The sequence below is a fragment of the Cellulomonas sp. P4_H12 genome (genome assembly GCF_056400905.1).
In genome coordinates this window covers 1-57,671 of record NZ_JBFUKJ010000003.1, presented here as the reverse complement: position 1 = coordinate 57,671, position 57,671 = coordinate 1, and the positions used below count along the sequence as shown (strand labels likewise).

51 protein-coding genes and 2 riboswitches (1 of these 53 running past the window's edge) are annotated in these 57,671 nt (G+C 72.5%); of the genes, 34 read left to right on the top strand and 17 right to left on the bottom strand.

Annotation, left to right across the window (positions count from 1 at the left end):
• The 3 genes from sucC to AC1DQC_RS02885 form a co-directional block, all read left to right on the top strand.
• Positions 1-454: the end of an ADP-forming succinate--CoA ligase subunit beta gene (gene sucC / locus AC1DQC_RS02895; protein ID WP_477049731.1), read on the top strand. 728 nt of this gene lie to the left of the window's left edge; 454 of the gene's 1,182 nt are visible here — the last part of the coding sequence; its start codon lies off the left edge, out of view; its stop codon occupies positions 452-454.
• Between the two features lie 32 nt (positions 455-486).
• The gene (gene sucD / locus AC1DQC_RS02890) at positions 487-1,362 is read left to right on the top strand and encodes a succinate--CoA ligase subunit alpha (protein ID WP_477049730.1); all 876 of its coding nucleotides are present in this window, start codon (positions 487-489) and stop codon (positions 1,360-1,362) included.
• Positions 1,363-1,480: 118 nt separating this feature from the next.
• Positions 1,481-2,770 carry a cell division protein PerM gene (locus AC1DQC_RS02885; protein ID WP_477049729.1) on the top strand — a complete coding sequence of 430 codons (1,290 nt, stop codon included), beginning with the start codon at positions 1,481-1,483 and terminating at the stop codon, positions 2,768-2,770.
• On the opposite strand, the gene AC1DQC_RS02880 is transcribed toward AC1DQC_RS02885, so the two are convergent.
• Positions 2,767-3,306, bottom strand: coding sequence for a hypothetical protein (locus tag AC1DQC_RS02880; RefSeq protein ID WP_477049728.1), 540 nt, complete (start codon positions 3,304-3,306; stop codon positions 2,767-2,769). The genes AC1DQC_RS02885 and AC1DQC_RS02880 overlap by 4 nt on opposite strands.
• A gap of 69 nt (positions 3,307-3,375) precedes the next feature.
• Between AC1DQC_RS02880 and purN the strand changes: the two genes are divergently transcribed.
• Entirely contained in the window at positions 3,376-4,023 is a 648-nt protein-coding gene (purN, locus tag AC1DQC_RS02875; protein WP_477049727.1) for a phosphoribosylglycinamide formyltransferase, read from the top strand.
• Positions 4,024-4,048: 25 nt separating this feature from the next.
• Positions 4,049-4,136, top strand: a riboswitch (ZMP/ZTP riboswitch).
• Between the two features lie 36 nt (positions 4,137-4,172).
• Positions 4,173-5,765 carry a bifunctional phosphoribosylaminoimidazolecarboxamide formyltransferase/IMP cyclohydrolase gene (purH, locus tag AC1DQC_RS02870; RefSeq protein ID WP_477049726.1) on the top strand — a complete coding sequence of 531 codons (1,593 nt, stop codon included), beginning with the start codon at positions 4,173-4,175 and terminating at the stop codon, positions 5,763-5,765.
• A 3-nt stretch (positions 5,766-5,768) separates the two neighbouring features.
• On the opposite strand, the gene AC1DQC_RS02865 is transcribed toward purH, so the two are convergent.
• Entirely contained in the window at positions 5,769-7,025 is a 1,257-nt protein-coding gene (locus tag AC1DQC_RS02865) for an NAD(P)/FAD-dependent oxidoreductase (RefSeq protein WP_477049725.1), read from the bottom strand.
• A gap of 39 nt (positions 7,026-7,064) precedes the next feature.
• On the opposite strand from AC1DQC_RS02865, the gene AC1DQC_RS02860 reads away from it, so the two are divergent.
• Positions 7,065-7,508: a DUF3017 domain-containing protein gene (locus tag AC1DQC_RS02860; RefSeq protein ID WP_477049724.1), complete on the top strand. Its 444-nt coding sequence runs from the start codon at positions 7,065-7,067 to the stop codon at positions 7,506-7,508.
• 60 nt (positions 7,509-7,568) lie between these two features.
• Here AC1DQC_RS02860 and AC1DQC_RS02855 read toward each other — a convergent pair whose 3' ends face one another.
• Positions 7,569-8,636, bottom strand: a complete 1,068-nt coding sequence (locus AC1DQC_RS02855; RefSeq protein WP_477049723.1) for an MIP family channel protein — start codon at positions 8,634-8,636, stop codon at positions 7,569-7,571.
• 268 nt (positions 8,637-8,904) lie between these two features.
• On the opposite strand from AC1DQC_RS02855, the gene AC1DQC_RS02850 reads away from it, so the two are divergent.
• From AC1DQC_RS02850 to AC1DQC_RS02840, 3 genes are all read left to right on the top strand, one after another.
• Positions 8,905-10,122 carry an NADP-dependent isocitrate dehydrogenase gene (locus tag AC1DQC_RS02850; RefSeq protein WP_477049722.1) on the top strand — a complete coding sequence of 406 codons (1,218 nt, stop codon included), beginning with the start codon at positions 8,905-8,907 and terminating at the stop codon, positions 10,120-10,122.
• A 104-nt stretch (positions 10,123-10,226) separates the two neighbouring features.
• Positions 10,227-11,216, top strand: coding sequence for a malate dehydrogenase (locus AC1DQC_RS02845; RefSeq protein WP_477049721.1), 990 nt, complete (start codon positions 10,227-10,229; stop codon positions 11,214-11,216).
• Between the two features lie 28 nt (positions 11,217-11,244).
• Positions 11,245-11,634, top strand: a complete 390-nt coding sequence (locus AC1DQC_RS02840; RefSeq protein ID WP_477049720.1) for a hypothetical protein — start codon at positions 11,245-11,247, stop codon at positions 11,632-11,634.
• A gap of 15 nt (positions 11,635-11,649) precedes the next feature.
• Here the strand turns inward: AC1DQC_RS02840 and AC1DQC_RS02835 are convergent, their stop codons facing one another.
• Complete coding sequence (locus AC1DQC_RS02835; RefSeq protein WP_477049719.1) at positions 11,650-12,300, bottom strand: alpha/beta fold hydrolase; 651 nt, start codon at positions 12,298-12,300, stop codon at positions 11,650-11,652.
• 163 nt (positions 12,301-12,463) lie between these two features.
• Between AC1DQC_RS02835 and AC1DQC_RS02830 the strand changes: the two genes are divergently transcribed.
• From AC1DQC_RS02830 to AC1DQC_RS02775, 12 genes are all read left to right on the top strand, one after another.
• Positions 12,464-14,008, top strand: coding sequence for an ABC transporter ATP-binding protein (locus AC1DQC_RS02830; protein WP_477049718.1), 1,545 nt, complete (start codon positions 12,464-12,466; stop codon positions 14,006-14,008).
• Positions 14,005-15,108: an ABC transporter permease gene (locus AC1DQC_RS02825; protein WP_477049717.1), complete on the top strand. Its 1,104-nt coding sequence runs from the start codon at positions 14,005-14,007 to the stop codon at positions 15,106-15,108. The genes AC1DQC_RS02830 and AC1DQC_RS02825 overlap by 4 nt, the downstream gene beginning before the upstream one ends.
• Positions 15,105-16,016 carry an ABC transporter permease gene (locus AC1DQC_RS02820; protein WP_477049716.1) on the top strand — a complete coding sequence of 304 codons (912 nt, stop codon included), beginning with the start codon at positions 15,105-15,107 and terminating at the stop codon, positions 16,014-16,016. Before AC1DQC_RS02825 ends, AC1DQC_RS02820 begins: the two co-directional genes overlap by 4 nt.
• A 39-nt stretch (positions 16,017-16,055) precedes the next feature.
• The gene (locus AC1DQC_RS02815; protein ID WP_477049715.1) at positions 16,056-17,207 is read left to right on the top strand and encodes a BMP family ABC transporter substrate-binding protein; all 1,152 of its coding nucleotides are present in this window, start codon (positions 16,056-16,058) and stop codon (positions 17,205-17,207) included.
• 56 nt (positions 17,208-17,263) lie between these two features.
• Positions 17,264-17,827, top strand: coding sequence for a cysteine hydrolase family protein (locus AC1DQC_RS02810; protein WP_477049714.1), 564 nt, complete (start codon positions 17,264-17,266; stop codon positions 17,825-17,827).
• Positions 17,824-18,555, top strand: a complete 732-nt coding sequence (gene biuH, locus AC1DQC_RS02805; RefSeq protein ID WP_477049713.1) for a biuret amidohydrolase — start codon at positions 17,824-17,826, stop codon at positions 18,553-18,555. Before AC1DQC_RS02810 ends, biuH begins: the two co-directional genes overlap by 4 nt.
• Before the next feature lie 342 nt (positions 18,556-18,897).
• Positions 18,898-24,720 (top strand): pullulanase-type alpha-1,6-glucosidase, encoded by a 5,823-nt coding sequence (gene pulA, locus AC1DQC_RS02800; protein WP_477049712.1) that lies wholly within the window; start codon positions 18,898-18,900, stop codon positions 24,718-24,720.
• Positions 24,721-25,076: 356 nt separating this feature from the next.
• Entirely contained in the window at positions 25,077-26,228 is a 1,152-nt protein-coding gene (gene chvE, locus AC1DQC_RS02795) for a multiple monosaccharide ABC transporter substrate-binding protein (RefSeq protein WP_477049711.1), read from the top strand.
• A 125-nt stretch (positions 26,229-26,353) separates the two neighbouring features.
• Positions 26,354-27,892: a multiple monosaccharide ABC transporter ATP-binding protein gene (mmsA, locus tag AC1DQC_RS02790; protein WP_477049710.1), complete on the top strand. Its 1,539-nt coding sequence runs from the start codon at positions 26,354-26,356 to the stop codon at positions 27,890-27,892.
• Entirely contained in the window at positions 27,889-29,070 is a 1,182-nt protein-coding gene (mmsB, locus tag AC1DQC_RS02785) for a multiple monosaccharide ABC transporter permease (protein WP_477049709.1), read from the top strand. Before mmsA ends, mmsB begins: the two co-directional genes overlap by 4 nt.
• 55 nt (positions 29,071-29,125) lie before the next feature.
• Positions 29,126-30,322: an ROK family protein gene (locus AC1DQC_RS02780; RefSeq protein WP_477049824.1), complete on the top strand. Its 1,197-nt coding sequence runs from the start codon at positions 29,126-29,128 to the stop codon at positions 30,320-30,322.
• A gap of 59 nt (positions 30,323-30,381) precedes the next feature.
• Entirely contained in the window at positions 30,382-31,164 is a 783-nt protein-coding gene (locus tag AC1DQC_RS02775) for an ATP-binding cassette domain-containing protein (RefSeq protein ID WP_477049708.1), read from the top strand.
• Positions 31,165-31,296: 132 nt separating this feature from the next.
• On the opposite strand, the gene purU is transcribed toward AC1DQC_RS02775, so the two are convergent.
• The gene (purU, locus tag AC1DQC_RS02770; protein ID WP_477049707.1) at positions 31,297-32,160 is read right to left on the bottom strand and encodes a formyltetrahydrofolate deformylase; all 864 of its coding nucleotides are present in this window, start codon (positions 32,158-32,160) and stop codon (positions 31,297-31,299) included.
• Between the two features lie 48 nt (positions 32,161-32,208).
• Between purU and AC1DQC_RS02765 the strand changes: the two genes are divergently transcribed.
• From AC1DQC_RS02765 to AC1DQC_RS02725, 9 genes are all read left to right on the top strand, one after another.
• On the top strand, positions 32,209-32,700 hold the full coding sequence (locus tag AC1DQC_RS02765) for a GNAT family N-acetyltransferase (protein WP_477049706.1): 492 nt from the start codon (positions 32,209-32,211) through the stop codon (positions 32,698-32,700).
• Between the two features lie 46 nt (positions 32,701-32,746).
• A riboswitch (ZMP/ZTP riboswitch) is annotated at positions 32,747-32,835 on the top strand.
• Between the two features lie 62 nt (positions 32,836-32,897).
• Positions 32,898-34,187 (top strand): serine hydroxymethyltransferase, encoded by a 1,290-nt coding sequence (gene glyA / locus AC1DQC_RS02760; RefSeq protein WP_477049705.1) that lies wholly within the window; start codon positions 32,898-32,900, stop codon positions 34,185-34,187.
• Positions 34,187-35,068 carry a bifunctional methylenetetrahydrofolate dehydrogenase/methenyltetrahydrofolate cyclohydrolase gene (locus tag AC1DQC_RS02755; protein ID WP_477049704.1) on the top strand — a complete coding sequence of 294 codons (882 nt, stop codon included), beginning with the start codon at positions 34,187-34,189 and terminating at the stop codon, positions 35,066-35,068. The genes glyA and AC1DQC_RS02755 overlap by 1 nt, the downstream gene beginning before the upstream one ends.
• 67 nt (positions 35,069-35,135) lie before the next feature.
• The gene (locus AC1DQC_RS02750) at positions 35,136-35,618 is read left to right on the top strand and encodes a VOC family protein (RefSeq protein ID WP_477049703.1); all 483 of its coding nucleotides are present in this window, start codon (positions 35,136-35,138) and stop codon (positions 35,616-35,618) included.
• Between the two features lie 30 nt (positions 35,619-35,648).
• Positions 35,649-36,461, top strand: coding sequence for an exodeoxyribonuclease III (locus AC1DQC_RS02745; protein ID WP_477049702.1), 813 nt, complete (start codon positions 35,649-35,651; stop codon positions 36,459-36,461).
• A gap of 74 nt (positions 36,462-36,535) precedes the next feature.
• The gene (locus AC1DQC_RS02740) at positions 36,536-39,244 is read left to right on the top strand and encodes an Ig-like domain-containing protein (protein ID WP_477049701.1); all 2,709 of its coding nucleotides are present in this window, start codon (positions 36,536-36,538) and stop codon (positions 39,242-39,244) included.
• Between the two features lie 74 nt (positions 39,245-39,318).
• Positions 39,319-40,449 carry a sensor histidine kinase gene (locus tag AC1DQC_RS02735; protein ID WP_477049700.1) on the top strand — a complete coding sequence of 377 codons (1,131 nt, stop codon included), beginning with the start codon at positions 39,319-39,321 and terminating at the stop codon, positions 40,447-40,449.
• Entirely contained in the window at positions 40,446-41,114 is a 669-nt protein-coding gene (locus tag AC1DQC_RS02730; RefSeq protein ID WP_477049699.1) for a response regulator, read from the top strand. The genes AC1DQC_RS02735 and AC1DQC_RS02730 overlap by 4 nt, the downstream gene beginning before the upstream one ends.
• Before the next feature lie 112 nt (positions 41,115-41,226).
• The gene (locus AC1DQC_RS02725; protein ID WP_477049698.1) at positions 41,227-41,508 is read left to right on the top strand and encodes an SHOCT domain-containing protein; all 282 of its coding nucleotides are present in this window, start codon (positions 41,227-41,229) and stop codon (positions 41,506-41,508) included.
• Between the two features lie 26 nt (positions 41,509-41,534).
• Here AC1DQC_RS02725 and AC1DQC_RS02720 read toward each other — a convergent pair whose 3' ends face one another.
• Positions 41,535-42,812 carry an MFS transporter gene (locus AC1DQC_RS02720; protein ID WP_477049697.1) on the bottom strand — a complete coding sequence of 426 codons (1,278 nt, stop codon included), beginning with the start codon at positions 42,810-42,812 and terminating at the stop codon, positions 41,535-41,537.
• 57 nt (positions 42,813-42,869) lie between these two features.
• Between AC1DQC_RS02720 and AC1DQC_RS02715 the strand changes: the two genes are divergently transcribed.
• Positions 42,870-43,391: an ArsR/SmtB family transcription factor gene (locus AC1DQC_RS02715; RefSeq protein WP_477049696.1), complete on the top strand. Its 522-nt coding sequence runs from the start codon at positions 42,870-42,872 to the stop codon at positions 43,389-43,391.
• A gap of 144 nt (positions 43,392-43,535) precedes the next feature.
• Here the strand turns inward: AC1DQC_RS02715 and AC1DQC_RS02710 are convergent, their stop codons facing one another.
• From AC1DQC_RS02710 to AC1DQC_RS02670, 9 genes are all read right to left on the bottom strand, one after another.
• Positions 43,536-44,783, bottom strand: coding sequence for an ABC transporter permease (locus AC1DQC_RS02710; RefSeq protein WP_477049695.1), 1,248 nt, complete (start codon positions 44,781-44,783; stop codon positions 43,536-43,538).
• Positions 44,780-45,559, bottom strand: a complete 780-nt coding sequence (locus AC1DQC_RS02705) for an ABC transporter ATP-binding protein (RefSeq protein WP_477049694.1) — start codon at positions 45,557-45,559, stop codon at positions 44,780-44,782. Before AC1DQC_RS02705 ends, AC1DQC_RS02710 begins: the two co-directional genes overlap by 4 nt.
• On the bottom strand, positions 45,556-46,566 hold the full coding sequence (locus AC1DQC_RS02700; protein ID WP_477049693.1) for a permuted SH3 domain-containing protein: 1,011 nt from the start codon (positions 46,564-46,566) through the stop codon (positions 45,556-45,558). The genes AC1DQC_RS02705 and AC1DQC_RS02700 overlap by 4 nt, the downstream gene beginning before the upstream one ends.
• A gap of 271 nt (positions 46,567-46,837) precedes the next feature.
• Positions 46,838-48,037, bottom strand: a complete 1,200-nt coding sequence (galK, locus tag AC1DQC_RS02695) for a galactokinase (RefSeq protein WP_477049692.1) — start codon at positions 48,035-48,037, stop codon at positions 46,838-46,840.
• Positions 48,034-49,209, bottom strand: coding sequence for a galactose-1-phosphate uridylyltransferase (galT, locus tag AC1DQC_RS02690; RefSeq protein ID WP_477049691.1), 1,176 nt, complete (start codon positions 49,207-49,209; stop codon positions 48,034-48,036). Before galT ends, galK begins: the two co-directional genes overlap by 4 nt.
• A complete protein-coding gene (locus AC1DQC_RS02685) occupies positions 49,206-49,991 on the bottom strand; it encodes a DeoR/GlpR family DNA-binding transcription regulator (protein WP_477049690.1) in 786 nt (261 codons plus the stop codon). The genes galT and AC1DQC_RS02685 overlap by 4 nt, the downstream gene beginning before the upstream one ends.
• Positions 49,992-50,345: 354 nt before the next feature.
• Entirely contained in the window at positions 50,346-51,485 is a 1,140-nt protein-coding gene (locus AC1DQC_RS02680) for an Mrp/NBP35 family ATP-binding protein (RefSeq protein ID WP_477049689.1), read from the bottom strand.
• Between the two features lie 27 nt (positions 51,486-51,512).
• Positions 51,513-52,094, bottom strand: coding sequence for a DUF1003 domain-containing protein (locus tag AC1DQC_RS02675; protein WP_477049688.1), 582 nt, complete (start codon positions 52,092-52,094; stop codon positions 51,513-51,515).
• On the bottom strand, positions 52,087-53,397 hold the full coding sequence (locus tag AC1DQC_RS02670) for a magnesium transporter MgtE N-terminal domain-containing protein (RefSeq protein ID WP_477049687.1): 1,311 nt from the start codon (positions 53,395-53,397) through the stop codon (positions 52,087-52,089). The genes AC1DQC_RS02675 and AC1DQC_RS02670 overlap by 8 nt, the downstream gene beginning before the upstream one ends.
• 96 nt (positions 53,398-53,493) lie before the next feature.
• Between AC1DQC_RS02670 and AC1DQC_RS02665 the strand changes: the two genes are divergently transcribed.
• The gene (locus AC1DQC_RS02665) at positions 53,494-54,192 is read left to right on the top strand and encodes a YflT domain-containing protein (protein WP_477049686.1); all 699 of its coding nucleotides are present in this window, start codon (positions 53,494-53,496) and stop codon (positions 54,190-54,192) included.
• 202 nt (positions 54,193-54,394) lie between these two features.
• Here the strand turns inward: AC1DQC_RS02665 and AC1DQC_RS02660 are convergent, their stop codons facing one another.
• Positions 54,395-55,921: an aminopeptidase P family protein gene (locus AC1DQC_RS02660; protein ID WP_477049685.1), complete on the bottom strand. Its 1,527-nt coding sequence runs from the start codon at positions 55,919-55,921 to the stop codon at positions 54,395-54,397.
• Positions 55,922-55,959: 38 nt separating this feature from the next.
• On the opposite strand from AC1DQC_RS02660, the gene AC1DQC_RS02655 reads away from it, so the two are divergent.
• Both AC1DQC_RS02655 and AC1DQC_RS02650 read left to right on the top strand, forming a co-directional pair.
• A complete protein-coding gene (locus AC1DQC_RS02655; protein WP_477049684.1) occupies positions 55,960-56,802 on the top strand; it encodes a PHP domain-containing protein in 843 nt (280 codons plus the stop codon).
• A complete protein-coding gene (locus AC1DQC_RS02650; RefSeq protein WP_477049683.1) occupies positions 56,799-57,422 on the top strand; it encodes a MarC family protein in 624 nt (207 codons plus the stop codon). The genes AC1DQC_RS02655 and AC1DQC_RS02650 overlap by 4 nt, the downstream gene beginning before the upstream one ends.
• Before the next feature lie 53 nt (positions 57,423-57,475).
• Here the strand turns inward: AC1DQC_RS02650 and AC1DQC_RS02645 are convergent.
• A partial coding sequence (locus AC1DQC_RS02645; protein WP_477049682.1) for a hypothetical protein occupies positions 57,476-57,671 on the bottom strand: 196 nt, incomplete at its 5' end.

Below are 57,671 nucleotides of genomic sequence, written 5' to 3'. Positions count from 1 at the left end.
GAAGGACCTCAACTACGTCAAGCTCGACGGCGAGGTCGGCATCATCGGCAACGGCGCGGGGCTCGTCATGAGCACGCTCGACGTCGTCGCGTACGCCGGTGAGGCGCACGGCGGCGTGAAGCCGGCGAACTTCCTCGACATCGGCGGCGGCGCGAGCGCCGAGGTCATGGCCGCGGGCCTGGACATCATCCTCACGGACCCGCAGGTCAAGGCCGTGTTCGTCAACGTGTTCGGCGGCATCACGGCGTGCGACGCCGTGGCCAACGGCATCGTCGCGGCGCTCGACATCCTGGGCGACGAGGCCTCCAAGCCGCTGGTCGTGCGCCTCGACGGCAACAACGTGCTCGAGGGTCGTCGGATCCTCGCCGAGGCCGGTCACCCGCTCGTCACGATCGCGGACACGATGGACGGCGGCGCCGACAAGGCGGCCGAGCTCGCCCACGCCGCGGCCTGAACCCCCTGACGCAGAGAGAAGCAGACACCACCATGGCGATCTTCCTGACCGAGGCATCCAAGGTCATCGTCCAGGGCATGACGGGCTCCGAGGGCCAGAAGCACACGACCCGCATGCTCGCGTCCGGCACGTCCGTCGTCGGCGGGGTGAACCCGCGCAAGGCGGGGACCACCGTCGCGTTCGGCGAGACCGAGGTCCCGGTGTTCGGCACCGTGGCCGAGGCCATGGACGCCACCGGCGCCGACGTCTCCGTCGTCTTCGTGCCGCCGGCCCACACCAAGGCCGCGGTCGTCGAGGCGATCGATGCGGGCATCCCGCTCGTCGTCATCATCACCGAGGGCGTCCCGGTGGCCGACACCGCCGAGTTCTTCGCCCTCGCGGTGGAGAAGAACGTGCGGCTCATCGGCCCCAACTGCCCCGGCCTGATCAGCCCCGGAAAGTCGAACGTGGGCATCATCCCCGCCGACATCACGGGCCCCGGGCGGGTCGGCCTGGTGTCCAAGTCCGGCACGTTGACCTACCAGATGATGTACGAGCTGCGGGACTTCGGGTTCTCCACGGCCATCGGCATCGGCGGCGACCCGATCATCGGCACCACGCACATCGACGCCCTCGCGGCGTTCGAGGCGGACCCCGACACCGAGGTCATCGTGATGATCGGCGAGATCGGTGGCGACGCCGAGGAGCGCGCGGCCGCCTACATCGCCGAGCACGTCACCAAGCCCGTCGTCGGCTACGTCGCCGGTTTCACGGCGCCGGAGGGCAAGACCATGGGCCACGCCGGCGCCATCGTGTCGGGCTCGTCGGGCACCGCCCAGGCCAAGAAGGAGGCCCTCGAGGCCGCGGGCGTCAAGGTCGGCAAGACGCCGTCCGAGACGGCCGCGCTCGCGCGCCAGCTCCTGTCCTGACCACCCTCTCGACGACCCCGGTGAGCCCACGCTCACCGGGGTCGTCGTGTTCTACCCGACAGCCGACGCGCCGGGCGGGGTTCGCCGGTGCGGGAGCGTCGGCGGCGACCATGGCACGGTGAGCTCCACCGGTCCCCGCACGGGGGGCACCCCTGTCCTCGACCGCCGCCGTCGCCGCACGCTGTCCGACGACGCCGCGCCGACGTTCTTCGTGTCCGCGCTCGACGGCGCCCCGCGCTGGGTCTCGGGCGTCCTGTCCTCCCTGCAGGCGGCGGTGCTGTCGCTGCTGGTGCTCACGCTCCCGGCCGTCGCCGCGTACGTCGCGACGTCCGCGGACCCCTCGAACAGCGGCGTGGGCTGGTTCCGGTCGGTGGGCGTCGGCTCCTCCCTCTGGCTGCTGGGGCACGGGGTCCCGGCGCAGGTCGGCGCGGTCACCGTCTCGCTCGTCCCGCTGGGTGTGACGGTCCTCGCCCTCTTCGCCTGCTACGCGTCCGCCCGCCGGTCCGGCCTGGCCACGTGGTCGGCGTACGCCGCCGGGGTCGGCACGTACACGCTGGTCGCGGTGCTGCTCGCGCTGCTCGGCGGGAACTCCGGCGCTGGCCTGGTGCGGGCGCTCGTCGGCGGCGCGACCGTGTCCGCGGTCGGCCTGGGGACGGGCCTGCTGGCGCGCCCCGAGGCCCCCACGTTCCGCGCGCTGACCCGACCCGTGTGGATCCGTTGCCCCGGGCCCCTGCGGACCGGCGCCGCCGGCGGCGTGCTCGCCACGGCCTGCCTGGTGCTCGTCGCGGCGCTCGTCGCGACGCTGTGGGTGGTGGCGGGCCGGGCGACCATCGGGGACGTCGTGCGCGGCCTCGGGCTGGACATCGTCGGCGGGGTGGTGCTCGCGGTGGCCGAGCTCGCGTACCTGCCCAACCTCGTGGTCTGGGCGCTCGCGTGGCTCAGCGGCGCCGGCTTCGCCGTCGGCTCTGGGACGCGCTTCGCCCCCGACGGGGTGGTGGGCGGCCCGCTGCCGGCCGTGCCCCTGCTCGGCGCGCTCCCGACGCCGGACGTCGCGGGACCGGTCACGAGCGTCGTCCCGCTGGTGCTCGTCGTCGTCGGCGCGCTGGTCGGCTGGTACGTGCACCGCAGGCTGGTGTCACTCCGCTGGTGGGACGCCCCCGTCGCGTGCCTGGCCGCGGCGGTGACCGCCACCCTCGCGGTCGCCACCCTCGTGACGCTCGCCAGCGGCGGGGTCGGACCCGACCGGCTGGCCGACGTGGGCGCGCAGGGGATGGTCGTCGGGCTCCTCGCCGGCGCCGGCGTGCTGGTGGGGTCGCTGCTGGTCGCGCTGCCCGGCGACGGGCCGCTGCGGGCGCAGGTGCACCGGTGGATCGGCGCGCTGCTGCGCCGGGAGCCGGCGCAGGACTAGGAGCCGCTCTGCTCCAGCGACCCCCGCAGCTCGTCGAGGTCCTTCACGTACTGCGCGTCGCAGGCGTTCGTCGCGGCGATGGTCAGGGCGCCCGCGAGGCAGTCCTGCTTGGCCTGCTGCACCGGCCAGAGCGCGAGCTGCACGCCGAGCAGCAGCGACCAGAACAGCGCGATGACGACGCCCACGGCGATGATCGGCGTGAGCCCGCGGGACCGCGCCCGGGCCGACACGACGAGCGCCCGCACGGCGACCACGAGTGCGGCGAGGGCGAACGCGATGCCGGCGGCCTGCCACGGGAGCGGCAGAGTGGCGACGAGGACCGACGACAGGATGAGGACGCCGAACAGCCGCGTGAGGTGCTGGGCCCGCGCGGCCTGCTCGGGGTCCGGCGGCCTGCGGTCGGGTGCGCCCGGACCGACGGCCGCGGGGTGGTGCGGCGCCGGCGGGGGCCACGGGTGCTGAGCAGGCGGCGCGTCCACCCGGTCGCCGTCCGGCGTGCGCGGACGGTCCTCGGGGGGTGCGTACGGATTGCTCACCCGAGCATTCTCGCCCACGAACGCCACCCGGCGGACGGCGCGTCCGCCGACCGCGGATAGGGTCGCTGCGTGACGCACGAGACCCCTCCTCGCCCCGCCCCGGCCACCCGCAGCGCGGGCCGGCTCGTGGTGCTCGTGTCCGGCACGGGCTCGAACCTCGCCGCCCTGCTGGCGGCTCACGACGACCCGGCCTACGGCGCGCGCGTCGTCGCGGTGGTCGCGGACCGCAGCGGCATCCGCGCCCTCGACATCGCGCGCGAGGCCGGCATCCCGACGGCAGTGGTGTCGATCAAGGACTTCGACGACCGGCCCGCGTGGGACCGTGCGATCACGGAGACCGTCGCCGTGTTCTCGCCCGACCTGGTGGTCTGCGCGGGCTTCATGAAGCTGTTCGGCGCCACGTTCCTGGAGCGCTTCGGTGGCCGGACCGTCAACACGCACCCCGCGCTGCTGCCGTCGTTCCCCGGGGCCCATGGCGTGCGGGACGCGCTCGCGTACGGCGTCAAGGTCACGGGGTGCACCGTCATGGTGGTCGACGAGGGGATCGACTCCGGGCCGATCCTCGCCCAGGCCGCCGTCACCGTGGAGCCCGACGACGACGAGCCGACGCTGCACGAGCGCATCAAGTCGGTCGAGCAGAGGCTGCTGGTCGACTGGGTCGGCCGGATCGCCCGCGAGGGGCTGCGGGTGGAGGGCCGGCGCGCGATCGTCGGCTGACGCGCGCCCGGTTGCCGCTAGACTCGGCCACGGTCGTGACTGGCGCAGGTGGGTTCAACCACCGGGAAGCGGCCGCAGTGCCCCGCCACGCACCGCCCGCCTGGGTGCATGGGTCCGCCCTAGCCGACCCTGCACCCCCGGGAGCCGCCATGTCCTCCATCGAGAACCGCCGACCCGTCCGCCGCGCCCTCGTCAGCGTCTACGACAAGACCGGCCTGACCGAGCTCGCGGAGTCGCTGCACGCCGCCGGCGTCGAGATCGTCTCCACCGGCTCGACCGCGTCGACCATCGCCGCCACGGGTGTGCCGGTCACGCGGGTCGAGGACCTCACCGGGTTCCCCGAGTGCCTGGACGGGCGCGTCAAGACGCTGCACCCGCGGGTGCACGCGGGCGTGCTGGCCGACACGCGGCGGCCGGAGCACCTCGCGCAGCTGGCGGACCTGGGGATCGCCCCGTTCGAGCTGGTGGTGGTCAACCTCTACCCGTTCACGGCGACCGTCGCGTCCGGCGCGGAGCCCGACGAGTGCGTCGAGCAGATCGACATCGGCGGCCCGTCCATGGTGCGCGCGGCGGCGAAGAACCACCCGAGCGTGGCGGTCGTGGTCGACCCCGCGCGCTACGACGAGGTCGCCGCCGCGGTCCAGGCGGGCGGCTTCACGCTCGCCGCGCGCCGGCTGCTCGCGGCCGACGCCTTCGCCCACACCGCCGCCTACGACGCCGCGGTGGCCAGCTGGTTCGCGGCCGACTACGCGCCGGACGCCACGACGGTCGACTCGGGCTTCCCGGCCTTCACCGGGTCGACGTGGGTGCGCGGCGAGGTGCTGCGCTACGGCGAGAACCCGCACCAGCAGGCGGCTCTCTACCTGACCCCGGACGGCGAGGCCGGACGCGGGCTGGCGGGCGCCGAGCAGCTGCACGGCAAGGCCATGAGCTACAACAATTACGTCGACGCCGACGCCGCGTGGCGGGCCGCGCACGACCACGACGCCCCCGCGGTCGCCATCATCAAGCACGCCAACCCGTGCGGCATCGCGGTCGGCTCGGACGTCGCCGACGCGCACGCCAAGGCCCACGCGTGCGACCCGGTGTCGGCGTTCGGCGGCGTCATCGCGACCAACCGGACGCTCACGGCCGCGGCCGCGGAGCAGATCGCGCCGGTGTTCACCGAGGTCGTGGTCGCACCGGACTTCGAGCCGGAGGCGCTCGAGATCCTGGCGCGCAAGAAGAACATCCGGCTGCTCAAGGTCACCCCGACGCAGGGCGTGCGGACCGAGCGCCGTGCCGTCAGCGGCGGCCTGCTGGTCCAGGAGCTGGACCAGGTCGACGCGCCCGGCGACGACCCGTCGGCGTGGACGCTGGCGTCGGGCGCGCCGGCCGACGAGGCGACGCTGCGCGACCTCGAGTTCGCGTGGCGAGCGGTCCGCGCGGTGAAGTCCAACGCGATCCTGCTGGCCGACGACGGCGCCTCGGTCGGTGTCGGGATGGGTCAGGTCAACCGGGTCGACTCGTGCCGGCTCGCGGTCGAGCGCGCCAATACGGGCGACACCGAGCGGGCGCGCGGCGCGGTCGCGGCCTCGGACGCGTTCTTCCCGTTCGCCGACGGCGCGCAGGTGCTCATCGACGCCGGCGTGCGGGCCATCGTGCAGCCGGGCGGCTCGGTCCGGGACGAGGAGGTCGTCGCCGCGGCGGCGGCCGCCGGCGTCACCCTCTACCTCACGGGCACGCGGCACTTCGCACACTGACCGTCAGGTCAGGGCCGCCTCGCGCAGCGGCGTGCCGGGCTCGCGCGCGAGCGTGCGGTCGAGGCGCGGCAGCCGCGCGCCGGTGAACAGCCGGCGCGCGGCGCCGACGTCGCGCGGGCGGTCCACGGTGAGGATCGCGGCGACGTCGTCCGTGCCGCGCCGGAACCACAGGGCGGCCCAGCCGTCGCCCGCGGGGTTGCCGCGCAGGACCACCTCGTCGTCGGTGTGCGGCTGCCCGAACAGCGCCAGCTCGTGCCCGAGCTGGGTGGAGAAGACGTAGGGCGCGACGTCCACGGACTCCTGCGGCGTGCCCAGCAGGTCGGCGACGAGCGCCGCGGGTCCGCGCAGCGCGCCGTCCCAGTGGCCGCCTGGCACCCAGCCGTGCCGGGGTGACCTGCGAAGCGCGACGTCGCCGGCCGCCCGCACGGAGCGCGGGACGCCGATCACGGCGTGGTGCTCGTCGACCCGCAGCGACCCGTCGGGCTCCAGCGGCAGAGCGCCGGCCAGCCAGTCGGTGCTGGGACGGGCGCCGACCGCGGCCAGGACGACGTCCGCCTCGAACAGCTTGCCGTCCGCCAGCAGGACGCCGTTGGTGCCCACCTCGACCACGTGCTCGCCGGTGAGCAGCCGCACGCCGGCGGCCGCGTACCAGGGCGCGACGAGCTCGCCGACGGTCGGCCCGAGCGCGCCGGACAGGGGAGCGCCCGTGGCCTCGAGGACCACCACCTCGACGCCGGCGGCCGCGGCGACCGTCGCCACCTCCGCGCCGATCCAGCCCGCACCGATGACCACGAGGCGAGCACCAGGGACCAGCGTCTCGCGCAGCCGCTGCGCGTCGGCGGCCGTGTGCAACGTGAGCGCGGCCTCCCAGCCGGTCGGCCGGACGGCGTGCGCGCCGGTGGCCACCACGACTGCGTCCGCGGCCCGCGGGCCGTCCGCCGTGAGGACCTCCGGCCGCCCGCCCGCGAAGGACAGCCCGCTCGCCGGCGTGCCCAGGTGCACCTCGTCGGCCAGCGCGAGCAGGTCAACGCCGAGCTCGTCGGCGAGCCAGGTGGGACCGGCGCGGTCGAGCAGATGCTTCGAGAGCGGCGGCCGGTCGTACGGGGCGATCCCCTCGGCTCCGAGAACGACCACCCGCCCGTCGAACCCTCGGTCGCGCAGCGCGGCCACCGTCTGCGTGGCCGCGAGGCCCGCGCCGGCCACCACGATCTCTCGCAGAGGGGACCGGTCCAGCGGCTCGTCGTCGGTCCAGTCGCTCACCCGGCAACGGTAGTCTCCCGTCGGGAGGCAAGGTCGGACATGGCGGAGGAGCAGATGAGCGGGGGAGCCGGGGTGCGCCGTGCGGAGGCCGCACACCCCAAGGCTGTCCCGCCCGTCGAGCCCGAGGTCAGCCCCGCGCCCGAGCCTGACCCCCCGGTGCGCCCGGACGAGATCCCGGTCGAGGAGGCGCCCCTCGACCCCCGGGCCATCGCCCGCGCGTCGCTCGACGCCGGCCGCAACCTCTCCCTGTGGTGGACCAGCTCCGGCATCGTCGTCGCGACGGTCGTCGCCCTCGCCGTCGGCACCCGCGCCGGGGCGTTCGCGCTCGCGGCGGTCGCGCTCGCGTGCGCCGTGGTCCGCGCCGTGCTGCCGTCGCCCGGTCCGGCGGCGCTCGCCGTGCGGGCGAAGGCGCTCGACGTCGCGGTGCTGTGCACGCTCGGCGTCGGCCTGGCGCTCCTCGCGCAGATCCTGCCCTCCGGCTGAACTGACGACGAAGGCCCGGGACCACCGGTCCCGGGCCTTCGTGCGTTCAGCTGAGGCGGATCAGCGCTCCGAGACCACGAGGACGTCGTCCGTCGTGACGTACGCGTCGTCCTCCTCGAGCAGGTTGTCCTCGGCCGGCTCGGCGGCGAAGGCGCGGTAGACCAGGCCGGCCAGCGCGGCGCCGACCAGCGGGGCCACCCAGAACAGCCAGAGCTGGCTGAGGGCCCAGCTCTCGGAGAAGATCGCCGTGGCCGTCGAGCGGGCCGGGTTGAGCGACGCGTTGGTCACCGGCAGCGCGACGAGGATCAGCACGGCGAGCACCAGGCCGATGGCGAACGGCGCCTGCTTGTTGGCGGAGCGACGGTCCGTGGCGCCGAGGATGACGCCGACGAACACGGCGGTCACCACGATCTCGACCAGCAGCGCGATGACCAGCGAGAACTCGACCTGGCCGCTCGAGAGCTTGGACAGCGGGGAGTGCGCGGCGTACCCGTTGGAGACGCTCGAGAAGAACGACTTGGTCGTCGCGTTGCCGCTGGTGTCGAGCAGGGCAGGCAGCTTCGACGGGATCGTGATGAACAGGATGGCCGCGGCGAGGATGCCGCCGACCAGCTGCGCGAGCCAGTAGGGCAGGACGTCCTTCCACGACGTCCGGCCACCGATGGCGGCGCCCAGCGTCACGGCGGGGTTGAAGTGACCGCCCGAGATGTGGCCGACGGCGATGATGCCCGCGAGGACCGCGAGGCCGAAGCCGAGCGCGACGGCCAGCGTGCCGCCGACGCCGCTGAAGCTCGAGTACAGCGCGATGCCGACGCCCACGAGCACGAGCGCGAAGGTGCCGAACGCCTCGGCGCCGAGACGCGCCACCAGGCTGGGGCCGGTCACGACGACCGTGCCGGCGGGGACGACGTACGCGTCGAGCTCCTCGACGACGACGTCCTCGTCCTCGTCCTCCTCGAGCTCGGGCTCCGGGGCGGCGACCGGCTCGGCGACCGGCTGGGCCGCCGCGGCGGGTGCGTCGTCGGCGGCGGCCGCAGCCGAGGCCTCCTCGGGCGCCGGGGTGCCGGCCAGCGTCGTCTCGTCGGGGTCCGGGGAGCCGGCGGCCTTGTCAGGGGTGTCCTGTGACATGTCGATCCTGTCGTGAGTGAGCGTCGGTGAAAGGGCAGGTGCGCGCGGAGCCTGCCACGCCCGGCTGTGCGGTCGTGACGACGTGGTGAGTCGGCGCCATGCCCCCTGGTGGGGCCAGCATGCCAGGCCCGGTGCCATCGGTCACGGTGGACGCCGAGGTGCGGACTCTCGAGATCTCTCGACGTCGAGTAATCTTGTCCGCGGACCCGCGCCGGCAGACGCTCCATCGTGCCGTGCCCCCACCCGTCCCCAGCACAGGAGATCCCGCATGGCGAAGATCAAGGTTGTCGGCCCGGTCGTCGAGCTCGACGGCGACGAGATGACGCGCATCATCTGGCAGTTCATCAAGGACCGCCTGATCCACCCGTACCTCGACGTCGACCTGCGCTACTACGACCTGTCGATCCAGAACCGCGACGCCACCGACGACCAGGTGACCATCGACGCGGCCAACGCCATCAAGGAGCACGGCGTCGGCGTCAAGTGCGCGACGATCACGCCCGACGAGGCCCGCGTCGAGGAGTTCGGCCTGAAGAAGATGTGGGTCTCGCCCAACGGCACGATCCGTAACATCCTCGGCGGCGTCGTCTTCCGCGAGCCGATCATCATCTCCAACATCCCGCGCCTGGTGCCGGGCTGGAACAAGCCGATCATCATCGGCCGTCACGCCCACGGCGACCAGTACAAGGCGACCAACTTCAAGGTCCCCGGTGCCGGCACGCTGACCCTGACCTACACCCCGGCGGACGGCTCCGAGCCGATCAACCAGACGGTCGTCACGTACCCCGACGGCGGCGGCGTCGCCATGGGCATGTACAACTTCAACGACTCGATCCGCGACTTCGCGCGCGCCTCGTTCGCCTACGGCCTGCAGCGCGGCTACCCGGTCTACCTGTCGACGAAGAACACGATCCTCAAGGCCTACGACGGCGCGTTCAAGGACATCTTCCAGGAGGTGTTCGACGCCGAGTACGCCGCGGACTTCGCGGCCGCCGGCCTGACCTACGAGCACCGCCTCATCGACGACATGGTCGCCGCGGCCATGAAGTGGGAGGGCGGCTACGTCTGGGCCTGCAAGAACTACGACGGCGACGTGCAGTCCGACACCGTCGCGCAGGGCTTCGGCTCGCTTGGCCTCATGACGTCCGTGCTCATGACGCCCGACGGCAAGACCGTCGAGGCGGAGGCCGCGCACGGCACCGTCACGCGCCACTACCGCCAGCACCAGGCCGGCAAGCCGACGTCGACCAACCCGATCGCGTCGATCTTCGCCTGGACCGGTGGCCTGAAGCACCGCGGCAAGCTGGACAACACCCCCGAGGTCACGCAGTTCGCGGAGACGCTCGAGCAGGTCGTCATCGAGACGGTCGAGTCGGGCGCCATGACGAAGGACCTCGCGTCGCTCGTCGGCCCCGACCAGGCGTGGCAGACCACCGAGGAGTTCCTCGCGACGCTCGACGCCAACCTGGCGGCCAAGCTCGCCTGAGCACGCCTCACCGACGGCGTCCACCCTGGCCAGGGTGGGCGCCGTCGGTCGTCTGCGGGGTAGCGTGAGGTCGCCGTCGTCGCCGAGGAGAAGGAGCCCGTTCCGTGGCCAGCTCGCCCGTCACCGTGACCGTCACCGGAGCCGCCGGGCAGATCGGCTACGCGCTGCTCTTCCGGATCGCGTCCGGCCAGCTGCTCGGCCCCGACACCCCCGTCCGCCTGCGGCTCCTCGAGATCCCGCAGGCCGTGAAAGCCGCCGAGGGCACGGCGATGGAGCTGGACGACTGCGCGTTCGCGACGCTGGACAGCGTCGAGATCTACGACGACCCGACGGCCGCGTTCGACGGCGTCAACGTGGCCCTGCTCGTCGGCGCCCGGCCGCGCACCGCCGGCATGGAGCGCGGCGACCTGCTCTCGGCCAACGGCGGCATCTTCAAGCCCCAGGGGCAGGCCATCAACGCGGGCGCTGCCGAGGACGTCCGGGTCCTCGTCGTCGGCAACCCGGCCAACACGAACGCGTTCATCGCGTCGTCGCACGCGCCCGACGTCCCCGCCCACCGGTTCACCGCGATGACCCGCCTCGACCACAACCGGGCGGTGGCGCAGCTGGCGACGAAGACCGGCGCCAAGGTGGGGGACATCGCGCGCCTGACCATCTGGGGCAACCACTCCGCGACGCAGTACCCCGACCTGTCGCACGCGACGGTCGGCGGGCGTCCGGCGCTCGAGGTCGTCCGCGACGACACGTGGGTCCGCGACACGTTCATCCCGACCGTCGCCAAGCGCGGCGCCGCGATCATCGAGGCGCGCGGGGCCTCGTCGGCGGCCTCCGCGGCCAACGCGGCGATCGACCACGTCTTCTCGTGGGTCAACGGCACGCCCGAGGGCGACTGGACGTCGGCGGGCATCGTCTCGGACGGCTCGTACGGCGTGCCGGCCGGGCTCATCTCCTCGTTCCCGGTGACGTCGAGCGGCGCGGAGTGGGAGATCGTGCCCGACCTCGACATCGACGAGTTCTCCCGCGCGCGGATCGACGCGTCCGTCGCGGAGCTGGTCGAGGAGCGCGACGCCGTCCGCGCGCTGGGCCTGATCTGAGCGGCGCCCGAGCCGGCCTGAGCTGACGGTGTGGGCCGAGGAGGTCGCGGCACCGCTCCCCGGGAGGGGCGTCGGGGCGTTCCTTTGCTGGGCGCTGCTCGGCGCGGGCATCGGCTTCGGGTTCGGCGCCGTGCTGGCGGCCGGGCTCGTGGTCGCCGTCGCCCTGCTGGTCCTCGGCGGCATCCTCGTGGCACGCCAGGGCCTGCGGCCGGCCCAGCTGGGCGTGGTTACGGGGCTCGGCGCCCTCCCGCTGACGATCGCCTGGCTCAACCGGCACGGCCCGGGGCAGTACTGCACGGGCGGCGTCACCGGCGCCTCCGAGTGCGTCGCGCAGTGGAGTCCGTGGCCGTTCGCGCTGGTGGGCGTGGCGCTCGTGGTCGTCGGCGTGGTGCTGTTCGTGCGGACCCGCCGCGCCTGACGTCCTGGCTCGAGATCAGGCCGCGGCTCGGGCCGCCGCAACGACGTCGCGGACGACGCGGACGAGCGCGAGGGGGTCGTCGTGCTGGACGAAGTGGCCAGCCCCGGCCAGCACGCGCACCTGGATGCCGAGCAGGTCGTGGAGCGCCCGCGCGGCCTCGTGGCGCGCGGCCGGTGAGCGTTCGCCGACGGTGACGACGACCGGGCCCTGGCCCGGGTCCAGCGCGGACGGCTCGAACCGTCGGAACATCGCGAGGTCGCGGCCGACGGCGTCGGGGTCGTCGGGGGCCATCGACGGGTCCCACGACGGGCCGTAGAGCGCCCGGCCGAACCCGGGGACGCCGCCTGTCGCCCAGCCGGCGACGACGTGGTCGAGCAGGCCCGGCACCAGCGACCCGACCGCCGGCTCGTGCAGGACGGCGCCCGCCAGGTGGGCGCCGGACGAGGCGAGCGCGAGGCCCAGCGTCGCGCCGCCGCTCACGCCGACCACCACCGCCCCGTCGGCGGCGTCGGCCAGCGCCGCGACCTCGGTCGCCAGGTCGCCCGTGCTCCGGCGGTCGGGCGCAAGGACCTCGACGTCGTCCGCGCGCAGGAGCGCCCGCAGCGGGGCCCAGACCCGTGCGGTCGTCGCGGCTCCGTGCACGAGCAGCACGCGGGTGGACGTCATGGCGCGAGCGTAGGCGGGCGGGCGAGTGCTCCTGCAGGTCAGACACGCAAGCGTTACGTGTGCCGCGAATGTCCGAAACATCCCGCTCCTAGTCTCCCGGCATGGATACACGCTCGGATACCGCTCTGGATACGGAGCGATCCTGCGCGCCCGGGGGTCGTGGATGACCTCCGACGCCGTCGCCCGGGCCCGCGGTCGGGTGGGCAAGCCCGCCGCGCTGCTCGAGGTACGCAGCCTGTCCAAGCGCTTCGGCAAGGTGCAGGCGAACTGGGACGTCGACCTGACGGTCCTGCCGGGGACGGTGCACGGCCTCATCGGGGAGAACGGGGCCGGCAAGAGCACCCTCCTCAAGATGATCTACGGGGTCTACACCCCGGACGAGGGCCGCATGTTCGTCGACGGTGCCCCCGTCGCCCCGGGCAGCCCGGCCGACGCGCGGGCCCTCGGGATCGGCATGGTGTTCCAGGACCTGCGGCTGGTCCCCGCGCTCAGCGTCGCGGAGAACATCGCACTGGCCCTGCCCGACGGGCCGACGCTGCGCCTCACGCAGCTCGCGGCGCGGATCACGGAGGCCTCCGAGTCCTACGGCCTGGCGGTCGACCCGACCGCCAAGGTCCGCCACCTGTCCATCGGCGAGCGGCAACGCGCGGAGATCCTCAAGGTGCTCATGACGGGTGCCCGTCTGGTCATCCTCGACGAGCCCACCAGCGTGCTCGCGCCGCAGGAGGTCGAGTCCCTCTTCGCGGTGGTCGCGCAGCTGCGCGACCGTGGCCTCGGCGTGGTCCTCGTGACGCACAAGCTGGGCGAGGTCCGCGCGATCGCCGACCAGGTCACCGTGCTGCGCGGCGGTCAGGTGATCCTCAACGCGGAGGATCCCGGCAACTTCTCGGACGCCGAGCTGGTCGAGGCCATGGTGGGCCGGCGCGTGCCGCCGCTCGCGGTCGAGCGCGTGGCGGTGCCGGAGCGGGCGCGCGCGGTGCTCGAGCTGCAGGGGGCGACGGCGCTGGGCGACCGCGGGCACGTGGCGCTCAAGTGCGTGGACCTCGAGGTGCACCCCGGCGAGCTGGTCGGCGTGGCCGGCGTCGCGGGGAGCGGTCAGAAGGAGCTGTGCGAGGTCGCGCTCGGCCTGCGGCCGGTCACGGCGGGGACCGTGCGCGTCGGGGAGTCGTCGGACGTGACGGCCCGCAGCGCGATCGACGCCGGTGCGGTGGCGGTCCCCGAGGACCCGGTCGCCGACTCGGTGGTGCCCGGCCTGACCGTGCTGGAGCACATGGTGCTCGACGGTCGTGCGGTACCTCGCCGCGGTTTCGGCATCGACTGGCCGGCCGTGGGCGCGCGGACCGCGGTGCTCGACGAGCGGGTCGGGCTGCACATGGCGCCGACCAGGCGCGCGCTGTCGTCGCTGTCGGGCGGCAACATCCAGCGGGTCCTGCTCACCCGGGAGCTCGGGCAGGACGCCGCGCTGGTCGTGGCGGCCTACCCCAGCCGCGGCCTCGACGTCGCCAACACCCGCCGGACGCAGGAGCTGCTGCTCGAGCACCGGGCCCGCGGAGCCGCCGTGCTCATGGTCTCGGAGGACCTCGACGAGCTCATCGCCGTGGCCGACCGGATCGCCGTCATGCACGACGGGCACCTGGTCGGCGTCGTCGACACCGCGGGTGCGGACCGCATGTCCATCGGACGACTGATGCTCGGAGGGGTCGCATGAGCCAGGAGGTGCGCAAGCAGGCGCCACCGCTGCCGGCGGCGGCGCTGCCCCCGGCCGACGGGCACGACGGGCGGGCGCGGCTGACCAGCGGCGGCAACACGCTGCTGCGCTGGACCGGCGCGCTCATCGCCGGCCTGGTGGTCTTCGGCGCGTTCGTCGCGGCCAACGGCGCCAACCCGTTCTCGGTGTACGCGGACATCTGGAGCTCGACCCTGACGCAGCCGGGCCAGTTCCAGCAGATCATCCTGCGCGCGGCGCCCATCGCGTTGGCCGGCCTCGCGGTGGTGGTGCCGGCCCGGGCCGGACTCGTGAACGTCGGCGGCGAGGGCCAGCTGATCATCGGGGGCATCGCGTCGGCCGCGGTCGCCCTCTGGCTGACGCCGATCGCCTCGCCGTGGCTCGTGATGCTGCTCATGGTCCTCGCGGCGATGGCCGCGGGGGCGGTGTGGGCCGGCATCGCGGCCGCCATGCGCATCGTCGTGAAGGTCAACGAGGCCGTCACCACGCTGCTGCTCAACTACGTCGCGCTGTACTCGATGCTCTTCCTCATCCTCGGCCCGTGGAAGGACCCGGCGGCTCTTGGGCAGTCCACCAGCGTCGAGCTGAACGACGCGATGAAGCTCCCGGTGTTCGCCGGGACGGCGATCCACGTCGGCGTCGCGCTCGCGGTGCTCGCGGCGGTGGGCGTCTGGTTCGCGCTGACCCGCACGACCTGGGGCTTCCGCCTCTCGGTCGTCGGCGGGAACGCCGAGGCCGCCCGGCGCGCGGGGCTCCCCGTCGTGACCCTGCTGCTCACGGCCCTGCTCATCGGCGGTGCGCTGGCCGGCCTCGCGGGCTTCATCCAGTACGCGGGCATGGAGTACAAGCTCCGCCCGACGTTCGGTCTGACCATCGGGTACGTCGCGTTCCTGGCCAGCTGGCTCTCGCGGCACAAGCCGCTCCCGCTGCTGCTCGCGTCGCTGGTCCTCGCGGCGATCGCGGTGTCCGGCAACAGCCTGCAGATCGGTTCCGGCCTCCCGGCCGCGACCGTCAACATCCTCATGGGTCTGGTGCTGGTGGCCGTCCTCGGCTGGACCGGCCCGCGGAAGGTGACGTCGTGATCATCGACATCCTCGCCGGGGCCGTGCGCGGCGGCACGTCCATCATGTACGCGGGCCTCGGCGAGACCGTCTCCGAGCGGGGCGGCGTCATCAACCTCGGCACCGAGGGCGCGATGCTCCTCGGGGCGCTCGGCGGGTACGCCGTCACCGCCCAGACGGGGAACCCGTGGATCGGGGTGCTCGGCGGCGCGCTCGCCGGGGCGCTGCTGAGCCTCGTGCACGCGATCCTCGTCGTCAGCCGGGGTGCCAACCAGTTCGCCAGCGGGCTCACGCTCTACTTCCTGGCCCTCGGCGTCACGTCGTTGTTCGGCGTCAGCTACGTGAGCCGCCAGATCAACGCCTTCACGCCGGTGCCCGTGCCGGGGCTGAGCGAGATCCCCGGACTCGGGCCGGTCCTCTTCGACCACGACCCGCTGGTCTACATCGCCTACGTCGCGGCGCCGGTCATCTGGTGGGTGCTGTTCCGGACGCGCGTGGGCCTGCTGGTGCGGACCGCGGGGGAGCGCAAGGAGGCCCTCGACGTCCACGGCTACAGCGTGAAGAAGGTCCGTTACGGCGCGACGATCGTCGGAGGCGCGCTCGCGGGCGTCGGCGGCGCGCACATCTCCATCGCCTACGCCAACAGCTGGTTCGAGAACATGATCGCCGGCCGCGGGTTCATCGCCGTCGCGCTCGTGATCTTCGCGATGTGGAACCCCATCCGGATCATGGCGGGCGCCTACCTGTTCGGCGCCGCCCTGTCGCTGGCGTCGGTGCTGCAGACGTCGGGCATCGCCGTGAACCAGTTCGCGCTCAACGCCGTGCCGTTCGTGCTCACCCTCGTCGTCCTGGCGATCCTCGGCCGTCGCACCATGCTCGCCGCGCCGGACGAGCTGCTCAAGGTGTTCGACAACAGCCGCACCACCTGACCCTCCCCGCCCCTCGCAGTGCCTCCGGAAGGATCACCCATGCGCATCTCTCGAACAGCCCGCGTCGCCGTCGTGGCGGCGGTGCTGGCCGTGCTCGCCGCGTGCAGCCCGGCCGTCTCGACGCCCGACAGCGCGGGATCGGCACCGGCGGCCGACTCCGCGCCGGGTGCCGGGGCGACCACGGTCGGCGTCATCGCCGTCGGGCCCAAGGACGACTTCGGCTACAACCAGGCCGTCTACCAGGGCGTCGAGGCGCTCCGGAAGAAGTTCCCGGACGTCAAGGTGCTCGACGCCTACAACATCCCCGAGGACGACACGGCCGCGACGACGATGGAGAGCATGGTCGCGCAGGGGGCGACCATCATCTTCGCGACGAGCTACGGCCACCTCGACGCCGCCAAGGAGGTCGCCGCCGCGCACCCCGACGTGGTCGTCGTCCACCAGGGCGGCCTGCTCGACCCCGTCCCGGCGAACATGGGGACGTACTTCGGCAGCGTGTACGAGCCCGTCTACCTGGCCGGCATCGCCGCGGGGGCCGCGACCACCACCGGAAAGCTCGGCTACGTCTACGCCATCCCGATCCCGCAGACCCTGGCCAACATCAACGCCTTCACGCTCGGCGCGCAGACGGTGCGGCCCGACGTCTCGGTGACCGCGGTCTCGACCACCAGCTGGTGCGACCCGGCCACCCAGGCGGACCGCGTCGCGTCCCTGCTCAGCTCGGGCGTCGACGTGGTCACGCAGCACCAGGACTGCACGAAGACGATCATCGAGGCCACGGAGGCGGCCGGCGCGTACACGGTCGGCTACCACGCGGACGCCTCGTCGCTCGCACCGAAGGGCTGGCTCACCGGCTCCGAGTGGAACTGGGGACCGCTGTACTCGGACATCGTCCAGACGGCGATCGACGGCGACTTCGTCGGCAGCGACTACAACGGCAACTACCGGGCCAACATGGCCGGCGGCGCCAACCCCTTCGTCGCCTCGACGTTCGGCCCGAGCGTCACGGACGACACCAAGGCGCTCATCGCGGCGGCCGCGACAAAGATCGAGGGCGGCTGGAGCCCGTTCACCGGCCCGATCACCGCGCAGGACGGCACCGTCAAGGTCGAGGACGGCGTGACCCCGCCGGTCGAGACCGTCGAGCAGATGGACTACTTCGTCCAGGGCGTCGTCGGCACCCTCTCCTGACCGTCGCCGGGGCCCGCTCGTCGTAGCGGGCCCCGGCACCACACCTGGGGGATCCCATGCACGTCACCGGCACCACGCCGTACCCGTGGCCGTTCGACGGCGACCTGCGCGGACCCGGTACCGCGCTGCTCGTGGTCCTGCCCGTCGGGGTCGACCCGCCCGCCGCCACGGAGCCGCTGGCGGCCGCCGTCCGTGCCGTCGGCGGCACGGTCGTCGTCGTGCGCACCACCGCGCCCGCGCCCGGCGGCGCCCGCTCGCCCGGCATCCCCTCCGAGGCCGCGGCTCCCGTCGCTGACCTCGACCTGACCGCCGGCGGGGTCGACGGGTTCTACGCCAGCGACCTCGACCTGGTGCTCCGCACGGGCCGGGTCCGCCGCCTGCTGCTGGCCGGCGTCGGCCTGGAGACCTGCGTGCACTCCACCATGCGCGACGCGAACGACCGCGGGTACGAGTGTCTGCTGGTCCTCGACGCCTGCGAGCCGATCGACCCCTCGCTGGTGGCCGCCTCCGTGTCGAGCATCGAGATGTCGGGCGGCATCTTCGGTGCCGTCGGGACCGTCGCCGCCGTCCTGGACGCCCTCACCCCCGCCCTCGCGCTCACCCCAGGAGGCCCCCGATGACCGACCAGCTGACCACGACGACCACGACGTTCGGCCCCGTCGAGGCCGACCCGTACGCCTGGCCGTACGACGGCACGTTCAGCGCCGCCACCACGGCGATCCTCAACATCGACTGGCAGCAGGACTTCTGCGGGCCGGGCGGCTACGTCGACGCCATGGGCTACGACCTCGAGCTGACCCGGGCGGGCCTGGCGCCGACGGCGGCGATGCTGGCGGTGGCCCGCGACCTGGGGTTCCACATCCTGCACACCCGCGAGGGCCATCGCCCCGACCTGTCGGACCTGCCCGCCAACAAGCTCTGGCGCTCGCGGCGGATCAACGCCGGCATCGGAGACGACGGCCCGTGCGGCCGGATCCTCACGCGCGGCGAGCCGGGCTGGGAGATCGTCCCCGAGGTCGCGCCGTGGCCCGGCGAGCTGGTCATCGACAAGCCCGGCAAGGGCTCGTTCTACGCCACGGACCTCGACCTGATCCTGCGCAGCCGGGGGATCACGCACATCATCCTCACGGGCATCACCACCGACGTCTGCGTCCACACGACCATGCGCGACGCGAACGACCGCGGGTACGAGTGCCTGCTGCTGTCCGACTGCACCGGCGCCACCGACTACGGCAACTACCTGGCCGCGCTCAAGATGGTCACCATGCAGGGCGGCGTCTTCGGCGCCGTCGCGGACTCGGCGGCGCTGCTGAGGTCGCTGGCGAACCCGCTGCCCGCCGAGTCGTGACAGAGCCGACGCCGCGGCATCCGACCCCCAGCGTGGAGACTTAGTCCCGCTGAGCGGAACAAAGTCTGCACGCAGTGGTCGGATGACCAGGCCATGAGGCACGCCGCGTGCCCAGTCGGCACGCCCCATGGCCTGATCGGCTGCGCGGGGATGGCGTGAGCAGGCCAGGAGCCTCGCCAAGGGCAGCGTGCGCGTGCCTCATGGCCTGGTCGCCTCGGAAGCGCTGTCTGTTCGCCCCGGATTGCAAGAATCGTCCGATTCTCTTGCTGCAAGTTGCTGCAAGCAGATACGGTCGCGACACCTGCCCCGCACATCGACGTGCGGGGAGACGAAGGAGTCGCCATGTCGCCCGCCGACACCCCCGTCCGTCATCCCGCTCGCTTCCTCGCCGCACTGACTGCGCTCGCGGTCGCGGGCATCGGCCTCGTCGCCGCGACCGGCAGTCCCGCCTCCGCCGCCGACCGCACCGCCGCCCTGGTGGGCGACCTGCAGAGCGAGCTCGGCTGCGCGAGCGACTGGCAGCCGGACTGCCCCCAGACCGAGCTCGCCCCGACCGGCACGCCGGGGACCTATGCGGCGGACTTCACGGTCCCTGCAGGCACCTACGCCTACAAGGTCGCGATCAACGACTCGTGGGACGAGGCGTACGGCAAGAACGGCGGGGCGGAGAACATCCCGCTCGTGGTGAAGGGGCCGTCGAGCCTGCGGTTCACGTACGACGACACCACCCACCGGATCGCGGTGACGCCCCTCGACCTCGGCGCGGGCTACACGCCGGCGGACGACGCGATCGTCGCGACCCCGGTGCGCGACCCCGGCGCCGACCAGCAGTTCTACTTCGTCATGACGGACCGGTTCGCCGACGGCGACACGTCGAACGACACCGGCGGGCTCACGGGCGACCGGCTGACGACGGGCTTCGACCCCACCGACAAGGGCTTCTACGAGGGCGGCGACCTCGCGGGCCTGCACAGCAAGCTGGACTACATCCAGGGCCTGGGCACGACCGCGATCTGGCTCACGCCGTCGTTCAAGAACAAGCCCGTGCAGGGCACCGGCGCCGACGCGTCCGCCGGCTACCACGGCTACTGGATCACGGACTTCACGCAGATCGACCCGCACCTGGGCACCAACGCCGAGCTGCAGGCGCTCATCGCCGACGCCCACGCGCGCGGCATCAAGGTCTACTTCGACATCATCACCAACCACACGGCCGACGTCATCGACTACGCGCAGGGCCAGTACGGCTACGTCGACCAGGCCACGAAGCCGTACAAGGACGCCGCCGGCAACGCGTTCGACCCGCACACCTACGCGGGCACGGACACCTTCCCGACGATGGACGCCGCGACGAGCTTCCCGTACACGCCGGTGATCAAGCCCGAGGACGCCCACGTCAAGGTCCCGGACTGGCTCAACGACCCGACGCTGTACCACAACCGCGGAAACTCGACCTACAGCGGTGAGTCGACCACGTACGGCGACTTCTCCGGCCTCGACGACCTCATGACCGAGAACCCGGCGGTCGTGAACGGGTTCGTCGACGTCTACGACCAGTGGGTCGACCTGGGCGTCGACGGCTTCCGCATCGACACCGCCAAGCACGTCAACTTCGAGTTCTGGCAGAAGTTCACGACGGCCGTCCGCGCGCACGCGGCCTCCGTCGGCAACCCGGACTTCTTCATGTTCGGCGAGGTGTACGACGCCGACCCGGCCAAGCTGTCCCCGTACCTGCGCGACAGCGACATGAACGCGGTCCTCGACTTCACGTTCCAGTCCGCGGCCAGCAACTACGCGAAGGGCTCGTCGGCGGGCGGGCTGAAGGCGTTGTACTCAGGCGACGACCGGTACACGACGCCCACGTCGAACGCGCAGGCGCTGCCCACGTTCCTGGGCAACCACGACATGGGGCGCATCGGCTACTTCGTCAAGGACGCGGGCAGCGCCGAGCAGCGTTCCGAGCTCGCCCACTCGCTCATGTACCTGACGCGCGGGCAGCCGGTCGTCTACTACGGCGACGAGCAGGGCTTCGTCGGCAACGGCACGCTGAACGGCACGGACAAGGACGCGCGGCAGTCGCTGTTCGCCACGCAGGTGCCGGAGTACGCGAACCAGAAGCTGCTGGACGGCACGACGGCCGGATCGGTCGACCGCTACGACACCGGCTCGGTGCTCTACGACCACATCGCCGAGCTGGCCGCGCTGCGCGCTGCGACGCCCGCCCTCCAGGACGGCGCGCAGATCGAGCGGTACGCCGACGGCCCGGTCTACGCGTTCTCGCGCGTCGACGCGACCGAGAAGATCGAGCACCTGGTCGCGACGAACAACGGCACCACTCCCGCGACGGTGACCATCGACACCCTGACCCCCGGCGCGGCGTTCAGCCCGCTCTACGGGACGTCGACCGGCGCGACCGCCGCGGCCGACGGGACCGTCTCCGTGACGATCCCGGCGTTGAGCGCCGTAGTGCTGAAGGCCGGGACGACGGTCGGCGCGCCGGCCACGGCCGGCCCGGTCAGCCTCACGGCGCCGGCAGCGGGCGCGGGGCTCGCCGGCGACGTGCCGGTGACCGCCGACGTTGCCGACGACGTCTGGAGCCAGACGTCGTTCGCCTACCGCGTGCTCGGTGACACGAGCTGGACGCCGCTCGGCACGTCGGAGACGACGTCGCCGCGCGTCTTCCACACGGTGACCGGTCTGCCGGACGGCGCGATCGTCGAGTACCGCGCGGTCACCGTCGACGCCGCGGGCCACCGGTCCGCCGCGTCCACCTACGCGGCGGTCGGCGGCGCGATCGACGGCGTGGTCCCCGACACCGGCCCCACCGGCCCGACGTCCGTCTCGGTGCCCGGCAGCCACAACTCCGAGATGGGGTGCGCGGGCGACTGGCAGCCCGACTGCGAGGCGGCCCGGCTCACCGAGCGGCCCGACGGCGTCTGGTCCGGGACGTTCACGCTCCCCGCCGGCAGCTACGAGTACAAGGTCGCCATCGACGGCTCGTGGGACGAGAACTACGGCGCCGGGGGCGTCGCGGGCGGGGCCAACGCCGCGTACACCGTCACCACGGCCGGCCCGGTGACGTTCTACTACGACCCGACGACGCACTACTTCTCGTCGACGGCGCAGGGTCCGATCCTCACGGTGCCGGGCTCCGACAACAGCGAGCTGGGCTGCGCGGGCGACTGGATGCCCGACTGCCTGGCCACCTGGCTGCAGGACCCGGACGGCGACGGCACCTACACCTTCACCGCGACGGACCTGCCCGAGGGCGCGTACGAGGTCAAGGTCGCGCACAACCTCGGCTGGGCCGAGAACTACGGTGCCGGCGGTGCGCCGGGCGGCGCGAACATCGCCTTCTCCGCGCCCGGCGGCAAGCCCGTGACGTTCAGCTACGTGCTGGCCACCCACGTGCTCACGGTCCAGGTCACCGACCCGCCGCTGCCCGGCACGGGGGAGCAGAGCGCGCAGTGGATCGACGCGCACACCATCGCGTGGCCGGCGACCTTCGCGCCCGACCCCGCGGCGTCCACGTTCCGGCTGCACGCGTCGCCCACGGGTGGGATGTCGGTCACGGACGGGGCGGTCGTCGGCGACGACGGCGCGCCGGTGACCCTGACGTACGACCCGGCCGGTCTCACGGCAGCGCAGCTGAAGCGGTTCCCCGCGCTCACGGGCTACCTGGCGCTGCACGTGGACGGACCGGCGGCCACCCTGCTGCGCGGTGCGCTCCTGGTGACCCAGGCGGCGTCGGACGGCACGCTCCAGGCGGCGACCGGGGTGCAGATCCCGGGCGTGCTCGACGACCTGTACGCGGCCAAGGCCGGGTCGCGCGTGCTCGGCGCCAGCTGGAAGAAGGGCGTCCCGTCGCTCGCGGTGTGGGCTCCGACCGCCCAGAAGGTGGACCTCCTGGTGTGGACCGGCGCGCTGACCGCCGACCCGCAGCGGGTGTCCGCGACGCGCGAGAACGACGGTTCCTGGACCGTCGCCGGCAAGAAGTCGTGGACGGGTGCGCGGTACCTCTGGGAGGTGACGGTCTACGCGCCGACCACCGACAAGGTCGAGGTCAACCGGGTGACCGATCCGTACTCGGTGGCGCTGACCCTCAACTCCACGCACTCGGTGCTGGTGGACCTCGCCGACCCGGCGTTCCGGCCCAAGCAGTGGGAGAAGGCGGACCAGCCGGTGGTGCGACCCGTGGACCAGACGATCTACGAGCTGCACGTGCGCGACTTCTCGATCGACGACCCCACGATCCCGGCCGCGAAGCGGGGCACCTACCTGGCCTTCGCGACGAACGGCGCCGGGCGCACGCACCTGCGTGAGCTCGAGAAGGCGGGCCTGACCACGGTGCACCTGCTGCCGACGTTCGACATCGCGTCGATCCAGGAGGACCGGGCGCTGCAGAAGACGCCGGACTGCGACCTCGCGTCGTACGCGCCGGACTCCGACCAGCAGCAGGCGTGCGTCACCGCGGTGGCCGACGCCGACGGGTTCAACTGGGGCTACGACCCGCTGCACTGGTCGACGCCCGAGGGGTCGTACGCGGTGGACGCGGACGGCGGCGCGCGCGTCGCCGAGTTCCGCACCATGGTCGGCGCCCTGCACTCCGACGGCCTGCAGGTGGTGCTGGACCAGGTGTTCAACCACACCACCGCCAGCGGGCAGTCGCCGCAGTCGGTCCTCGACCGTGTGGTGCCGGGCTACTACCAGCGCCTGTCCAAGACCGGCACGGTGGAGACCTCGACCTGCTGCCAGAACGTGGCCACCGAGCACGCGATGGCGCAGAAGGCCATGGTCGACTCGGTGGTGACCTGGGCCCGCGACTACAAGGTCGACGGCTTCCGGTTCGACCTCATGGGCCACCACTCGGTGGACACCATGGAGGCGGTCCGGGCCGGGCTCGACAAGCTGACGCCGAAGAAGGACGGCGTCGACGGGTCGAAGGTCTACCTGTACGGCGAGGGGTGGAACTTCGGCGAGGTGGCCAACAACGCCCTGTTCACGCAGGCGACGCAGGGTCAGCTTGGCGGCACCGGGATCGGCACCTTCTCCGACCGCCTGCGCGACGCCGTGCGCGGCGGGGGACCGTTCGACGAGAACCCGCGCGTGCAGGGCTTCGGCTCCGGCGGCGGCACCGACCCGAACGGCGACCCGATCAACGGCTCGGAGGCCGACCAGCTCGCCCGGGCGGCGCACGACGCCGACCTGGTCCGGCTCGGCATGGCGGGCAACCTGCGGGACTACGCGTTCGAGACGAGCGCGGGCTCGGTGCAGAAGGGCTCGGAGATCGACTACAACGGCCAGCCGGCCGGGTACGCCGACTCCCCGGAGGAGGTCATCACCTACGTCGACGCCCACGACAACGAGACGCTGTGGGACTCGCTCACGTACAAGCTGCCGACGGACACCCCGATGGCGGACCGCGTGCGCATGAACACCGTCTCGCTGGCGACGACGGCCCTGGCCCAGACCCCGTCGTTCTGGCACGCGGGCGCCGACCTGCTGCGCAGCAAGTCGCTCGACCGCAACAGCTTCAACTCGGGCGACTGGTTCAACAGCCTCGACCTGTCCGGCCAGGACAACGGCTTCGGCCGCGGCCTGCCGCCGGCGGCGGACAACTCGGCGAAGTGGCCGTACCAGAAGCCGCTGCTGGCCGACCCGGCGCTCAAGCCGACGCCGGCCGACATCGCGACGGCGTCGCGGGCGGCGGACGACCTGCTGCGGCTGCGGTTCTCGACGCCGCTGTTCCRGCTCGGCTCGGCGCAGCTGATCGAGCAGAAGGTCGGCTTCCCGGGATCCGGTACCGACGCCGACCCGGGCGTGGTCGTCATGACCATCGACGACGCACCGGGCTGGGACGCGACGACGAAGACGTGGGCGAAGGACGTCGACAAGAGGCTCGACGGGGTCCTCGTCGTGGTCAACGCGTCGGACGAGGCGACCACGCAGACCGTGGACTCCCTCAGCGGGCACCGGCTGACGCTCTCCCCGGTCCAGGCCAAGGGCGGCGACCCCGTGGTCAAGGCCACCACGTGGGACAAGGCCACCGGCTCGGTGACGGTCCCGCCGCGTACCGTCGCGGTGCTGGTGGAGAACCACTCGACCGGGCACGGCGGCGGCTGGTGGTCGTCCTTCCACGGGTGGTGGCGGTCGCACGTCGGGTAGGCACCCAGGCCAGCCTTCGAGATCGGACGACGGGCCCGCGAGCATGCTCGCGGGCCCGTCGTCGTGCGCTTGCCGGGAGCGACTGACTTCGTGATACGAAGCCAACGAGCACCGGAGACGCCGTGAGCGTGACCTGTTAGCGCTCACACTGTAATGAGTTCGTGATGTGCCCACGCTCGCCGCTGGATTGACTTCGAGAAACGAATGGAAGAAAGTAGGGCCGCTGCATCCGGCGGGGGACCGCCGAGACGCAGCCGGGACACCGGACGGGAAGCGCAGACGCTGCTCCGCCCGACGAACCCGAGCACTCCAGGCCCGAGTCACCGGGCCTCTCAACGACGAGAAGGAGCACAACAATGCGACGGATCACGATCGCGGCGGTGGGTGCGGTCCTCGCACTCGGGCTGGCCGCGTGCTCAGGCAGCGGCGCCGGTGGCGGCGACGACGCGACGGGCGGGGCGACCAAGGACCCCAGCGACCTCACGGTCGGCGTCGCGATGCCGACGCAGACCTCGGAGCGGTGGATCGCCGACGGCAAGGCCGTCAAGGAGGGCCTCGAGAAGGCCGGCTACAAGGTCGACCTGCAGTACGCCGGCGACGACATCCCCACCCAGCAGCAGCAGATCGACCAGATGATCACCAAGGGCGCCGACCTGCTGATCCTCGCCTCGATCGACGGCACCGCCCTGGCGACGCAGCTGCAGGCAGCCGCCGACGCGAACATCCCGGTCATCGCGTACGACCGCCTGATCCGCGACAGCGAGAACGTCGACTTCTACGTGACGTTCGACAACTACAAGGTCGGCGTCCAGCAGGCGACCTCGCTGCTCACCGGGCTCGGGATCCTCAAGGCCGACGGCTCGAAGGGTGACGCGGCCGGCCCGTTCAACATCGAGCTGTTCGCCGGCTCGCTGGACGACAACAACGCGCACTTCTTCTACCAGGGTGCGATGGACACGCTGAAGGAGTACATCGACAACGGCACGCTCGTCGTGAAGTCGGGCCAGACCGACATCGAGCAGGTCGCCACGCTGCGCTGGCTGCAGGAGACCGCGCAGAAGCGCATGGAGGACCTCCTCACGTCGACCTACTCGGACGGCAGCAAGGTCCAGGGCGTCCTCTCGCCGTACGACGGCCTGTCGCGCGGCATCATCACGGCCCTGCAGAACGCGGGCTACGGCCCCACGATGACCGCCGCCACGCCGATGCCGATCGTCACCGGTCAGGACGCCGAGATCGCCTCGGTCAAGCTGATCAACGACGACGTGCAGTTCTCGACGATCTTCAAGGACACGCGCAAGCTCGCCGAGCAGGCCGTCGTCTCCGCTCAGGCGTTCCTCGCCGGCAACGACCCCGAGGCGAACGACACCAAGACGTACGACAACGGCGTCAAGGTCGTCCCGTCGTACCTCCTGGACTCGGACGTCGTCGTCAAGGACAGCATCCAGAAGCTCCTGATCGACTCGGGCTACTGGACCGCCGACCAGGTGGCCAGCGGCCAGGCGTGACCTGCCCGTCCTGACCTGCCGTCCGGCCGGCGCGCTCCCCTCGCGGGGGTGCGCCGGCCTGGCGGCGGTCGACCCCACCAGCGGAGGGCGCTCCGGCACCCGGTACGACGAAGGGCGGTGGCCGCGTGGCCGACCCCATTCTCGAGATGCAAGGCATCACGAAGACCTTCCCCGGCGTCAAGGCACTGCAGGACGTGTCGATGTCGGTCGAGCGCGGAGAGATCCACGCGATCTGCGGCGAGAACGGCGCCGGCAAGTCGACCCTGATGAAGGTGCTCTCGGGCGTGTACCCGCACGGCTCCTACGAGGGGTCGATCCTCTTCGAGGGTGAAGAGGTGCAGTTCGGGTCGATCAACGACTCCGAGGCCAAGGGCATCGTGATCATCCACCAGGAGCTCGCGCTGGTGCCCTACCTGTCGGTCGCGGAGAACATCTTCCTGGGCAACGAGCGCGTGAACCGTGGGCTGATCGACTGGAACCGGGTCAACTCCGAGGCGTCCGCGCTGCTCGCCCGGGTCGGCCTGGACGAGCTGCCGGTCACCCCGATCGGGCAGCTGGGTGTCGGCAAGCAGCAGCTCGTGGAGATCGCCAAGGCGCTCTCCAAGGAGGTCAAGCTGCTGATCCTCGACGAGCCGACCGCCGCGCTGAACGACAACGACTCCGAGCACCTGCTCGGCCTGCTGCGTCAGCTCAAGGCGCAGGGCATCACGTCGATCATGATCTCCCACAAGCTCAACGAGATCGCCGAGATCGCCGACACGACCACGATCATCCGCGACGGCCGGACGGTCGAGACGCTGAACATGGCGGCCGACGAGGTCACGCAGGAGCGGATCATCCGCGGCATGGTCGGCCGCGACCTCGGTCACCGGTTCCCGCCCCACGAGTCGCACATCGGCGAGGAGGTGCTGCGGATCGAGGACTGGACCGTGCACCACCCCACGGACCCCGAGCGCATCGTCGTCGACGGCGCCAACCTGAACGTGCGTGCGGGCGAGATCGTCGGCCTCGCCGGCCTGATGGGTGCGGGCCGCACCGAGCTCGCGATGTCGGTGTTCGGTCGCTCCTACGGCAGCAACATCACCGGCAACCTCTATCTCCACGGCAAGGAGATCAAGGCGACCACGGTGAGCGAGGCGATCGCGCACGGCATCGCCTACGCCACGGAGGACCGCAAGAAGTACGGCCTCAACCTGATCGAGGACATCCGCTCCAACATCTCCGCCGCCAGCCTCGGCAAGGTCTCCCGCGCCGGGTTCGTCAACGCGAACGAGGAGATCAAGGTCGCGGAGGAGTACCGCCAGAGCATGAACATCAAGTCGCCCACGGTGCTCGCGCTGGCGGGCAAGCTCTCGGGCGGCAACCAGCAGAAGGTCGTGCTGAGCAAGTGGCTCTTCACGGACCCGCAGGTGCTCATCCTCGACGAGCCCACGCGCGGCATCGACGTCGGCGCCAAGTACGAGATCTACACGCTGATCAACCGTCTCGCGGAAGCCGGCAAGGCGGTGCTCGTCATCTCGTCGGAGCTGCCCGAGCTGCTCGGCATCTGCAACCGCATCTACACGCTCTCGGCCGGCCGGATCACCGGCGTGCTGCCCCGAGAGCAGGCGACACAGGAGAACCTGATGGAGCTCATGACCAAGGAAAGGGAGCAGGTCCGATGACCGTCGTTGCAGGCCTGAAGGACCTCTTCACGAGGAACCTGCGTCAAAGCGGGATCTTCGTCGCGTTCGTGGCCATCGTGGGCCTGTTCACCATCCTCACGGACGGTGTGCTGCTCAGCCCTGGCAACGTGACCAACATCGTCCTGCAGTACTCGTACATCCTCATCCTCGCCATCGGCATGGTCATCGTGATCATCGGCGGCCACATCGACCTGTCCGTCGGGTCGGTGGTCGCGCTGACCGGCGCGGTCTCCGCGGTCGTCGTGATCCAGCACGGGCTGCCATGGTGGCTGGGCGTGCTCGCGGGGCTCGGCGTCGGGTTCCTGGTCGGGGTGTGGCAGGGCATCTGGGTGGCGTACGTGGGCATCCCCGCGTTCATCGTCACCCTGGCCGGCATGCTCCTGTTCCGGGGCATGACGCTGCAGGTGCTCCACAACATCTCGCTCTCGCCGTTCCCGGCGGAGTACCAGAAGATCGCCGGCGGCTTCCTCAACGGCTTCCTCGGCGGCAACGGCATCGACGTGTTCACGCTGGTCATCGGCGCGATCGCGGTGGCCGGCTACGCGTTCAGCCAGGTCCGCACCCGGCAGGGGCGGATGAAGTACCAGCAGGTCGTCGAGTCGATGCCCATCTTCATCACGAAGATCGCCCTCGTCGGGCTCGTCGGCATGGCCTTCACCTACCAGCTGGCCCGCAGCCGTGGCCTGCCGATCGTGCTGATCATCCTGGGCGTGCTGATCATCGCCTACACCGTCGTCACCACGAAGACCGTCTTCGGCCGGCACGTCTACGCCATCGGCGGCAACCTGTCCGCCGCACAGCTCTCGGGCGTGAAGGTCAAGCAGGTCAACTTCTGGATCTTCGTGAACATGGGCATGCTCGCGGCGGTCGCCGGCGTCGTGTACTCCTCGCGGTCCAACAGCGCGCAGCCCGCGGCCGGCAACATGTTCGAGCTCGACGCGATCGCCGCCTGCTTCATCGGCGGCGCCTCCACGACCGGCGGTGTCGGTCGCGTGACCGGTGCCATGGTCGGTGGCCTGATCATGGCGGTCATGAGCAACGGCATGCAGCTCATGGGCATCGACCAGTCGGTCCAGCAGATGGTCAAGGGCCTGGTCCTGCTGCTGGCCGTCGCGTTCGACATCTACAACAAGCGCCGCGCGGGCGCGGCGCGCTGAGGTCGCGGGCACCAGGCTCGGGGATACGCTCACGGGCGTGAGAGGGCGGCTGACCATGTCGGGCTCTCAGTCGTCGCTCCGTGAGGCCAACCGGGCGATGATCGTCGACACGGTCCACCGGCACGGCGGGCTCACGCAGGTCGAGCTCGCCGGCGCCACCGGGCTGTCGGCTGCGACCGTGTCGACGATCGTCAAGGAGCTGCTCGGCGCCGGTGTCGTCGAGACGCGGAACACCACCCGGAGCGGGCGGCGTGCCCAGATGGTCACGATCGCCCACCGGGTGGGCCTCGCTGTGGGCATCCTCATCGGGCACCGCCAGCTGCGCGTCGCGCTCGGCGACGTCACCAACGAGGTCGTCGCCGAACAGACGCTGCCGCTGCCCCACGAGCACCGCGTGGACACCAGCCTCGACCGCGCGGCCCTGCTGGTGGCCGACCTGCTCGAGCGCGTGGGGTCCACCGCCGACGAGGTCGTGGGCATCGGGGTCGGGCTTCCCGCGCCGGTCGACAGCGCGACCGGCATGATCTCGGTGCGCGGCATGATGCGCGGCTGGGACGAGGTCCACGTCGCGCACGTGCTGTCCAAGCGCCTCGCCAGCCCGGTGTTCGTCGACAACGACGCGAACCTCGGGGCGCTCGCCGAGAGCGCGCACGGCGCGTCCCGCATCTACCGCGACTCCGTGTACGTGCGGGCGTCCTACGGGACGGGCGCCGGCATCGTGCTCGGCGGCAACGTGCACCGCGGGTTCGCCGGGACGGCCGGCGAGATCGGCCACGTGCAGGTCGACCCGCAGGGGGACATCTGCCGCTGCGGCAGCCGCGGGTGCCTCGACACGGTGGTCGGGGCCGCCGCCCTGCTCGAGCCGCTCCGGTCCAGCCACGGCTCCCTCGCGCTGCGCGACGTCATCCAGCGCGCCATCGACGGCGACCCCGGCTGCGCGCGCGTGATCGCGGACGCCGGCTCGACCATCGGCGAGGTCGTCTCCGGCCTCGCGATGGCCGTCAACCCCGAGTGCATCGTGGTCGGCGGCGAGCTCGCCGAGACGGGGGAGCTGCTGCTCGGCCCGCTCCGCGAGGCGATCCGGCACCGGGTGCTGCTCAACCAGATCGCCCCGCTCGAGGTCGTCCCCGCCCAGCTCGGCCAGCGCGCCGAGGTCATCGGCGCGCTCGAGCTCGTCCTGCGGTCGACCGACTTCGTCGTGCGCTCGGACGACCAGGCGCGGCCCGTGAGCCAGAGGGAGGACGACAATTGACGCACGAGACGGGCGGGGTTTCACTGCAGGTACGTGCCCAACGAGGAGCAGGTGACGTCATGAGCGCATCCCCCCGGGTGCCGCTGTTGTCCCTCAGGCAGATCAGCCTGCGGTTCGGGGCGGTCGAGGCGCTCGTCGGTGTGGATCTCGACGTGTTCGACCACCAGGTGGTCGCGCTCGTCGGCGACAACGGGGCCGGCAAGTCGACGCTCGCCAAGGTCATCTCGGGCGTGCTCGCGCCGGACTCCGGGTTCATCGAGATCGACGGCGAGCCCGTCACCATCCCGTCGCCGTCCGCGGCACACGCCCTCGGCATCGCGACCGTGTTCCAGGACCTCGCCCTGTGCGGCAACCTCGACGTGACGTCCAACATCTTCCTGGGCCGCGAGCTGACCGACGGTGCCCTGCTCGACGACGGCAAGATGGAGCAGGTGGCGCGCGGGATCCTGCGCGACCTGACGCTGCGCATCCCGTCGGTGCGGACGCCGCTGTCCGAGCTCTCGGCCGGCCAGCGCCAGGCGGTCGCCATCGCGCGCACCCTCATCGGATCCCCGCGCCTGGTCGTGCTCGACGAGCCGACGGCCGCGCTGTCCGTCGCCCAGACGGCCGAGGTGCTCACCTACATCGAGCGGCTGCGCGACCTCGGCCACGGTGTCATCCTCATCAGCCACAACATGAACGACGTGCGCGCGGTGTCGGACCGCATCGTCGTGCTGCGGCACGGCCGCAACAACGGCTCGTTCGACGCCGCAGCCGCGACCTACGAGTCGGTGCTCGCGGCGATCACCGGGGCGACCAGCCTGGACAACGCGATGCTGCGCCGGATGAGCGCGCTGCGCTGAACGCCCGCCCGGTGTTCGGCGGTGCCGGGATCCTCCCAGCGTGCTCACACGCCTCCGAGCAGCTCCACGTCGCTGTCCGCCGGCACCGGAGCACGACGAACGACACCCCCGCAGGTCCGGGCGCGAAGCGTCTCAGCGGAAGACGATCGTGCGGTGCCCGTCGAGCAGCACCCGGTGCTCCGCGTGCCAGCGCACCGCCCGGGCGAGCGCCCGTCGCTCCACGTCCTGCCCGAGCGCGACGAGGTCGTCGACGTGGCGGGAGTGGTCGACCCGCTCGACGTCCTGCTCGATGATCGGACCCTCGTCGAGGTCGCCGGTGACGTAGTGCGCGGTCGCACCGATGAGCTTCACGCCGCGGTCGTGCGCCTGCGCGTACGGGCGGGCGCCCTTGAACGAGGGCAGGAACGAGTGGTGGATGTTGATGACCCGGCCCTGCAGGGCGCGGCACAGGTCGTCCGACAGGATCTGCATGTAGCGGGCGAGCACCACCAGCTCGACGTCGAGCTCCTGCACCAGCTCCAGCAGCCGCGCCTCGGCCTGCGGCTTGGTCGCCGCCGTCACCGGGACGTGGTGGAACGGGATGTCGTAGAACCGCGCGAGCGGCTCGAGGGCGGTGTGGTTGGACACCACCGCCACCAGGTCGATCGGCAGGTTCTCGGACCGCTGCCGGAAGGCGAGGTCGTTGAGGCAGTGCGCGGCGGTCGAGCCCATGACGAGGGTGCGCACCGGCCGACCCACGATGTCGAGCGACCAGTCCATCGAGAAGCGCTCGGCCACAGGCGCGAACGCGGCCTCCAGCTCGTCGCGCGGCGTGGACGCCGCCACCTGGACGCGCATGAAGAAGAGGCCGGACAGCGGGTCCCCGAACTGCTGCGACTCGGTGATGTTCCCGCCGTGCTCGGCCAGCAGCCCGGCGACCGCATGCACGATCCCGGGGCGGTCGGGGCAGGAGAGGGTGAGGACCCAATGGGTGGGACTGAGTGAGTCGGAGGACACGAGGTCCGAGAGTAGTGGTCGTGCGGATCGGCTGACACGATGGGCCGCATGACGCAGCCCGACCTCGACATCCGTTCCGTGACCCGCGACGACGCCGGCGAGCTGCTCACGTTGCGCCGCGCCGCGTTCGTCACCGAGGCCCAGCAGTACGGCGACCCGCACATCCCGCCGCTCACGCAGACGCTCGAGGAGCTGCAGGCGGACCTCGAGAAGGACGGCGTCATCACTCTCGGCGGCTGGTACGGGCACCGTCTCGTCGGCTCGATCCGCGTGCTGATCGAGGGCCCGAAGGCGACGCTCGGGCGCTTCGCTGTCGCCCCGGACCTGCAGGGTCAGGGGTTCGGCACCCAGATGCTCATGGCGATCCTGCCGTTCCTGCCCGAGGGCATCGAGGAGGTCTGGGTGTTCACCGGCCGCGACTCGGTGCAGAACCTCGCGCTCTACGCGAAGCACGGCTACGAGCACCAGCACGACCAGACCGCCGGCGACCTCACCTACGCGTACCTGCGCAAGATTCTGGGAGACGGCGACGAGGCCTGAGATCCCCTGAGACGGGGGAGCACGGGCCCGACCCGGGTTGCTAGTCTGTGCGCGTCGCGACTGGCGAAACGGGTGGGTCACCACCGGGGAGCGACGCAGCAGCAGACCAACGGGTCGGACGCCTGGGCCCCCGGTCACCACACACGAGTGTGCGGGTGCCGGTGCGCGCGTACACGCTGACTGCCGACAGGAGTGCCATGAGCGCCGACCAGATCCCCCTGATGGACCAGAACATCTCTCAGCTCGACCCGGAGATCGCGGCCGTCCTCGACGGTGAGCTCGCCCGCCAGCAGGGCACGCTCGAGATGATCGCGAGCGAGAACTTCGTGCCCCGTGCGGTGCTGCAGGCGCAGGGCTCCGTGCTCACCAACAAGTACGCTGAGGGCTACCCGGGCCGCCGGTACTACGGCGGCTGCGAGCAGGTCGACATCGCGGAGAACATCGCGATCGCCCGCGCCAAGGACCTGTTCGGCGCGGAGCACGCCAACGTCCAGCCCCACTCGGGCGCCACGGCGAACGCCGCCGTGCTGCACGCCCTGATCAACGCGGGCGACAAGATCCTCGGCCTCGAGCTGGCCCACGGCGGCCACCTCACGCACGGCATGAAGATCAACTTCTCCGGCAAGCTGTACCAGGTCGGCGCGTACGGGGTGGACCCCGAGACGTTCCTCGTGGACATGGACGTCGTGCGCGAGAAGGCGCTCGAGCAGCGGCCCGACGTGATCATCGGCGGCTGGTCCGCGTACCCGCGTCAGCTCGACTTCGCGGCGTTCCGCTCGATCGCCGACGAGGTCGGCGCCAAGCTCTGGGTCGACATGGCGCACTTCGCCGGCCTGGTGGCCGCGGGCCTGCACCCGAGCCCGGTCCCGCACTCCGACGTCGTCTCCTCGACGGTCCACAAGACGATCGGCGGCCCGCGCTCCGGCTTCATCCTCAGCCGCGAGGAGTATGCCAAGAAGATCGACTCGGCCGTGTTCCCGGGTCAGCAGGGCGGCCCGCTCATGCACGTGATCGCCGCCAAGGCGGTCGCGTTCAAGGTGGCCGGCACCGAGGAGTTCAAGGACCGCCAGCAGCGCACGCTGGACGGCGCACGCCTCATCGCGGAGCGCCTCTCGGCACCGGACGTCGCGGCGGCGGGCGTCTCGGTCCTCACGGGCGGCACGGACGTGCACCTGGTGCTCGTCGACCTGCGGCACTCGGACCTCGACGGACAGCAGGCCGAGGACCTCCTGCACGCGGCCGGCATCACCGTGAACCGCAACGCGGTGCCGTTCGACCCGCGCCCCCCGCGCGTCACCTCGGGCCTGCGGATCGGCACGCCCGCGCTGGCCACGCGGGGCTTCGGGGACGTGGAGTTCACCGAGGTCGCCGACATCATCGCGAACGCGCTGATCAACGGTGCCGTCACGGACGTGGAGGCGCTCAAGGCCCGGGTGCTCAAGCTCACCGAGTCGTTCCCGCTGTACTCCGACCTGCAGCAGTACTGATGACGGCTCGGCTTCTCGACGGGACCGCCACGGCGGCCCGGATCAAGGCGGAGCTCACGGAGCGCGTCGCGGCCCTCGCGGCCCGCGGCGTCCGGCCGGGCCTGGGCACGCTGCTCGTCGGCGACGACCCCGGCTCGCTCTGGTACGTCAACGGCAAGCACAAGGACTGCGCCGAGGTCGGCATCGCCTCGATCCGCGAGGACCTGCCGGGGACGGCCTCGCAGGACGAGATCGAGGCCGCCGTGCGTCGGCTGAACGAGGACCCGGAGTGCACCGGGTTCATCGTGCAGCTGCCGCTGCCGAAGGGCGTCGACGCCAACCGCGTGCTCGAGCTGGTGGACCCCGACAAGGACGCGGACGGCCTGCACCCGACCAACCTCGGGCGCCTGGTGCTCCGGGTCAACGAGCCGGTGACCTCCCCGCTGCCCTGCACGCCGCGCGGGATCATCGACCTGCTCCTGCGGCACGACATCGACCTGCACGGCGCGGACATCGTCGTGATCGGTCGCGGGGTCACCGTCGGGCGCTCGATCGGCCTCCTGCTCACGCGGCGGGAGATCAACGCGACCGTCACGCTCACGCACACCGGCACGGTCGACCTGGCCGAGCACACCCGCAACGCCGACGTGATCATCGCGGCGGCCGGTGTGCCCGGGATCATCACGGCCGGCATCGTCAAGCCGGGCGCGGTCGTCGTCGACGTCGGCGTCTCGCGGGCCGTCGACCCGGAGACCGGCAAGAGCCGAGTCGTCGGCGACGTCGACCCCGGCGTTCGTGAGGTCGCGTCGTGGGTGTCGCCCAACCCCGGCGGGGTGGGGCCCATGACGCGCGCGATGCTGCTGAGCAACGTGGTGGACACGGCGGAACGCCTCCTGGGGTGACTCTCCCGGCGGTCCGGGCCAGGCTGTCCCTGGGAGGCCGGCCCGGCCGCCGGAGAGGGGAACTCCGATGGGGATCGTCCGTCCGCACCTCTGGTTCGACGACCAGGCCGGGCAGGCCGCCCGGTTCTACGCCGAGGTCATCCCGAACACGGTCATCCACTCGGTGGTGACGGCGCCGCCGGGCACTCCCGGCGTGCCGGAGGGTGCCGAGTTCATCGTCGAGCTGTCGCTGGACGGCATGCGGATCACGTTCCTGAACGCCGGCCCTGCGTTCGTCCTCGACGAGGCGTTCTCGTTCGTCCTGGACTGCCAGGACCAGGCAGAGGTCGACCGCTACTGGGAGACGCTCATCTCCGACGGCGGCCGGCCGAGCCAGTGCGGCTGGCTCGTCGACAAGTTCGGCGTGTCGTGGCAGGTGGTCCCGGTGCAGCTGGACCAGATCATGTCGCGACCCGACGCCGAGGGCGTCGCCCGCGCGATGGCGGCCATGCTGACGATGGGCAAGCTGGACGTCGCCGCGCTCGAGGCGGCGTACGACGGCTCGTCCTGACCTGTCGGTGACGTGGGGTTGGATGGTCCGGTGCTGACCATCGCGAGCGTCAACGTCAACGGGATCCGGGCCGCGTTCAAGCGCGGGATGGGGTCCTGGCTGACCACCAGGAACCCCGACGTCATCCTGCTCCAGGAGGTGCGCGCCACCGACGAGATCCTCGCCGACCACCTGCCGCCGGGCGAGTGGCACCTGGCGCACGAGGCCAGCGAGACCAAGGGGCGCGCTGGGGTCGCCATCGCGAGCCGGCTGCCCATGACGGCGATCCGGATCGGGCTGAAGACCGGCGTCACCGGCGACTCCGGACGCTGGGTCGAGGCCGACCTCGCGCTCCCCGCGCACGAGGGCGCACCGGCGCGGAGCATCACCGTCGTGTCGACGTACCTGCACTCCGGCACCGTGGGGACGCCGTCGATGGACGAGAAGTACGCGTTCCTCGACCACGTGACCGGCCGGCTGGCGGACATCGCCGAGCAGGGTGGCTACGCCGTGGTCGCCGGGGACGTGAACATCGCGCACAGCGAGGCGGACATCAGGAACTGGAAGGGCAACGTGAAGTCGGCAGGGTTCCTGCCTCGGGAGCGCGCCTACCTGGACCGGTGGTTCGACGACCTCGGCTGGCACGACCTCGGGCGCGAGCTCGGCGGCGAGGGGCCGGGGCCGTTCACGTGGTGGTCGTGGCGGGGGAAGGCGTTCGACAACGACGCCGGCTGGCGGATCGACTACCAGCTGGCCACGCCGGACCTCGCCGACGCGGCGATCAGCGCGACCGTGGACCGGGCCGCGACCTATGCCGAGCGCTTCTCGGACCACGCGCCGGTCGTGGCCGTGTACGACCTCTGACGTCCGGTTCGTACCGCCATGTACGGTGTGTCGGACAGGGGTCGACGAACGGGGAGCTCGTGCGGAGGATGTCGATGCGCCCGGGAGCCTTGCTCCTGGTGATGCTCCTCGCCGTGGCGGCCCTGGTCGGCGGTCAGGTGTCCGCAGCGCGGGCGGACTTCACCACGCAGTGTGCGGCGCCGACGCGCACACAGGATCCCACCGCCAACGCGATCAGGGTCGACGCGGGGGAGGTCGTCCTCGTCGCGACCAGCTTTACGGGTGGCATCGACGCTCTGCCGGCGGGCGGGACACTGTGCGTCGGGCCGGGCGCGACCCTGGTCGGGCTCTACATGAACAACGCGGCCGGCGCGATGGTTGTCGCCGCGGGCGCCTCCCTGGTGATGCCCTCGGTCGTCGTGTCCGCGGGGTTCTCCCTCGACGTCGAGGGCACGGCGTCCTTCGTGGGCCTCGGCGTGAACGGAGCGTCGGACGTCCGCGTCGCTCCCGACGCAGCTCTGACCGTGGGCAGCGGGTTCAGCCCGTCGGCGGGCGCGTACGTCAACGAGGGGACGTTCGTCGTCGAGGGTGCCATGAACCTCAACTCCGGCGTCACGTTCGAGAACGCGGGGACGCTGACGGTGCAGGGCGGCACGGTCGCCGACGGCCTCCTGCGCAACTCGGGATCGGTGGACGTCGCGGGCGGCGGCCTCACGATCAACAGCTCAGGTGCCCTGCAGAACTCGTGTGCGGTCACGACCGCGGGCCCCCTGATCAACAACGGCAGGACGTCCAGCAACGCCGGGCTCGTGCAGGTAGGCGGGAACTTCACCAACAACGGCGGCGCCAGCTGGCAGCAGAGCTCGGGAGGCCTCACCACGGCTGTCGAGCTCACGAACGACGGATCTGTCGGCGGGTTCGGCGGGTACCAGTTCTCCGGCACCACCCGGGTGCAGGGGAGCTTCGTCGGCAGCTCGGCGGCCGACCCGATCCGCGTGCAGACCGTGGCGCCGCCCGGTCAGGTGTTCGACGTCGAGAACGGGACGATCGCGAACGTGGTGCGTACGTCGGTCGCGGTGCTCGCGGCCACCCCGATCTGCCTGGGCGCGCCCGCACCGGACAACGCGGACGTCGAGGTGAGCAAGACCGGCCCGGCCACCGTGCTGGTGGGTGGCACGATCGAGTACTCCCTCCACGTGCACAACGTGGGTCCGTCGCCCGCGGCGGACGTGGTTGTCAGCGACACGCTCCCGGGGGGTTTCACGCTGGATCCGGCGTCGACGACCGGCACGCTCGTCGGCAACGTCCTGTCGTGGTCGGTGGGGACGTTGGCGCCGGGGCAGGTCGTCGACCTGTCGTTCGCCGGGTTGGTCACCGCAGGGGCCGGTTCGACCCTGCTGAACGTGGCGAGCTCGACCTCCAGCACGATCGACACGGTGCCGGCGAACAACGACGGGTCGGCGGACGCGGCCCGGGTCTCGACGCAGGTAGTCGATCTCCCGCCGCCGGCGAACCGGCCGCCGGTGGCGAACGATCTCGTGCTGGACACGGTCACCGGGCACCTGCTCCCCGGCAGCGTCACAGCCTCGGACCCGGAGGGCGACAGCCAGCGGCTCACCTACCAGGCGATCGCGGGGCCGGCGGACGGCGTACTGGACCTCACAGCAGGCGGCGGGTTCGTGTACCAGTCCGACCTCGACTTCGCCGGGATCGACGGCTTCGAGTTCCAGGTCTGCGACAACGCCGCGCCCGACCCGGCGTGCGACACCGGCACGGTCACGATCAACGTGTACCCAGAAGCGAACGACGACGTCGCGACGACCACGCGCGACACCGAGGTCGTCATCCCGGTCCTCTCCAACGACAGTGATGGCGCCCCGCTCGTCGGCACGCCCGTGACGACACCCGCCAACGGGACGGTGAGCCTCGACCCCGCGACCGGTGACGCGACCTACGCACCGGCCGCGGGATTCACCGGCACGGACAGCTTCACGTACCGGATCTGCTCGCCGACGACGACACCGCCGCCGCTGCCGCTCTGCGCCGTCGCTGTCGTGACGGTCACCGTGGACCCGCCCAACGCCCCGCCGACCATCGAGCCGCTCACCCTGGTCACGACCACGGGCGCGCCGGTGACGGGAACGCTGGTGGTCGCGGACCTGGACGCGGGCGACACCCTGGCGGTCCTGCGCGGGATCCCGCCCCGCAGTGGTAACGCCACCGTGTCGCTCGCCGGGGCGACGGCGTACGCGCCGCGGGGCGGGTTCGCAGGTCGCGACTTCTACGGCGCGATCGTCTGCGACGACGGCGCGCCGCGACTGTGCGCGACGGCCCGGGTCACGGTGGAGGTCTACCCGGTGGCTCAGCCGGACACGGCCACGACGACCGAGGGCACGGGCGTCGACATCGACCTGTCCGGCAACGACCGCGGCAGCATCGCCCCCGCGACCGTGACGAGCGGGCCGTCCCACGGGACCGTCACGATCGACGGCGGTACGGCCCGCTACGTGCCCGAACCCGGCTTCACGGGGACGGACACGTTCGAGTACACGGTCTGCTCCGCGATCGCCGACGACCTGTGCGCCACGACGACGGTGACGGTGACGGTGACCGCAGCGACGCCGACTCCGACGCCCGTGCCGCCCACGCCCGCCCCAGGCCCGCAGCCCGCCCCGGGCCCGCAGCCCGACGGCGGCGCTGTGCTGGCGACGACCGGAGCGGAGTCCGGCCCTGTGGGGCTCCTCGGGCTCGCGTTCGTGCTGGCCGGTGGGTTGCTCGTCCTCCTGCGCCGGCGCGGGGCGTAGTCCTCCGACCGGAGCGACCCCCTCGCTCTGCCGGGAGGACGCGTCGTCCCGACGTCCCTGGCTACGGTGGGCGGATGACGCCCGCGACCGCCCCGTGGCCGGGCCCGCCGTGGGGCCGGGGGCGCGCCGGCTGGATCGCGGTGCCGGCCGCTTTCCTCGGACTGCTGACGGTCCTCGGCTGCGCGGGAGCCAACGCCTGGCACCCGGGGGCGCGCGCGTTCGACATCCTCGGCGTCCTGCTCCTGCTCGTGGCGCCGGCGTCCCTGGTGCTCGTGGTGCGCCGCGGCGCCCCAGCCGTCGTCGGATCGGTCCTGGCCGTCGTCGCGCCGGTGGCGTACCTCGCGCTCGGCTACGAGCCGGGCCCGGCGCTGGTGCCGCTCGGCTTCGTCGTCGTGGCCCTCGGTGCGACGCGACGACGGCTCCTGTCGCTCGCCTCGGGAACCCTCGCCGCGATCGCGGTCGTGCTGCTGGGTCTGCGCCCTGACGGACTGAACCCCGTGTACACGACCCTGACGGTGACGGGGCTGGCTGTCGCGATGCTGCTCGGTGAGGGCGCCCGTGGGCGTCGGGAGCGCATGCAGGCCGTCCGCGCGGCGCGCATGTCGCGCGAGGAGTCGGCCGTCGCGGCGGAGCGGCTGCGCATCGCGCGGGAGCTGCACGACGTGCTCGCGCACTCGCTGTCGGGCATCACAGTGCAGGCCGGCGTCGGGCTGCACCTGATGGACCGGGAGCCCGAGGCGGCGCGACAGGCGCTGGTGGAGATCCGCGACGCCAGCCGTGACGCGCTGGACGAGGTGCGGGAGGTGCTCGGCATCCTGCGGGCCGACGGCGAGGCGCCGCGCGAGCCGACGGCCGGTGGGGGTCTCGAGGGGCTCGTGGACCGCGCGCGGGCCGCCGGCCTGGCGGTCGACGCCGAGGGGCTGGCGAGCGACCTGCCGGAGCCGGTCGCGGCGGTGCTGCACCGCACGCTGCAGGAGGCGCTCACGAATGTCCGCCGGCACGCGCCGGACGCGTCGGTGCAGGTCAGGCTCGCGGTGGGGGAGACGACCGTGCTCGAGGTGACCGACGACGGTCCGCCGGTGGGTGAGGTGGTCGAGGGGTACGGGTTGCGGGGGATGCGGGAGCGCGCCGCGGCCGTGGGCGGCGTGCTGACCGCCGGCTCCGGGCCCGAGGGCTTCCGCGTCCGGCTGGAGGTGCCCCGATGACCCTCCGGGTCCTGCTGGCCGACGACCAGGCGCTCGTCCGCGGCGGCTTCCGCGCGCTCATCGACGCCGAGCCCGACATGACCGTGGTGGGCGAGGCGGCGACCGGCGACGACGCCGTCGCCCTGGCGCTGGAGCTGCTTCCCGACGTCGTCCTGATGGACATCCGGATGCCGGGGACGGACGGCCTGACCGCGACCCGGCGGATCGTCGACGAGCCGCGCGCGGCGGGCGTGCGCGTGGTCGTCGTGACCACGTTCGAGCTGGACGAGTACGTGGCCGAGGCGATCCGCGGGGGAGCGTCGGGCTTCCTGGTCAAGGACACGGAGCCCGCGGAGCTGCTGCGGGCCGTGCGGGTGGTCGCGGCCGGCGACGCGCTGCTCTCCCCGACGGTGACGCGACGCCTGCTCGCCACGGTCGCCCGGGCGACCCGGGAGGCGCCCGCGTCGCCGGCGCTCGCGGACCTGACGCCCCGCGAGCGGGAGGTGCTCGTGCTCGTCGCGGAGGGGCTGTCCAACGACGAGATCGGGGAGCGGCTGTTCCTCAGCCCGCTGACCGTCAAGACCCACGTGCTGCGCGCCGCGACCAAGCTGGGTGCGCGCGACCGGGCGCAGATGGTCGTCCTCGCGTACGAGTCGGGCCTGGTGCGTCCCGGGTGGGCCGGCTGACTCCGATCGGAGCGACCAGGACGCTCCGGGTGGACGACGACGGCGAGGCGGTCGCGGGGCGACGGTGGTGGTGCGGTCGATGGTCGGCCGCCACGCATCGTCGGAGGTCGTCATGCTCACCACGCTCCTGTCCCACCCCGTCGGCTACGGCTGGGGCTGGGGACCGGGCCCCTGGTTCCTGTTCATCCCGCTGTTCTGGTTCGGCATCATCGCGCTGTTCTTCGCCTTCGGCGCGCGGCGTCGGCGCCGGTACTGGGACGGCGACAGCGGCCCGCGGGGGACCGGCGGCGCGCGCAGCGTGCTGGCCGAGCGCTACGCCCGCGGGGAGATCGACGAGACCGAGTACAGGGCCCGGCTCGAGGTCCTCCTCGCGGCGGACGCCTCGCGCGGCTGACCTCGGCGCGCCGCGACCGGGGCCGGTCAGGCTTCGGTCGCGGGCTCGTCGACCACGGGCGCTCCCGGCAGGTCGCGCATCCCGAGCAGCGGGGAGACCACCACGGGCAGCGCGGACACCGCCATGAGCGCGACCGACACCCAGAGGGTCGGCAGCACGCCCAGGTGCGTGCCGAGCCACCCGCCGAGCAGCCCGCCGATCGGCATGGTGCCCCACACGATGAAGCGCACGGACGCGTTCATCCGGCCGAGCAGGGGCGGCGGGCACACCCGCTGGCGGAAGCTGACCTGTGCCACGTTGTAGACGATGACGGCGAAGCCGAACAACGCGCCGCCCGCGACGAGCACGGCGGCCGCCGGGACGGTGCCGAGCGCGGCGAGCGGCGTCAGCGCGGCGGCCGGCGCCATGACCAGCGCGGACAGCGGGATGATGCGGCCCTCGCCCACCCACTGCGCGAGCCGGCCCGCCACCAGGGCGCCGAGCAGGGCGCCGATCGACCCGGCCGACAGCACCGCGCCGTACGCCGCGGTGCCCAGCCCGAGGGTGCGGAGCACGTAGATCACGGTCACGGCGCCGGCGATCGCGCCCGCGAAGTTGCCCAGCGACGTGCACGCGACGATCCGCCGCAGGTACGGCTCGTGCACGACGAACTGCAGGCCCTCGGCGATCTCGACCTTGAGCGGACGCCGGGTGTCGGGGTGCGGCGGCGTCTCCTGGTGCCGGATGCGACCGACGGCGAACGCCGAGACGAGGTAGGTGACGACGGTGACCGCGATGAGCGCGGGCGCGGTGATGACGCGCAGGGCGAGGCCGCCGATCGCGGGCGCCGCGACCTGCGCGACCGACGCCGTGGCCTGCAGCTTCGAGTTGCCCTCGACGAGGTGGTCCAGGCCGACGAGGCCCGGGATGTAGCTCTGGTGCGAGACGTCGAAGAAGACGGTCGCGACGCTGATGACCAGACCCGCGCAGATCAGCAGGGGGATCGACGCGTGCCCGGTGACGGCGCTCGCGACGACGATCGCGAGCACGGTGGCCCGCACCAGGTCGGCGACGATCAGCACGCGCCGCTTGCGCATCCGGTCCACCCACGCACCGGCCGGCAGCCCGATCACCAGGAACGCGGCGTACTCGGCCGCGTTGAGCATGCCCATCTGCCACTCGGTGGCGGCGAGCTGCTGGACCGCGAAGATCGGCAGCGCCAGCGCGGTCAGCTGGGCGCCCAGCTGACCGAGGGCGTCGCCGGTCCACAGGCGGCGGAAGTCCGCGTGGTGGATCAGCGATCGGACGGGGGTCTCGGTGCTCACGGCGCCCAGCATCGACAACCGATTGGGAAAAGTCAATCACTGTGCGAAGATCGGTCCATGACGCAGAGTGCACGAGCGGGCAGCTCCGACGCCGACGCCGACGCGAAGGCCCTGGCGAGCACGCTGCGCATGCGGATCCTGCGGCTCTGCCTCGACGAACCGCTCACCAACCGTGAGATCGCGGACCGGCTCGACCGCAACCCGGCCACCGTCCTGCACCACGTCCGCACCCTGGTCGACCGCGGCTTCCTCGCCGCGGAGCCGCCCCGGCGAGGCGCCCGCGGGTCCCGCGAGGTGCCGTACAGGGCGACCGGCAAGTCGTGGCGCACGCCGGGCGGCCCGGGCATGAGCCGGATCCTCATCGACACGTTCCTCGAGGAGGTCGCCCTCGTCGACCCCGACAAGGTGCTGACCACGCGCCTCGGCCTGCGGCTCGACGAGGTCGGGATGGAGGAGCTCACATCGCGGGTCTTCGCGGTGTTCCAGGACTTCGCCACCCGACCGCCCACCCCCGGTGGCACGCCCTACTCGCTCTTCTGGGCCCTGCACGAGGACGTCGCCCGGCGCCGGAGCTCATGACGAACGCCGGGCTCCCGCCCCTCCGCGGTGCCCGGCGCTCGTCCTTCCTGCATCCCCTGCGCGGTGCTGTGCTGGTGACGCTAACGACTCCGCATTCTCGACACATCCGTCTCAGGTCGCACAACCTTTTCTCGCCGTCCTCCGTCAGTAGCGGATGGCGTCGATCACCTTGACGCGCACGGCGAACGTCGCGGGGATGAGGCCGGCGAGGGCGCCGACCGCGACCGCCGCCGCCATCCCGACCAGCGCGGCGCTCACCGGGAACGGTGGCATGTCCTGGATGCCGGCTCCGAACACCTTGTCGACCGGGATGTTCTTGATGATGGCCACGGCGAGCACCACGCCGACGAGCCCCGCGACGACGGTGGCCACGACGGACTCCAGCAGCACGCCGAAGAACACGCGCCCCGACGTCGCGCCGAACGAGCGCCGGATGCCGATCTCCCGGATCCGGTAGCGGACGGTCACCAGGGCGATGTTGACCAGGCCGAGGCCGCCGAGCAGCAGCGCGAAGCCGCCGACGCCGATCCCGACCCACTTGGTGGCCCGGTCGAGACCTCCGTTGCCGTAGTTGTTGTCCTGCACGTCCACCTGCCAGCCGGGCGCGACCGCCTGCATGTCCCGCTTGATCTGGTCGCCGAGTGCGTCGGACAGGTCGGTGGGCACCCACAGGTACATCGCCGGCACCTGCGTCGGCATCATCGGGTTCGGCACCGCGGGGCCGGAGCCGCCGGCCTGCGTGCCCGAGCCGTCCGGCCCGATCCAGCGGTGGAACTGGTCGTACAGCACGTAGGCGAGCGGCTCGGCACCGGGCCAGTCGTCGTGCAGGACGCCGACCACGGCCGCCGTCACCGGAGCCCGGTCGCCCAGCTGGACGGTGGGGTGCGACGACAGGTCGCTGAGACCTTGCGCGTCGAGGAAGGCCTGGTTGACGACGAGGCTCGGGGCCATCGCGTCCTCGTCGGCGTCGGTGAACCAGCGCCCCTGCTCGGGCACGATGCGGTTGATGGTGCCGAGGTCCGCGTCGACCGCCTGCAGCTGCATCGTCCGCGTCCCGTCGGGGAACCGGACCATCGCCTGCGTCCACTCGTTGCGGCTGGCGTAGGTGATGTCGTACCGCTCGAGCACGCGCGCGAACTCGTCGTCCCAGCCCGTCGGGGTGGTGGTCGTGGAGCCGTCCTTCGGCCAGGCGTTGACGTTGAGGGTGACCACCCGTCCGGACTGCCGCTCACTCTGCTCCTTGAACGACTGGTTGAGCATGGACACCAGGGCGGTGACGCCCGTGATCGCGGTGACCGCGCAGGCCACGCCGATGAGCGCCAGGAGGACGCGCAGCTTGTGGATGCGCAGCTCGCCCCACGCCTCGACGATCGCGCCGACCACGCCGGTCATGCGGGCACCTCCGCCTCGGGCAGGCGGCGCTCGGTACGTGCGGACCGGTCCGCGACGAGCGGGACGTCGCCGACCCACTCCGACGTGGTGTCCAGCGTGATGGGCACCAGGACCCCCTCGGTCAGCCGGTACTGCCGCTCGGCGCGGGCCGCGACCGCGAGGTCGTGCGTGATGGTCACCAGCGCGGCGCCGGTCTGCGACGCGATCTCGTCGAGCAGGTTCATGACCTCGCCCCCGGTCTCCACGTCGAGCGCGCCGGTCGGCTCGTCGGCGAGGATCACGCGCGGACCGCGGACCAACGCCCGGGCGATGGCGACGCGCTGCTGCTCGCCGCCCGAGAGCTTGTCGGGCATGGTGTCCACGCGGTCGCCCAGGCCGACCCGCTCGAGCATCTGCGCGGCGAGGCGCGTGCGGGACCAGAACTGCCGACCCCGCGCGTAGAGCAGGGGAGCGGCGACGTTCTCGAGCGCCGTCCGCCCGGGCAGCAGGTTGAACTGCTGGAACACGAACCCGAAGTCCCGACCGCGCCGCTTGGTGCGCGCACCGTTGGAGAGCCTGCCGATGGGCACGCCCTCGAGCAGGTACTGCCCGGTGGTCGGCGCGTCGAGCAGGCCGAGGATGTTGAGCAGCGTCGACTTGCCGGTACCGGACCGGCCGACGATCGCGACGTGCTCGCCCGCGTCGACGGCGAGCGTCACGCCCTGCAGGATGTGCAGCAGCCGGTCGTCGGGCAGCCGGACGGCGCGCGTGACGTCGGTGAGCTCGAGCAGGCTCATCCGCCGCACACCGTCGGGTCGTAGTTGAGGTTGCAGTCGACCGGCTTGCCCTGGCCGCCCGGCACCGGGATGAACTCCAAGACGGTGTCCCCGGCCGTCAGGCCCTCGGTGATCTGCACGTTCTCGCCATCGGTCAGGCCCAGCCCGACCGCCCGCTTCTCGTTGCTGCCGTCCGCGGCGACCACCCAGACGTTGCCCTTCTGCACCGTGCCCTGGACCGCCGTGATCGGCACGACGACGACGTCGGCCGCCGAGCCGTTGGTGATCTCGACGGTCGCGCCCAGGCCGGGGAACGCGGTCACGCCGGCGGGGATCGCGCACGTGACGGTGCCGGAGGACGTCGTCGTGTCGGGGTCGGTGCCGGTGGTCGGCGCCGCTCCGACCCGTAGCCCGGTGCAGTCGAAGGGGGCCGGTCCGCCGTTGAGGGTGACGCTGGCCTGCGTCGGCGCGCCGACGAGCCGGTACTGCTGGTCGGGCGTGAGGGTGCCAGTGACCGAGAGCGTGCCCGGCGCGACCTTGCCCACCTCGTCGCCCACCGAGACCACCTGGTCCTTGAGCGTGGGCAGCGACAGCGTGCCCGCCACGGGCGCCTTCACCGTCTCGACGACGACCTTGGGCTTGCGCTCGGTCGTCGTCTGCTCCCCGGTCGCCGGATCCGTCTTCACGATCGGCTCCTGCGGCGTCTCCTGGCGGATCTCGAGGACGGGCGTGCCCGCGACGACCACCGCGCCGTCCGCCGCGAGGAGCTTGGAGACCGTGCCGGCCAGCGTCGCGCGGACCACGACCGCGGCGTCGGCCGCGACGGACGCCTGCACGGTCACCGCGTTGGTCACCGTGCCCGTCGCCACCTCGACGGTCGGCTCGATGATCGCGCCCGTCGGCTTGAGCGAGGTGTCCGTCGTGGTGACGTCGGCGCCGGCGAAGGCGATCTTCACCAGCGCGACCGCGATGACGGCCCAGAGGATCAGGCGGATGGTCGGGAAGATGATCCTGCGGGTGACCCCCACGGTCGGGCTCCTCGGTCTCGGCATCAGGACGGTGACCGGAACGTACCGACGACCCCCTGGCCTGCGGATCCATCGCGAGGATGATCTGGCCGGCGGCTCGATCCGTTACCGTGCGGCAGACACTACTGCGCTATGTGTATTAGCGGTCAAGGAGCGACACGCGCGTCGGTCTGCGGTCGAGCGAGCCGCGAGCCCGAGGGTTGAGCGCGAGATCGAGGGTCGGAACCCTCGATCTCGTGCCGAACGCTCGGCCGGGCCGCAGGCCGTCCGGTCAGCTCGCGGCGGCCGCCGCCGTCGCGACCAGGAACGCCGGCGCGCGCAGGCCCTCGGCCTCGAACGCGTCGGCCACCGCCTGCGCCACGTGGTCGACCTCGGTCGCGTCGACGAGCGCGATCGCCGACCCGCCGAACCCGCMGCCGGTCATGCGCGMGCCGACCGCGCCGGCCGCGCGGGCCGACTCGACGACCAGGTCGAGCTCGCGGCAGGACACCTCGTAGTCGTCGCGCAGCGAGGCGTGGGAGGCGTTCATGAGGGTCCCGACCAGCCCGACCTCGCCGGCGTCGAGGAGCGCGACGAACCAGGTCACCCGGTCGATCTCGGTGACCACGTGCCGGACGCGGCGCACCTGCACCTCGTCGTCGAGCTTGTCGAGCGCCCACTCCAGGCCGCGGGGGTCGTCGGAGATCTCGCGCAGGGTGCCCACTCCGAGCCGGGCGGCCGCCGCCTCGCACGACGCTCGCCGCGCGGCGTACTGGCCGTCGACGAGCGCGTGCTCGGCACGGGTGTCGACGACGAGCAGGGCCAGGCCGTGCGCCGCCAGGTCGAACGGCACGTGCCGGACGGACCCGTCGAGGCAGTCGAGCAGCAGCGCGGCGCCCTCGCGGGCGCGCAGGGCGGCKGCCTGGTCCATGCCACCCGTCGGTGCCCCGGCGATCTCGTTCTCGGCGCGCACGCAGAGCGCGGCCAGCGTCGCGCGTCCTTCGTCGGAACCCGCCAGGCCCAGCGCGAAGACGGCGTCGAGCGCGACGGCGACCGACGCCTCGAGCGCCGCCGACGACGACAGGCCCGCGCCGTAGGGCACGCAGGAGTCGATCGCCACGTCGAAGCCGGTCACGGGGTAGCCCGCCTCGCGCAGCGCCCACGCGACGCCCACCACGTAGCCGGCCCAGCCGTCGACGGTCCCCGGTGCGACGTCGGCGAGGTCGATGGTCCGCATCCCGTCGGGCTCCTGCGCGGAGACCAGCCGCACGGTGTCGTCGTCGCGCCGCCGCAACGCCGCGTAGGTGCGGTGGGGGAGCGCGATGGGCAGGCACAGGCCGCCGTTGTAGTCGGTGTGCTCCCCGATGAGGTTCACCCGGCCTGGCGCGGACCACGAGCCGTCGGGGCCGGAGTCGAAGCGCGCGGTGAAGAGCTCGACGACGCGCTCGGCGCCGTCGGACGGGTTCCAGGCCTCGAGCCACTCGGGGGTCATGCCAGCTCCTGCAGTCGGGTCGCGATGCGCTCGGGGGTGGTGTCGCTGATCCAGGCGCCCATGCCGGACTCGACGCCGGCCAGGTACTTGAGCTTGCCCGGCGCCCGCAGCACCGAGAACAGCTGCAGGTGCAGGCGGGAGTCCTCGCGGCCCTCGCGCACGGGTGCCTGGTGCCAGCCGGAGATGTACGGCAGGGGGATCGCCTCTCCGTCGGGGCCGACGAAGAACCGGTCGAGCCGCTGCAGGAGCGTCAGGTACGTCGTCGCGAGGTCCTCCCGCTCGGCGTCGTTCAGCGCCGGCAGGTCGGGGACGTCGCGCCTCGGGGCGAGGTGCACCTCGACGGGCCAGCGCGCCGCGAACGGCACGTAGGCCACCCAGTGCTCGGACTCCAGCACGATCCGCTCGCCGTGGGCCAGCTCGGCGTCGAGCACGTCGCGCCCGAGCAGCCGGCCGGTCTCCGCTCGGTGGGCCCGGGCCTGGGCCAGCATCGACGTGGTCTTCGGGGTCAGGTACGGGAACGCGTAGATCTGGCCGTGCGGATGGTGCAGCGTGACGCCGATCTCCTTGCCGCGGTTCTCGAACACGAACACCTGCTCGATGCCGGGCAGCGCATGCAGTGCCTCGGTCCGCTGCGCCCAGGCCTCGACGATCGTGCGCATGCGGTGCGGCGACACCGTGCTCAGGGACGCGGTCGAGTCGGCCGAGAAGCAGATGACCTCGCAGCGCCCGGCGGCGGGGCGGACCGTCCAGAGCGGCTCCCCGTCCCGCTGCACCGGCGCGTCGGGAATGCCCGGGACGGCCAGCAGCGAGGGGAAGCGGTTCTCGAACACGACGACGTCGTAGTCCTGCGCCGGGATCTCGCCGTCCTGGTAGACGGCGCCGGGCTTGGCCGGTGCCAGGGGGTTGGCGTCGGCGGGCGGCAGGAACGTGCGGTTCATCCGGTGCGCGGCCATCGGGATCCACTCGCCCGTGAGGGGGTCGCGTCGCAGCTCCGGGCCGGTGACGGGCTGCGGCACCCCGTCCGCGTCGGGGACCGGGGCGAACCGGTCGGCCAGGGGCCGGGCGTCGTGGAGCTCCCGGGTCGCGGCCCCGGAGACGTACGGCTCCGAGTCGTCGAAGTAGAGCAGCTCGCGGCCGTCGGCGAGCGTGGTCGTGGTGATGCGGACGGTCACGGGGTGGCTCCAGTGGTGTCGACGGTGACCAGGGTGGTCGCGGTCAGGTGTCGCCGGGCGTCGGCGGGCAGGGCGTCGTCGGTGAGCAGGGTGTCGACGTCGTCGAGGGTGGCGATCCGGGCCAGGCCGACGACGCCCCACTTGGTGTGGTCGGCGATCACGGTGGTGGCCGCCGCGCAGGCCATGAGGGCGCGGTCGGTGGCAGCCTCCGCGAGGTTCGGGGTGGTGAGGCCCTGGGCGTCCAGCCCGTGCACGCCCAGGAACGTGCGGTCCACGCGCAGGCCCGCCAGGGTGGCGTCGGCGACCGGCCCGACCAGCGCGTCGGACGGCGTCCGTACCCCGCCCGTGAGGATGACCTCGATGCCGGGCACGCCGTGCAGGGCGTCGGCGATCCGCAGGCCGTTGGTCACCACGGTCAGGGTGCCGATGCCCGCGCCGGCCAGCAGCTCGGCGAGCAGGTACGTCGTCGTGCCGGCGGAGAGGGCGATCGCCTGGCCGGGCTCGACCGTGGCCAGGGCGGCGCGGGCGATCGCGGCCTTCTCCGGTCCCGCCCAGGAGCGCTTGGCCTCGAAGCCCGGCTCGTCCGTGGGCCGGCCGGGCGCGTCCGGGGCGACCGCACCGCCGTGCACCCGTCGGACGAGGCCCGCGCGCGCCAGCTCCGCGATGTCGCGCCGGACGGTCATGTCCGAGACGTCGAGGGTCTCAACCAGGTCGGCCACCCGGGCGGCGCCCTCCGCGCGGACTGCGGCCAGGATCCGCTCCTGGCGCTGGGAGGCGAGCACCCGAACAGCCTCGCACGAAATCGAACAAACCTCAACACGCGTGCCGGGTAGGTCAGCCGGCGCCTCCCGTCCGCCCCTGCCGCACTGGTGACCCGTGGGACTCACGAGGCGCCAGAACCGCCCCACGGGCCTCACGCGTCACAAGCACGGCAGGGTCCGACGCAGCCGGCGAGCCCGGCGGACGTCCGCGGAGGCGTTCGCCAGAGCAACCCGATGGACGGCGGCTGAGCCGGCGTACGTCCGCGGAATTGGCCGTTCTGGCGACGGGATGTGCGGACGGTGCCGGTCAACGAGCGAACGTCCGCACGAGTGGTCGTTCTGGCGACCGGATGTGCGGACGCTGTGCCGGGAACGTCAGCGACCGGCCGGCGTCAGGCCCAAGGAGCGGCCCGCGAGGCCGCGACGGCGGGACACGAGCGAGCGGGCGACCTCGCGCAGCGCCACGGCCGCCGGGGAGTCCGGGTCGGACAGGACCACGGGCGTGCCGTCGTCGCCGGCCTCGCGCAGCCGCACGTCGAGAGGCACCTGCCCGAGCAGGGGCACGTCGGAACCGGTGAGCCGGGTCAGGTTCTCGGCCACGCGCTCGCCGCCCCCGGACCCGAACAGCTCGAGGCGGGACCCGTCGGGCTGCTCCAGCCACGACATGTTCTCCACGACGCCGACCACGTGCTGCCGCGTCTGCACGGCGACGGACCCGGCACGCTCGGCGACCTCCGCGGCGGCGACCTGCGGGGTGGTCACCACGACGATCTCGGAGCTGGGCAGCAGCTGCGCCACCGAGATCGCGATGTCGCCCGTGCCGGGGGGCAGGTCGAGCAGGAGCACGTCGAGGTCGCCCCAGAACACGTCGGCCAGGAACTGCTGCAGCGCCCGGTGCAGCATCGGCCCGCGCCACACGACGGGCTGACCCGGCGGCACGAACATGCCGATCGAGACGACGAGCACCCCGAACGCCTCGGGCGGCAGCAGCATGTCGTCCACGCGGGTCGGCTGCCGCGTCACGCCGAGCATCCGAGGGATCGAGAAGCCGTAGATGTCGGCGTCGACGATCCCGACCTTCAGGCCGTCCGCCGCCATGGCGACGGCGAGGTTGGCGGTGACGGACGACTTGCCGACGCCGCCCTTGCCCGACGCGATCGCGAACACCTTGGTCAGCGACTGCGGCTGCGCGAACGGGATGACGGGTTCCGCCGACGTGCCACGCAGCAGGGTCTTGAGCGCCGCGCGCTGCTCGGGCGACATGACCCCGAAGACGACGGACGCCTCGGTGATCCCGTCGACGGCCACGGCCGCCGCGCTGACGTCCCGCGTGAGCGTGTCCTTGAGGGGGCAGCCGGGCGTCGTCAGGTCGATGCCGACCCGGGCGTGCGAGCCGACGACCTCGATCGACCGCACCATGCCGAGCTCGGTGATCGGGCGCCTGATCTCCGGGTCGAGCACGTGTGCGAGGGCGTCGCGGATGGCGTCGGACAGCGGGTCGAGGGGCTCCGGCATGGGGCCCATCGTAGGTCGGCCCCGGGGTCAGCCCCGCGCGGCCTTGTCCGACGGCCCGCGCTGCTGGCGCTTCTTGTCGACGCGGTCACTCTTCTTCTCGGGGCGCTCGCGGTCGCGCTCGTCGTCGTCGCCCTCCCGCTCGGCGACGAGGTCCTCGAGCATGTTGCGCAGCTCGGAGCGGACGAAGTCGCGCGTGGCCACCTCGGACAGCGCGATGCGCAGCGCGGCCATCTCGCGGGCGAGGAACTCGGTGTCCGCGAGGTTGCGCTCGGACCGCTGCCGGTCCTGCTCGGCCTGCACCCGGTCGCGGTCGGTCTGCCGGTTCTGCGCGAGCAGGATGAGCGGCGCGGCGTAGGACGCCTGCAGGGACAGCACCAGGGTCAGGGCGGTGAACCCGTTGGCCGCCTGGTCGAAGCGCAAGTCGTCCGGGGCGTACACGTTCCAGGCGATCCACACGAGGCAGAACAGCGTCAGGTAGATGATGAAGCGCGGGGTGCCCAGGAACCGGGCGATGCTCTCCGAGATCTTGCCCGAGGCGTCCTCGTCGAGCTGCGGCCGGCGGATGAACCGGCGCCGCGACTCCAGCGGCGTGTCGAGGCGGTCAGCCACGGCTCACCCCCGGGCGCGGGACGCCGCCCAGCACGCTCGCGTCGGAGAAGTTGCCCTCATCGTCGGTCTCGCGCCAGTCCTCGGGCAGCAGGTGGTCGAGGACGTCGTCCACCGAGACCACGCCCAGCAGCCGCTTCTCGGCGTCGACGACGGGCACGGCGAGCAGGTTGTACGTGGCGAGGTTGCGGGTCACGGCCAGGAGCGGCGCGTCGACGGGGATCGCGTCGATGTCCGTGTCGACGATCGAGCCGATGGCCTCGTGCGGGGGCTCGCGCAGCAGGCGCTGCAGGTGCACGACGCCGATGAACCGGCCGGTCGGCGTCTCCAGGGGAGGGCGCGCGACGAACACCATCGAGGCCAGCGCGGGCGTGAGGTCCTGGCGGCGCACGTGCGCGAGCGCCGCGGCGATCGGGGTCTCGGGCCCGAGGATCACGGGCTCGGTGGTCATCAGGCCGCCGGCGGTGTTGTCCTCGTACGCCAGCAGGCGGCGGACGTCCTTGGCCTCGTCAGGCTCCATGAGCTCGAGCAGCTCGGCCGCCTGGTCGTCGGGCAGCTCGCCCAGCAGGTCGGCGGCGTCGTCGGGCTGCATGGCCTCGAGCACGTCGGCGGCGCGCGTCATGGCCAGGCCCTGCAGGATGCCGACCTGGTCGTCCTCCGGCAGCTCCTCGAGCACGTCGGCCAGGCGCTCGTTGTCCAGCGCGCTGGCCACCTCCAGGCGTCGCGTGAGCCCGAGGTCGTGCAGGACGTCGGCGAGGTCCGCCGGCTTGAGGTCCTCGTACTGCGCGAGCAGCAGCTCGGCGCCTTGGGCGGCGGACGCCTGACCGAGCCCGGTGACCTCGTCGACCGACACCAGCAGCGTCTCGCCGCGGCGCCGCAGGATCCCGCGCCCCGCCGCCGGTATCCGCCGGACGAAGACCTTGGAGATGACCCAGTCGCCGTTGCGCTGCAGCTCGATCGCCACGTCCTCGATGACGGCCGGACCGGACCCGTCGACGAACTCGACGGTGCGGTCCAGGAGCTCGCCCACCGCGAGGGTTTCGAACGCCCGCTGCTCGAACCGACGCATGTTCACCAGGCCGGTCGAGATGACCTGCCCGGAGTCGATCGACGTCACGCGGGTGAGCGGCAGGAACACGCGCCGGCGCGCGGCCACCTCCACGACGAGCCCGACGGCCCGGGGCGCGCCCTTGGGGCGCACCAGCACGACGACGTCGCGCACTCGTCCCACCTGGTCACCGAGGGGGTCGAACACGTTGGTCCCGGCAAGGCGCGCGACGAACACCCTGGTCCCGACGCTGCTCACGTCGGTCAGCCTAGACCGGCGACGGGCCGGGGGCCGTCGCCCACGCCAGGCGCGCAGGGCCTGGCGATCCTCCCGGGGCTGGGGGAGGATCGCCGCATGTCGTTCTCCGGCAACGCCCGCCCCCCTCGCACCCCGACCCTGCCGCAGGGCGAGACCGTCGCGGCCTACGCCACGTACCTTGAGGCGCAGAAGGCCGTCGACCACCTCGCCGACAAGGCGTTCGCGGTGCAGATGGTGACCATCGTGGGCACGGACCTGCGGATGGTCGAGCGGGTCACCGGCCGTCTGTCCTACCCCCGGGCCGCGCTCGGCGGGTTCCTGTCCGGGGCGTGGTTCGGCCTGTTCGTCGGGCTGCTGCTCAGCCTGTTCTCCGCGCCGGGGTCGCAGAGCCCCCTGGTGCCGGCCATCTTCATCGGCGGCGCCTTCGGCCTGCTGTTCTCGGTGATCACGTACTCGTTCTCGCGCGGGCGCCGCGACTTCACCTCGACCAGCCAGATCGTCGCGTCGTCCTACGCCGTGCTGTGCCTGGCCGAGCAGGCCCACAAGGCGCGCGAGCTGCTGCGGGAGATCGGCGGCGTGCAGTCCGGGTGGCCCGCACGGCCGCCGGCCCCGTTCACCACCACCAGCCCGTCGGATCCGTCGGCTGCGTACCCGCCGGGCGCGGGCTCGCAGCCGTGGGGCTCGCCGACCGTGCCCCCGGTCGCGCCGCCCGCACCACCTGCTCCGCCGACCGGACCGCCCGCCGACCAGCCCGGACCGACTGCGCCGCCGAGCGGGCCGCCGCCCGCGCCCTGAGCCGCTCGGCCCGGCGCTCGCGCCGGGTCGGCGGCGGCTCGACCTGCGGGCCGTCGGGAAAGCCGCCGCGCACCTCGCGGAGCGTCGCGGCCCTCGAGTACAGCAGCGCGAGCCCCAGGTTCATGCCGTCCATGTCTGCCTCCTGCGTCGAGGGGATGTCCCTTGCGCAGGTGTGACGGAGACGGATCGAGCCGATCGACACTCAGCCGTCGAGCAGACCGGCCATCCACGACTCGATGGCGTCGGGCTCGCGAGGCAGGGCCGCCGAGAGGTTCTCGTTGCCGTCGGCGGTGACCAGCACGTCGTCCTCGATCCGCACGCCGATGCCGCGGTACTCCTCGGGCACCAGCAGGTCGTCCGACTTGAAGTACAGGCCCGGCTCGATGGTGAACACCATGCCCGGCTCCAGCACCCCGTCGATGTACAGCTCGGCGCGCGCGACCGCGCAGTCGTGCACGTCGAGGCCCAGGTGGTGGCTGGTGCCGTGCACCATCCACCGGCGGTGGTGCTGGTTCTCGGGCAGCAGCGCCTCCTCGGCGGACACCGGGAGCAGACCCCACTCGGCCAGCCGCTCGGCGATGACCTTCATGGCCGCGTCGTGCACGTCGCGGAACCGCGCGCCCGGCACGGCGGCCGCGAAGCCGGCGTCGGCGGCGTCCAGCACCGCCTGGTAGACCCGGCGCTGCACGTCGGTGAACGTGCCGTCGACCGGGAGGGTGCGCGTGACGTCGGCCGTGTAGAGGGAGTCGACCTCGACGCCCGCGTCGACGAGCACGAGCTCGCCCGCCCGCACCTGGCCGTCGTTGTCGGTCCAGTGCAGCGTCGTCGCGTGCTCGCCCGCCGCCGCGATGGTCTCGTAGCCGACCGCGTTGCCCTCCTGCCGGGCATGCCCGACGAAGGTGCCCTCGATCACTCGCTCGCCGCGCCGGTGCGCGATCGCGTCGGGGAGCGCGCGGACGATCTTCTCGAAGCCGTCGATCGTGGTGTCGACGGCGAGCCGCATCTGCTCGATCTCGTACGCGTCCTTGACCAGGCGCAGCTCGCTGAGCGCCTCGGCCAGCCGCTCGTCGCGCTCGCCCGCGGCCTCGGTCGCGCGGATCTCGTCGACGAGCTGGTCGATGGTCTCGTCGACGTCCGCGAGCAGGCGCACCTGGACGCCGTCCTCGCCCACGTCCTTGGCCACCCCGTCCCGCAGGTCGTCGACGTGCGCCGTCCGGATGCCCGTGAGCGCCTCGAGGTCCTCGAGCGTCGGTCGTGCGCCCACCCAGAACTCGCCGTAGCGAGAGTCCGAGAAGAACTCCACGGTGTCGCGGCCGGCCAGCGGGCGGATGTACAGGACGGCCCGGTGGCCGCTGCCGTCGTCGCCCGTGCCGTCCTCGACCGGGTGCAGCACGAGCACGGCGTCGGGCTCCTGCTCGACGCCCAGGCCCGTGAGGTGCGCGAACGCCGAGTGCGGGCGGAAGCGGAAGTCGGTGTCGTTGGAGCGCACCTTGAACGTGCCGGCCGGGATCACCAGGCGCTCACCGGGGAACCGGGCCGAGAGCGCGGAACGGCGCGCCGCGCTCGGGTCGGCCGCCGGGCTGCGCTCGAGGCTGGACGACGGACGGTCGCCCCAGCCGGACGTGATCCACCGGACGAACTCCGGGGATCCCGGTCGCTGCGACCGGTTGCTGCCGCGGTCGGCGAGCGGCTGGGCGGGGGTGGCCTCGGGCGTCTGGTCCTCACTCATGGCGTCATCCTCCCATCGACGCCGACTACCGTGAGGCCGTGCGCATCGACCTCCACACCCACTCGACGGCGTCGGACGGGACCGAGGCACCCGCGCAGGTGGTGGCGGCCGCGGCGGCCGCCGGGCTCGACGTCGTCGCCCTGACCGACCACGACACGACGGCAGGCTGGGCCGACGCCGCCGCGGCGGCCCGCGAGCACGGCATCGCGCTGGTGCGCGGGACCGAGGTCTCCGCCCGGGCGAGCGGCATCAGCATCCACCTGCTGTCCTACCTGCAGGACCCGACGCACCCGGCGCTCACGGCCGAGCTGGACCGCACCCGCGACGCCCGCCTGAACCGCGCCCGGCAGATCGTCGACCTCCTCGCGGCCGACGTGCCGATCACGTGGGACGACGTGCTCGCGCAGTCCCACGACGCCGTCGTCGTCGGCCGTCCGCACATCGCCGACGCCCTCGTCGCCCGGGGCGTCGTGCCCGACCGCGACGCCGCGTTCGCCTACCTCCTCGCGTCGGACGGCCCGTACCACGTGCCGCACTACGCGCCCGACGGGCCCGACGCCGTCCGCGCGATCCGGGCCGCCGGCGGGGTGCCCGTGTTCGCGCACCCGGGGGCCGACGCCCGCGGGCACATCGTGCCGGACCGCGTCTTCGACCGGCTCGCGGCGGCCGGGCTAGCCGGCCTCGAGGTGCACCACCGCGACCACTCCGAGGCGCAGCGCGAACGGCTGACCGCGATCGCGGAGCGGCTCGGGCTGCTCGTCACCGGCTCCAGCGACTACCACGGTGACGGCAAGGCCAACCGGCTGGGGGAGAATCTCACCGCGCCCGAGGTGCTCGCGGCGATCGAGGAGCAGGGGGCGACGTCGGTGGTGCGGCCGTGAGCAACGTGTTCGACGCCTACCTGTTCGCGTCCGTCTTCATCACGCTCTTCGTCATCATGGACCCGCCCGGCGTGGTGCCGATCTTCCTCGGCCTCACGGGCGCCATGACCCGCCAGCAGCGCAACCGGGCCGCCCGCCAGGCCGTCCTCGTGGCGCTCGGCGTCATCGTCGCCTTCGCCCTGTTCGGGCAGTCGCTGCTCAACTACATGCACATCACGCTGCCCGCGCTGCAGGCGTCCGGCGGGCTGCTCCTGCTGCTCATCGCCATGGAGCTGCTGACCGGCAAGATGGAGGAGCCGCAGCCGTCGGGCAACGGCAAGGTCAACGTCGCGCTCGTGCCGCTGGGCACGCCGCTGCTCGCCGGTCCCGGCGCCATCGTCGCGACCATGGTCTTCGTCCAGCAGTCCGACAAGACCGTCGCCGACTGGGTGGCCATCGCGCTCGGCGTCGTCGCCGTGCACGTCGCGCTCTACCTGGCGATGCGGTTCGCCAACGTCATCCACCGCATCCTTGGCGACTCCGGCACCATCCTGGTCACCCGGATCGCCGGCCTCCTCCTCGCCGCGATCGCGGTCCAGCTCGTCGCCGACGCCGTGGAGGCGTTCATCAAGGCGGCGTGACGAACGGGGTGCGAGCTCTATGAGCCCGCACCCCGTCCCGTCTGTCTCTGGTGTCAGGCCTCGGTGGCCGACGCCTGCGGGGCGCCGCCGCCCTCGGCCGCCTGGCCGCTGCGCGTGCGACGACRGTTGCGGCTGCGGCGGCTCGTGCCACCGGTCGTGCCGCCCTCGGCGYCCTGCTCGGCGGTCGGGCCGTTCGAGGTGGCCGCGGCCGGCGCCTGCGCGGCGTTGTCGCCGCCCTCGGCCCCGCCC

What these genes read in the sequence shown, in the direction of transcription:
- sucD (WP_477049730.1), top strand. Translation starts at nt 487, where the DNA reads ATGGCGATCTTCCTGACCGAGGCATCCAAGGTCATCGTCCAGGGCATG.
- purH (WP_477049726.1), top strand. Translation starts at nt 4,173, where the DNA reads ATGTCCTCCATCGAGAACCGCCGACCCGTCCGCCGCGCCCTCGTCAGC.
- AC1DQC_RS02860 (WP_477049724.1), top strand. Translation starts at nt 7,065, where the DNA reads ATGGCGGAGGAGCAGATGAGCGGGGGAGCCGGGGTGCGCCGTGCGGAG.
- AC1DQC_RS02855 (WP_477049723.1), bottom strand. Translation starts at nt 8,636, where the DNA reads ATGTCACAGGACACCCCTGACAAGGCCGCCGGCTCCCCGGACCCCGAC.
- AC1DQC_RS02850 (WP_477049722.1), top strand. Translation starts at nt 8,905, where the DNA reads ATGGCGAAGATCAAGGTTGTCGGCCCGGTCGTCGAGCTCGACGGCGAC.
- AC1DQC_RS02835 (WP_477049719.1), bottom strand. Translation starts at nt 12,300, where the DNA reads ATGACGTCCACCCGCGTGCTGCTCGTGCACGGAGCCGCGACGACCGCA.
- AC1DQC_RS02830 (WP_477049718.1), top strand. Translation starts at nt 12,464, where the DNA reads ATGACCTCCGACGCCGTCGCCCGGGCCCGCGGTCGGGTGGGCAAGCCC.
- AC1DQC_RS02825 (WP_477049717.1), top strand. Translation starts at nt 14,005, where the DNA reads ATGAGCCAGGAGGTGCGCAAGCAGGCGCCACCGCTGCCGGCGGCGGCG.
- AC1DQC_RS02815 (WP_477049715.1), top strand. Translation starts at nt 16,056, where the DNA reads ATGCGCATCTCTCGAACAGCCCGCGTCGCCGTCGTGGCGGCGGTGCTG.
- AC1DQC_RS02810 (WP_477049714.1), top strand. Translation starts at nt 17,264, where the DNA reads ATGCACGTCACCGGCACCACGCCGTACCCGTGGCCGTTCGACGGCGAC.
- biuH (WP_477049713.1), top strand. Translation starts at nt 17,824, where the DNA reads ATGACCGACCAGCTGACCACGACGACCACGACGTTCGGCCCCGTCGAG.
- chvE (WP_477049711.1), top strand. Translation starts at nt 25,077, where the DNA reads ATGCGACGGATCACGATCGCGGCGGTGGGTGCGGTCCTCGCACTCGGG.
- mmsB (WP_477049709.1), top strand. Translation starts at nt 27,889, where the DNA reads ATGACCGTCGTTGCAGGCCTGAAGGACCTCTTCACGAGGAACCTGCGT.
- AC1DQC_RS02780 (WP_477049824.1), top strand. Translation starts at nt 29,126, where the DNA reads ATGTCGGGCTCTCAGTCGTCGCTCCGTGAGGCCAACCGGGCGATGATC.
- AC1DQC_RS02775 (WP_477049708.1), top strand. Translation starts at nt 30,382, where the DNA reads ATGAGCGCATCCCCCCGGGTGCCGCTGTTGTCCCTCAGGCAGATCAGC.
- AC1DQC_RS02765 (WP_477049706.1), top strand. Translation starts at nt 32,209, where the DNA reads ATGACGCAGCCCGACCTCGACATCCGTTCCGTGACCCGCGACGACGCC.
- glyA (WP_477049705.1), top strand. Translation starts at nt 32,898, where the DNA reads ATGAGCGCCGACCAGATCCCCCTGATGGACCAGAACATCTCTCAGCTC.
- AC1DQC_RS02755 (WP_477049704.1), top strand. Translation starts at nt 34,187, where the DNA reads ATGACGGCTCGGCTTCTCGACGGGACCGCCACGGCGGCCCGGATCAAG.
- AC1DQC_RS02750 (WP_477049703.1), top strand. Translation starts at nt 35,136, where the DNA reads ATGGGGATCGTCCGTCCGCACCTCTGGTTCGACGACCAGGCCGGGCAG.
- AC1DQC_RS02740 (WP_477049701.1), top strand. Translation starts at nt 36,536, where the DNA reads ATGCGCCCGGGAGCCTTGCTCCTGGTGATGCTCCTCGCCGTGGCGGCC.
- AC1DQC_RS02735 (WP_477049700.1), top strand. Translation starts at nt 39,319, where the DNA reads ATGACGCCCGCGACCGCCCCGTGGCCGGGCCCGCCGTGGGGCCGGGGG.
- AC1DQC_RS02730 (WP_477049699.1), top strand. Translation starts at nt 40,446, where the DNA reads ATGACCCTCCGGGTCCTGCTGGCCGACGACCAGGCGCTCGTCCGCGGC.
- AC1DQC_RS02725 (WP_477049698.1), top strand. Translation starts at nt 41,227, where the DNA reads ATGCTCACCACGCTCCTGTCCCACCCCGTCGGCTACGGCTGGGGCTGG.
- AC1DQC_RS02715 (WP_477049696.1), top strand. Translation starts at nt 42,870, where the DNA reads ATGACGCAGAGTGCACGAGCGGGCAGCTCCGACGCCGACGCCGACGCG.
- AC1DQC_RS02710 (WP_477049695.1), bottom strand. Translation starts at nt 44,783, where the DNA reads ATGACCGGCGTGGTCGGCGCGATCGTCGAGGCGTGGGGCGAGCTGCGC.
- AC1DQC_RS02705 (WP_477049694.1), bottom strand. Translation starts at nt 45,559, where the DNA reads ATGAGCCTGCTCGAGCTCACCGACGTCACGCGCGCCGTCCGGCTGCCC.
- AC1DQC_RS02680 (WP_477049689.1), bottom strand. Translation starts at nt 51,485, where the DNA reads ATGCCGGAGCCCCTCGACCCGCTGTCCGACGCCATCCGCGACGCCCTC.
- AC1DQC_RS02665 (WP_477049686.1), top strand. Translation starts at nt 53,494, where the DNA reads ATGTCGTTCTCCGGCAACGCCCGCCCCCCTCGCACCCCGACCCTGCCG.
- AC1DQC_RS02660 (WP_477049685.1), bottom strand. Translation starts at nt 55,921, where the DNA reads ATGAGTGAGGACCAGACGCCCGAGGCCACCCCCGCCCAGCCGCTCGCC.